The organism is Aquamicrobium ahrensii (assembly GCF_040545755.1).
Taxonomy (GTDB): domain Bacteria; phylum Pseudomonadota; class Alphaproteobacteria; order Rhizobiales; family Rhizobiaceae; genus Mesorhizobium; species Mesorhizobium ahrensii.
Genome location: NZ_JBEPMN010000018.1, coordinates 1 through 57,671 on the forward strand (window position 1 = coordinate 1; position 57,671 = coordinate 57,671).

Annotated in this window: 45 protein-coding genes and 7 pseudogenes (1 of these 52 running past the window's edge); 29 read left to right on the forward strand and 23 right to left on the reverse strand. The window is 62.1% G+C overall.

Annotated features, from left to right (window positions below; all coding sequences use genetic code 11):
* Positions 1–298 precede the first annotated feature (298 nt).
* The 10 genes from ABID44_RS16735 (at position 299) to ABID44_RS16780 (ending at position 11,540) form a co-directional block, all read left to right on the forward strand.
* Positions 299–592, forward strand: coding sequence for a hypothetical protein (locus tag ABID44_RS16735; RefSeq protein WP_354152847.1), 294 nt, complete (start codon positions 299–301; stop codon positions 590–592).
* Between the two features lie 342 nt (positions 593–934).
* A complete protein-coding gene (locus tag ABID44_RS16740) occupies positions 935–2,062 on the forward strand; it encodes an ABC transporter ATP-binding protein (RefSeq protein ID WP_354152848.1) in 1,128 nt (375 codons plus the stop codon).
* A gap of 59 nt (positions 2,063–2,121) precedes the next feature.
* Positions 2,122–3,534 (forward strand): ABC transporter substrate-binding protein, encoded by a 1,413-nt coding sequence (locus ABID44_RS16745; protein WP_354152849.1) that lies wholly within the window; start codon positions 2,122–2,124, stop codon positions 3,532–3,534.
* Between the two features lie 28 nt (positions 3,535–3,562).
* Positions 3,563–4,297 (forward strand): GntR family transcriptional regulator, encoded by a 735-nt coding sequence (locus tag ABID44_RS16750; RefSeq protein WP_354152850.1) that lies wholly within the window; start codon positions 3,563–3,565, stop codon positions 4,295–4,297.
* A gap of 315 nt (positions 4,298–4,612) precedes the next feature.
* The gene (locus tag ABID44_RS16755) at positions 4,613–5,101 is read left to right on the forward strand and encodes an ureidoglycolate lyase (RefSeq protein ID WP_354152851.1); all 489 of its coding nucleotides are present in this window, start codon (positions 4,613–4,615) and stop codon (positions 5,099–5,101) included.
* 112 nt (positions 5,102–5,213) lie between these two features.
* The gene (locus ABID44_RS16760) at positions 5,214–6,245 is read left to right on the forward strand and encodes an ABC transporter substrate-binding protein (RefSeq protein WP_354152852.1); all 1,032 of its coding nucleotides are present in this window, start codon (positions 5,214–5,216) and stop codon (positions 6,243–6,245) included.
* 280 nt (positions 6,246–6,525) lie between these two features.
* Positions 6,526–8,070, forward strand: coding sequence for an amidohydrolase family protein (locus ABID44_RS16765; protein WP_354152853.1), 1,545 nt, complete (start codon positions 6,526–6,528; stop codon positions 8,068–8,070).
* Between the two features lie 27 nt (positions 8,071–8,097).
* On the forward strand, positions 8,098–9,774 hold the full coding sequence (locus ABID44_RS16770; protein ID WP_354152854.1) for an ABC transporter permease: 1,677 nt from the start codon (positions 8,098–8,100) through the stop codon (positions 9,772–9,774).
* A gap of 29 nt (positions 9,775–9,803) precedes the next feature.
* Positions 9,804–10,721 carry an allantoinase PuuE gene (locus ABID44_RS16775; protein ID WP_354152855.1) on the forward strand — a complete coding sequence of 306 codons (918 nt, stop codon included), beginning with the start codon at positions 9,804–9,806 and terminating at the stop codon, positions 10,719–10,721.
* A gap of 36 nt (positions 10,722–10,757) precedes the next feature.
* Positions 10,758–11,540 (forward strand): SDR family oxidoreductase, encoded by a 783-nt coding sequence (locus ABID44_RS16780; RefSeq protein WP_354152856.1) that lies wholly within the window; start codon positions 10,758–10,760, stop codon positions 11,538–11,540.
* 43 nt (positions 11,541–11,583) lie between these two features.
* Here the strand turns inward: ABID44_RS16780 and ABID44_RS16785 are convergent.
* Positions 11,584–11,682 (reverse strand): annotated as a pseudogene (locus tag ABID44_RS16785) (recombinase family protein); the annotation flags it as partial.
* Positions 11,683–11,789: 107 nt separating this feature from the next.
* On the opposite strand from ABID44_RS16785, the pseudogene ABID44_RS16790 reads away from it, so the two are divergent.
* The 4 genes and pseudogenes from ABID44_RS16790 to ABID44_RS16805 all read left to right on the forward strand — a co-directional run.
* Positions 11,790–12,266: pseudogene (locus ABID44_RS16790) on the forward strand (DDE-type integrase/transposase/recombinase); the annotation flags it as partial.
* 189 nt (positions 12,267–12,455) lie between these two features.
* The gene (locus tag ABID44_RS16795; RefSeq protein ID WP_435521463.1) at positions 12,456–12,629 is read left to right on the forward strand and encodes an alpha/beta family hydrolase; all 174 of its coding nucleotides are present in this window, start codon (positions 12,456–12,458) and stop codon (positions 12,627–12,629) included.
* 245 nt (positions 12,630–12,874) lie between these two features.
* Entirely contained in the window at positions 12,875–13,588 is a 714-nt protein-coding gene (locus ABID44_RS16800; protein ID WP_354152857.1) for a gamma-glutamylcyclotransferase, read from the forward strand.
* A gap of 16 nt (positions 13,589–13,604) precedes the next feature.
* Positions 13,605–14,041, forward strand: a pseudogene (locus tag ABID44_RS16805) (YtoQ family protein).
* 128 nt (positions 14,042–14,169) lie between these two features.
* Here the strand turns inward: ABID44_RS16805 and ABID44_RS16810 are convergent.
* Positions 14,170–15,678, reverse strand: a complete 1,509-nt coding sequence (locus tag ABID44_RS16810) for an MFS transporter (protein WP_354152858.1) — start codon at positions 15,676–15,678, stop codon at positions 14,170–14,172.
* A gap of 226 nt (positions 15,679–15,904) precedes the next feature.
* On the reverse strand, positions 15,905–16,135 hold the full coding sequence (locus tag ABID44_RS16815) for a hexameric tyrosine-coordinated heme protein (RefSeq protein WP_354152859.1): 231 nt from the start codon (positions 16,133–16,135) through the stop codon (positions 15,905–15,907).
* A 197-nt stretch (positions 16,136–16,332) separates the two neighbouring features.
* Between ABID44_RS16815 and ABID44_RS16820 the strand changes: the two genes are divergently transcribed.
* Positions 16,333–17,562, forward strand: a complete 1,230-nt coding sequence (locus ABID44_RS16820; protein WP_354152860.1) for an MFS transporter — start codon at positions 16,333–16,335, stop codon at positions 17,560–17,562.
* A gap of 155 nt (positions 17,563–17,717) precedes the next feature.
* Here the strand turns inward: ABID44_RS16820 and mog are convergent, their stop codons facing one another.
* From mog to ubiT, 4 genes are read right to left on the reverse strand one after another with little or no spacing between them, the layout of a single operon-like run.
* Positions 17,718–18,239 (reverse strand): molybdopterin adenylyltransferase, encoded by a 522-nt coding sequence (gene mog / locus ABID44_RS16825; RefSeq protein WP_354152861.1) that lies wholly within the window; start codon positions 18,237–18,239, stop codon positions 17,718–17,720.
* Between the two features lie 12 nt (positions 18,240–18,251).
* Positions 18,252–19,151: a ubiquinone anaerobic biosynthesis protein UbiV gene (gene ubiV / locus ABID44_RS16830; protein ID WP_354152862.1), complete on the reverse strand. Its 900-nt coding sequence runs from the start codon at positions 19,149–19,151 to the stop codon at positions 18,252–18,254.
* 3 nt (positions 19,152–19,154) lie between these two features.
* Positions 19,155–20,138: a ubiquinone anaerobic biosynthesis protein UbiU gene (gene ubiU / locus ABID44_RS16835; RefSeq protein WP_435521464.1), complete on the reverse strand. Its 984-nt coding sequence runs from the start codon at positions 20,136–20,138 to the stop codon at positions 19,155–19,157.
* Between the two features lie 14 nt (positions 20,139–20,152).
* On the reverse strand, positions 20,153–20,716 hold the full coding sequence (ubiT, locus tag ABID44_RS16840; RefSeq protein WP_354152864.1) for a ubiquinone anaerobic biosynthesis accessory factor UbiT: 564 nt from the start codon (positions 20,714–20,716) through the stop codon (positions 20,153–20,155).
* A gap of 721 nt (positions 20,717–21,437) precedes the next feature.
* Here ubiT and ABID44_RS16845 point away from each other — a divergent pair.
* Together ABID44_RS16845 and ABID44_RS16850 are read left to right on the forward strand one after the other, a co-directional pair.
* Positions 21,438–22,943: a UbiD family decarboxylase gene (locus tag ABID44_RS16845; RefSeq protein WP_354152865.1), complete on the forward strand. Its 1,506-nt coding sequence runs from the start codon at positions 21,438–21,440 to the stop codon at positions 22,941–22,943.
* A complete protein-coding gene (locus ABID44_RS16850) occupies positions 22,943–23,512 on the forward strand; it encodes a UbiX family flavin prenyltransferase (protein ID WP_354152866.1) in 570 nt (189 codons plus the stop codon). The genes ABID44_RS16845 and ABID44_RS16850 overlap by 1 nt, the downstream gene beginning before the upstream one ends.
* Before the next feature lie 45 nt (positions 23,513–23,557).
* Here the strand turns inward: ABID44_RS16850 and ABID44_RS16855 are convergent, their stop codons facing one another.
* Genes ABID44_RS16855 through ABID44_RS16890 form a run of 8 tightly spaced genes read right to left on the reverse strand, consistent with a single transcriptional unit; the run spans position 23,558 to position 35,858 of the window.
* Positions 23,558–24,193 (reverse strand): DUF2478 domain-containing protein, encoded by a 636-nt coding sequence (locus ABID44_RS16855; RefSeq protein ID WP_354152867.1) that lies wholly within the window; start codon positions 24,191–24,193, stop codon positions 23,558–23,560.
* Positions 24,194–24,238: 45 nt separating this feature from the next.
* A complete protein-coding gene (locus ABID44_RS16860) occupies positions 24,239–25,522 on the reverse strand; it encodes a molybdopterin molybdotransferase MoeA (protein ID WP_354152868.1) in 1,284 nt (427 codons plus the stop codon).
* On the reverse strand, positions 25,519–26,355 hold the full coding sequence (locus ABID44_RS16865) for a peptidylprolyl isomerase (RefSeq protein WP_354152869.1): 837 nt from the start codon (positions 26,353–26,355) through the stop codon (positions 25,519–25,521). The genes ABID44_RS16860 and ABID44_RS16865 overlap by 4 nt, the downstream gene beginning before the upstream one ends.
* Positions 26,352–27,101 (reverse strand): respiratory nitrate reductase subunit gamma, encoded by a 750-nt coding sequence (narI, locus tag ABID44_RS16870; protein WP_354152870.1) that lies wholly within the window; start codon positions 27,099–27,101, stop codon positions 26,352–26,354. Before narI ends, ABID44_RS16865 begins: the two co-directional genes overlap by 4 nt.
* Before the next feature lie 13 nt (positions 27,102–27,114).
* Positions 27,115–27,801 (reverse strand): nitrate reductase molybdenum cofactor assembly chaperone, encoded by a 687-nt coding sequence (gene narJ, locus ABID44_RS16875; RefSeq protein ID WP_354152871.1) that lies wholly within the window; start codon positions 27,799–27,801, stop codon positions 27,115–27,117.
* Positions 27,798–29,318, reverse strand: a complete 1,521-nt coding sequence (gene narH, locus ABID44_RS16880; RefSeq protein ID WP_354152872.1) for a nitrate reductase subunit beta — start codon at positions 29,316–29,318, stop codon at positions 27,798–27,800. The genes narJ and narH overlap by 4 nt, the downstream gene beginning before the upstream one ends.
* Positions 29,315–33,136, reverse strand: a complete 3,822-nt coding sequence (locus tag ABID44_RS16885) for a nitrate reductase subunit alpha (protein ID WP_354152873.1) — start codon at positions 33,134–33,136, stop codon at positions 29,315–29,317. The genes narH and ABID44_RS16885 overlap by 4 nt, the downstream gene beginning before the upstream one ends.
* 10 nt (positions 33,137–33,146) lie before the next feature.
* Positions 33,147–35,858 carry a nitrate/nitrite transporter gene (locus ABID44_RS16890; RefSeq protein ID WP_354152874.1) on the reverse strand — a complete coding sequence of 904 codons (2,712 nt, stop codon included), beginning with the start codon at positions 35,856–35,858 and terminating at the stop codon, positions 33,147–33,149.
* A 262-nt stretch (positions 35,859–36,120) separates the two neighbouring features.
* On the opposite strand from ABID44_RS16890, the gene ABID44_RS16895 reads away from it, so the two are divergent.
* On the forward strand, positions 36,121–36,855 hold the full coding sequence (locus ABID44_RS16895; RefSeq protein ID WP_354152875.1) for a helix-turn-helix domain-containing protein: 735 nt from the start codon (positions 36,121–36,123) through the stop codon (positions 36,853–36,855).
* Between the two features lie 21 nt (positions 36,856–36,876).
* Here the strand turns inward: ABID44_RS16895 and ABID44_RS16900 are convergent, their stop codons facing one another.
* Together ABID44_RS16900 and ABID44_RS16905 are read right to left on the reverse strand one after the other, a co-directional pair.
* Positions 36,877–37,974, reverse strand: a complete 1,098-nt coding sequence (locus tag ABID44_RS16900; protein ID WP_354152876.1) for a tellurite resistance/C4-dicarboxylate transporter family protein — start codon at positions 37,972–37,974, stop codon at positions 36,877–36,879.
* Positions 37,975–38,059: 85 nt separating this feature from the next.
* A complete protein-coding gene (locus tag ABID44_RS16905; RefSeq protein WP_354152877.1) occupies positions 38,060–38,782 on the reverse strand; it encodes a Crp/Fnr family transcriptional regulator in 723 nt (240 codons plus the stop codon).
* Positions 38,783–38,895: 113 nt separating this feature from the next.
* On the opposite strand from ABID44_RS16905, the gene ABID44_RS16910 reads away from it, so the two are divergent.
* Complete coding sequence (locus tag ABID44_RS16910) at positions 38,896–39,138, forward strand: hypothetical protein (protein ID WP_354152878.1); 243 nt, start codon at positions 38,896–38,898, stop codon at positions 39,136–39,138.
* 222 nt (positions 39,139–39,360) lie between these two features.
* On the opposite strand, the gene ABID44_RS16915 is transcribed toward ABID44_RS16910, so the two are convergent.
* The 4 genes from ABID44_RS16915 to ABID44_RS16935 form a co-directional block, all read right to left on the reverse strand.
* Complete coding sequence (locus tag ABID44_RS16915) at positions 39,361–39,711, reverse strand: hypothetical protein (RefSeq protein ID WP_354152879.1); 351 nt, start codon at positions 39,709–39,711, stop codon at positions 39,361–39,363.
* A gap of 461 nt (positions 39,712–40,172) precedes the next feature.
* Positions 40,173–41,972, reverse strand: coding sequence for a DNA helicase RecQ (gene recQ, locus ABID44_RS16925; protein WP_354152880.1), 1,800 nt, complete (start codon positions 41,970–41,972; stop codon positions 40,173–40,175).
* Positions 41,973–42,161: 189 nt separating this feature from the next.
* A complete protein-coding gene (locus ABID44_RS16930; protein WP_354152881.1) occupies positions 42,162–42,578 on the reverse strand; it encodes a hypothetical protein in 417 nt (138 codons plus the stop codon).
* A 549-nt stretch (positions 42,579–43,127) separates the two neighbouring features.
* Entirely contained in the window at positions 43,128–44,069 is a 942-nt protein-coding gene (locus ABID44_RS16935; protein WP_354152882.1) for a LysR substrate-binding domain-containing protein, read from the reverse strand.
* 126 nt (positions 44,070–44,195) lie between these two features.
* Between ABID44_RS16935 and ABID44_RS16940 the strand changes: the two genes are divergently transcribed.
* From ABID44_RS16940 to ABID44_RS16960, 5 genes and pseudogenes are all read left to right on the forward strand, one after another.
* The gene (locus tag ABID44_RS16940) at positions 44,196–45,242 is read left to right on the forward strand and encodes a putative 2-aminoethylphosphonate ABC transporter substrate-binding protein (protein ID WP_354152883.1); all 1,047 of its coding nucleotides are present in this window, start codon (positions 44,196–44,198) and stop codon (positions 45,240–45,242) included.
* Positions 45,243–45,327: 85 nt separating this feature from the next.
* Positions 45,328–47,043, forward strand: coding sequence for a putative 2-aminoethylphosphonate ABC transporter permease subunit (locus ABID44_RS16945; protein WP_354152884.1), 1,716 nt, complete (start codon positions 45,328–45,330; stop codon positions 47,041–47,043).
* A 52-nt stretch (positions 47,044–47,095) separates the two neighbouring features.
* Positions 47,096–47,923, forward strand: coding sequence for an inositol monophosphatase family protein (locus tag ABID44_RS16950; protein WP_354152885.1), 828 nt, complete (start codon positions 47,096–47,098; stop codon positions 47,921–47,923).
* A complete protein-coding gene (locus tag ABID44_RS16955; RefSeq protein ID WP_354152886.1) occupies positions 47,907–49,046 on the forward strand; it encodes a putative 2-aminoethylphosphonate ABC transporter ATP-binding protein in 1,140 nt (379 codons plus the stop codon). Before ABID44_RS16950 ends, ABID44_RS16955 begins: the two co-directional genes overlap by 17 nt.
* Before the next feature lie 108 nt (positions 49,047–49,154).
* Positions 49,155–49,553: pseudogene (locus ABID44_RS16960) on the forward strand (transposase); the annotation flags it as partial.
* On the opposite strand, the pseudogene ABID44_RS16965 reads toward ABID44_RS16960, so the two are convergent.
* Positions 49,513–49,764: pseudogene (locus tag ABID44_RS16965) on the reverse strand (ATP-binding cassette domain-containing protein); the annotation flags it as partial. The pseudogenes ABID44_RS16960 and ABID44_RS16965 sit on opposite strands and share 41 nt — an antisense overlap.
* Positions 49,765–50,022: 258 nt before the next feature.
* Positions 50,023–50,185 (reverse strand): annotated as a pseudogene (locus ABID44_RS16970) (UvrD-helicase domain-containing protein); the annotation flags it as partial.
* 57 nt (positions 50,186–50,242) lie between these two features.
* Here ABID44_RS16970 and ABID44_RS16975 point away from each other — a divergent pair.
* The 5 genes and pseudogenes from ABID44_RS16975 to ABID44_RS16995 all read left to right on the forward strand — a co-directional run.
* Positions 50,243–51,345 (forward strand): annotated as a pseudogene (locus ABID44_RS16975) (IS630 family transposase).
* A gap of 416 nt (positions 51,346–51,761) precedes the next feature.
* Positions 51,762–53,474, forward strand: coding sequence for a hydantoinase B/oxoprolinase family protein (locus ABID44_RS16980; protein ID WP_354152887.1), 1,713 nt, complete (start codon positions 51,762–51,764; stop codon positions 53,472–53,474).
* Between the two features lies 1 nt (position 53,475).
* The gene (locus ABID44_RS16985; protein ID WP_354152888.1) at positions 53,476–55,554 is read left to right on the forward strand and encodes a hydantoinase/oxoprolinase family protein; all 2,079 of its coding nucleotides are present in this window, start codon (positions 53,476–53,478) and stop codon (positions 55,552–55,554) included.
* 99 nt (positions 55,555–55,653) lie between these two features.
* Positions 55,654–56,640 carry an ABC transporter substrate-binding protein gene (locus ABID44_RS16990; RefSeq protein ID WP_354152889.1) on the forward strand — a complete coding sequence of 329 codons (987 nt, stop codon included), beginning with the start codon at positions 55,654–55,656 and terminating at the stop codon, positions 56,638–56,640.
* A gap of 14 nt (positions 56,641–56,654) precedes the next feature.
* Positions 56,655–57,671, forward strand: the 5' portion of a protein-coding gene (locus tag ABID44_RS16995; RefSeq protein WP_354152890.1) for an MmgE/PrpD family protein. 345 nt of this gene lie beyond the right edge of the window; the window shows 1,017 of its 1,362 coding nt (coding positions 1–1,017); its start codon is at positions 56,655–56,657; its stop codon lies beyond the right edge, outside the window.

The following is a 57,671-nucleotide window of genomic DNA, read 5'->3' on the forward strand; positions in this document are numbered from 1 at the left end:
TTTTGTTGGCGAGCTCGCAGGCATCCCCTTTCTCGCCGCCAGCAGCCGTTTGGCGCGGCTAACCGTTGACGACCGATAAGCCAACATTATCGGTCGATATCAGGGATGGACAGGACGTGCGGTTTTTCGCATTTCTGTTACCACAAGTGCTTCTGGGAATTATCCTGCCGGCGATGAGTCCGCACCCGAAAGCCGCGCCGCCCGGCGTCCATGCCCACCCCGACCGCGGCGGCGGTGCTCGTGCTGGCCGGCTGGCGGCCCGGCACCGTCGCGGACGCCCAAAACCTTACGGCCGGCCTTGCGCGATGCCGTGCTGCTGACGCGTCCCGGCGACGATGTCGGCACGGCCCGCCGGGGATCTGCTGACGAAAAAAGCATTGCCGGTTTACTCGATGATTTCGACCTTGCGTGCGACGACGAGGCGGCGCACGATCCGGCCGCCGAGACCCGGGCCTGCCTCACGCCCTTGGCGCCTGGTTCGCCGACGCCCTGCGCAAGGGGTTCGGGTCGCCCGCACCACCGCTGCCTCGCCGTCGGGGCGACGGGCGGCGCGGCAGATTCCGAGCGGGCGAAGATGTTGCTCGGCCACTGAGCTACTTGCTCTCGTAATACCCCAAGACTTTGGCAGCAAGAAGCGCCACCTCCGCGCGCGGCGTCGAGCTCGAAAATCGGCCGTGAACATATCCTCGGTACCGATAGACTTTCGCGGCCGGTCACGCTGCACCTCGCGCGGGATCGATGAGCGCGAGGTGCGGTAGCACCAGATACCGGCCTTCCTGAAATCAGGGAATATGGACCTGTTGTCCAGTGCGGGACCGCACTTCCGCCTTTTTCAAACATTTTGGGTTGACCAGGTATTGGAATATGATATTCCATAGTTCATATTCTATAATGAGGATGGGCGCCGGTCCCATCCCGGATCGAAGAGGTGAGCATGGGGGAGGTGGGTTTCGGGCGTGCAGCGAGCGCGAAAGCCGATAATGTGGCGCTGGAGATCGTCGATCTTCGCATCAGCTACGGCAGTCTCGAGGTCGTCAAAGGGGTCACCATCACCGCGGATGCCGGTTCCCATCTGACGCTGGTGGGTCCGAGCGGCTGTGGCAAGACCACAATCCTGCGATCGATTGCGGGACTGGAGAAGCCTTCGGCCGGGCGCATCAGCCTGTTTGGCCGCCCGGTCTACGACAGCGCTGCGGGAATAGAGGTTTCCGCCGAGCATCGTGATGTGTCGATGGTCTTCCAGAGCTACGCCATCTGGCCGCACATGACGGTATTCGAAAATGTCGCCTATGGCCTTCGCCTGCGCAAGGTTGCCAGGGCCGAGATCGATCAGCGCGTCATGGCTGCCCTTGCCATGGTCGGGCTGGAGGAGCAGGCCCATCGCCCGTCGCCCATGCTCAGCGGCGGTCAGCAGCAGCGGGTCGCGCTGGCGCGAAGCTTCGTCTTCGATCCCAAGATTCTTCTGTTCGACGAGCCCTTGTCCAATCTGGATGCGAAGCTTCGCGCCCAGATGCGCCACGAACTCAAGGAGCTGACCAGTCGGCTGGGTATTACCGCCGTCTACGTGACCCACGATCAGGAAGAAGCCCTGTCCATGTCGGATCACGTCGTGGTCCTGCAATCGGGCATCGTGCGCCAGCAGGCGGATCCTTTCACCACCTATTTCAGGCCCCGCAATGCCTTTGTCGCCGACTTCATGGGGGCGTCCAATTTCCTGCCTCTGGAGCGGCGGCCCGCAGTCACGGACGGCGATCTGGTGGAGGCGCGTCTGGTCAACGGCGAGTCCGTTCTGTGCGCAGGCACCATTCCGGATGGAGAACTGGCCGGGGTGGCGGTCAAGGCGTCCCATCTCTCGCCGCAGGCCAGCCGTCCCTCGTCCGGTCGAAACATATGGGAAGTTACCGTCACGCAGCGAACGTTCGTCGGCGATCTTATGGAGTACAGCCTCGATTGGAAGGGGCTGGAACTGAGAGCCAGAACGCTGTCTTCCCAGATATTCGAGATTGGCGAGACGGTATACTGCTGCGTTTCCCCCGAATATGCGGTGCTTGTTGAAGCCTGAAAAGCCCCTTTCATGCCCGCTTTGATTGAAGAATACATGTTTGTGAAATCGAGGAAATTATGAAAACTGCCCGCGTTCTTATGAAGCACGAAACGATTTCTTTCGATCCAAACTGCCTGAACTCCGATTCCAGTGTCGGGACGGTCATCCTCAAGATGGTCTGCCAGGGCTTGCTGAAGATCGACCATGAGGGGCAGCTGGCTCCCGATCTGGCCACCTCGTGGACGGCTTCGGAAGATCAGCGTGTCTTTACCTTCGAGATCGACCGGAATGCGACCTTTCATTCGGGACGCCCGTGCGATGCCGAAATCGTGGCGTGGAATTTCAAGCGGCTGTTCAGCGGCACGGCAGACAGCCTGCTTGCCGCCGATTATGCCGGGCTGGAATCCGTACGGGCAACCGGCCGTCATACGGTGGAATTCCGTTTCGACGCGCCCAACACTCCCTTCCTGCGCAACCTCGCCTGGCGCACCCACATCGTCGACGATTGCGCCGACCAGCCGGTCGGCACCGGGCCGTTCCGCCTGACCGACTGGGTGCGCAACAGTCATATGACGCTGGAGACGGCTCGCGGCGACCGGCGCTGGGATGAGGTGAGCATCGATCGGGTCGACGTGCGCTTTGCCGCCAGCGCGGAGGAGCGTATCGAGGTCATCGAGCGTGGCGCGGCAGATGTCGTCGAAAGCGTTCCGGCGGGGGCTGCCGCCAGTCTCGAAAGCCGGGGCCTTCTCCATAGCGAAGCGGTTCCATCGCTCCAGAAGAGCGCGCTGTGCTTCAATTGTGCCGCGCCGCCCTTCGACGACCCCAGGATGCGGCAGGCCGTCGTCCACGCCATCAATCGCGAAAGGCTGGTCGCGGCGACGATCGGTCCGCAGGGCCGTATCGTCGACGGCATTATCCCGTTCGGAGAGCCGTGGGCCTGCGAACTGGAGCCGATCACCTATGATCCGCAGAAGGCAAGGGCCCTGATGAGGGAAGCCGGATATGGCGAGGGGCTGACGATCCGGGGGGCGTCGACCAATGTCGCCCCCATGCCGAAGCTCGCCCAGTTGGTGGCCGAGGATCTGGAAGCCATAGGCATCAAGCTGGAAACCGCGGTCTATTCGGATCCGCCATGGTGGCCCTATGTCTACCTGATGGCGCCATGGAACGTGGCTTTTCAGGGCAGCCCCGCCCGCCCTCACATCGACACATATCTGGGCCGCGAGTTCAGGACAGGCGGTGCCTTCAACGCGGGACGCTACAGCAACCCGGCGCTGGATCGCATCATCGACGAGGCGCGGCGAACACCCGATCCGGCTGCGCAAGCTTCGCTCTATGCCGATGCCCAGCGCATTATCAGGCAGGACCTGCCGGTCTATATCCTTTTCGCCTCGAATGTGCTGGTCGGCTGGCGGCCCGGCGTTCAGGGCTTCGCCCCCCATCCGATGGGCGTGCTGGACTTGACGAAGGTCCGCCTGGGAGAACACTAGAAGACTCGGGATTTGGTGGAGTGGTTCGATGACGCGCCCAGATGAAGCAACGATGGTTTTGAGCCCCCGGTCGGGGAAGGCGCCCAAAAGCGGCGAACTGTCCATCGGGGGCAGGCCGCAATTGCTGGCCGACAAGGTCTACGAAACCATTCGCCACGCCATCATCGACGGTGTGATCGAGCCGGGGGAGCGGGTCACCGAAAACAGCCTTGCCGAACGCCTTTCCGTCTCCAAGACGCCGGTCCGGGAGGCGCTGATGGAACTGCGGCGCGTGGGCCTCGTCGTCGATTGGGGCAGGCGCGGCGGTCAGGTCATCATGCCGTCTCGCGAAGCTTTTCAGGAAGTTTCGGAGGCGCGGGAGGCCATCGAGGTGCTGATCTCGGCCAACGCCGCGCTGCGCACCACGGAGGCGGAGAAGCAGGCGATCCGGAAGGCCGCCGAAACGTCGCTCCAGATAGCAAAGACAGGCGATGTCGATGGCTTCCACAACATCAATGTGGAATTCCATGCCCTTATCGCACATGGCGCCAAGAATGCCCGGTTGCTGAGCATGCTTCGCGATCTTTTCGACCTCAGCTCGCTGCTGAGGTTGCGCGATTTGCCGCCGGTGCACGATCTGGTCAAGTATGCGGGAGACCATATCGTAATCGCGGAGCTGATCGCCAAGGGCGATGACAAGGGCGCTGCGGAAGCCGCCCGTGCGCATGTGTTGTATACGCGCCGCGAAAACCTCGAAGCGTTCGATCGGCGTCGCAGGGCATAGAGCATCGATCCCGAAGCCGGGAAGCCCCGCCGACCAGGGGCACATGGAAGATCGGAAGAAAGCGCGGATTGCGGCCGCCGGCACATTGCCGCGCCTTGAGAGGTCGCGGCGCGTTTGGCCGGAGTGGGTCCGCGTTCGAGCCGGTTCCGCGAACGGCGCCTGCGGCGGGCCCTGAGCCGGGCGTGGCGGAGCCTGTACGCTTCGCCCGCATAATCCGGAGCCGGCGATGATATGCCGGGGATCGACTTTTAAAGCTTGTGGCGCAAGGCGCCCGCCGTGGCGGGTGTCCATGCATCCTGGAGGAGTGAGCGGATCGTGACAATCCAGGCCAAACCGCTCGAGCCGGAGCATTTCATCCCATATGGAACAGTCGGGCAGGCGCTGCGTCCTTCGGGAACCAGGGTGGAGGCTGCATGGTTCGGCGAGCAGAGCGATCATGGCCGTCCTCTCAATCTCGCCTATGCCGGGAAGGCCGAGACACCCGCCCCGCTTCGCATCGGACATCTGGAGAGGCACCGGCTCTCAGCCCAGCTGTTTGTACCGGTCGATCTGTCACGTTTTCTGGTGGTGGTCTGCCCGAGCCTTGCCCACGGCGGGCCGGACCTGTCGCGGCTTGCCGCCTTCGTCGCCCGTTCACAGCAAGCCGTGTGTTACGGCAAGGGAGTCTGGCATGCGCCGATGCACTTGCTGGACAGGCCCGGCTCCTACATGGCCGCGCGCAACTGCCATTCGATGCGAGACGACCTCGAGCTTTTCGAGCTGCCCGAAGCGCTTGAAATCGCAGTTCCGTGTGACGAACCCTGATCGAGTGCCTTCAGGGGAGGCAGACCGCGCTTGACTAAAATTATAGAATATGGAATATCATATTTCATATAGAGACATCGAGAAGCCGATAGGGAGGAGTGCTATGGTGTCAATGAAACTCGGTAAGGCCGCGCTTGCCGTCATGGGAGGGCTGTTGCTCTGGTGCGGTGCGGCGGCGGCGGACACATTCGACCGCGACGCGCTGGTCGAGGGGGCGCGCAAGGAGGGCAAGCTCGTTTGGTACACGGGTGCGCCCGATGATCTCGCCAGCCGGATGCTGTCCGCTTTCAACAAGAAGTATCCGTTCATCGACGTGAGCGAATACTATACCAGCACGGCCGGGCAGGTGCTTTCCAAGCTGCAGGCCGAAATCGCTGCCGGACGGAAGATCGCCGATGTGTTCCATACAGGCGACATGGGCACGGTGCTTACGTTGCACGGGCAGGGCCGCATCGCGACCTATGTCACGCCGGAACAGGATGCCTATGCCGATGCCTACAAGGACCCCGGAATATGGACCGGGTGGCGCATTTCGACCCTCAACATGGGGTACAGCAAAACCCGCATAAAGGACGAAGACGCCCCTGACTCATGGACGGCGCTGACCGACCCGAAATACAAGGGAAAGGTCGGCTTCCAGGATTCGACATCGGGTCTGCAGCATCTTCAGTGGTATATTCTCAAGCAGACGATGGGCGACGATTTCTGGCCGAAGGTGGCTGAGAACAATCCCGTGATTTATGGCGGCAATGTTGCCATTGTCGAAGCGGTGCTGCGTGGCGAACTGCATCTGGCCGGCGAAACCACCAGCTATTTCGTATGGGGTTACACCCAGAAGAAGAAGACGCCATTCCAGGGCGTGTGGCCGCAGGAAGGGGTGCCCATCGGCGTCCAGCCGATTTCGGTGCTCAACGATGCGCCCCACCCCAATGCGGCAAGGCTGTTCGTCGATTGGGTGCTGTCGCGCGAGGGTCAGCAGGTGATGGTCGATTCCATCGGGGATTATTCGGCGCGCGCCGATGTCGATCCACCGCAGGGCAGCCCGAAACTGGCCGATCTCAAGCAGCTTCTGCCCGATTCCTACGAGAATCTCCTGGAAAGCAAGAGCGCCTTCATCGAAGAATGGAAGATGCTCGCCAAGTGAGGCATGGGCCCGGCGGGCGGATTTCCGTTCGCCGGGAACGGACTGCGGTTTCGGAATATGAGCCGGTACCGCGGACAGCAGGCGAGGCACAGCACTGCGCCGCCGACATCTGTGCGGCGTGCGGAATTTCGTCGTCCCCATCGCCGTTAGCAGCCCGCATGAGCGGGCGGCGGGCGGTGCTTGCAGTCTCGTCGCTTCCACCCCTTTCCGCGCCGTGGAAGCGGCGCAGGTTTTGATGATGCCTCAAAGTTCCCGGCGCGCATTCACCGGAAGGTCGCATATGGTTTCGTCTCTGATCCGCAGCAAACTGGTCATCACCCGGGCTCTCGATCGCCATACGGTCGAGATCGTCGAGGGAGGAGCCGTCTACCAGCGTGACGGTGTCATCGTCGAGATTGGCGATGCTGAGGATCTGGCAGCCAGATATCCGGTCGATGAAGTACTGGGGTCACCGCATCATGTGGTGATGCCGGGCTTCGTCAACAGCCACCACCATGTCGGGCTGACGCCTCTGCAGCTGGGGGCGGTCGATGACGCTCTTGAGACGTGGTGGATAAGCCGCCTTGGCAAGCGCAAGGTCGATCTCTACCTCGACACGCTCTATTCGGCGTTCGAACTGGTCGAATCCGGGGTGACCACGGTCCAGCACCTTCACAACCGTCTGGGCGGAACGGTGGAGCAGATGGCGGTGGCGGCGAACCGGGTCCTCGACGCCTACGGTGCGGTGGGCATGCGCGTGTCCTATTCGCATTCGGTGCGCGACCAGAACCGCATCTCATACATGGCCGACGAGGAATACATCGCCAGGCTTCCGGACGATGTCGGGGCGCTGCTTGGGCCGGTGCTGCGAGCGCAGTCGATCCCGCTCGAGGACAACATCGCGCTCTTCGAGGCGCTTCACGACCAGCACCGGAATTCGGAGCGGGTCAGGATTCAGCTTGCGCCGTCCAACTTGCACTGGTGTTCGGACAAGGCTCTCGAACTCGTTCGCGACTGCGCGCTGCGCCACCAGGTGCCCATGCACATGCATCTTCTGGAAACCGTATACCAGAAGGAATATGCGAAGCAGCGGAGCGGGGGATCGCCGCTGCGCTATCTGCACGATCTGGGCATGCTCGGTCCTCTCATGACGATCGGCCACGGGGTCTGGTTCACCGAGGCCGATATCGAGCTGGCTGCCGAAACGGGCACGATGATCTGCCACAATGCCAGCTCCAACCTGCGCCTGCGCGACGGCATCGCACCGCTCAACGCATTCGAGGCCGGTGGGGTCAAGGTTGCCATCGGCATCGACGAGGCCGGTATCAACGACGACCGCGACATGCTGCAGGAGATGAGGCTGGTGCTGAATCTGCACCGGGAGCCCGGCATGCACGACCGCGTTCCGACAGCGGGCCAGGTTCTTCGCATGGCCACGGAACATGGCGCGCAGACCACTCCGTTCGGCGCCAGCATCGGCACGCTGGAGCCCGGAAAAGCGGCGGATATGGTGCTGTTCGACTGGCGCACCATTGCCTATCCCTATCTCGACGAGGAGGTCCCGGTGCTCGAAGCGGTGCTGCGCCGCGCCAGATCGCGCGATGTCGATACCGTAATCGTCGCCGGCGAGCCCATCCTGCGCGACGGGCGCTTCACCCGTATCGACAAGCAGGCGGTTCTGAACGAATTGGCTTCGGCTCTCGCCGTGCCGCGCGACGGAGACGAACAGGCGCAACTCGATCTGGCGCGCCGCCTCAAGCCCCATGCCGCCAGCTTCTATGATGCCGATCCACAGCACGGTTGCAGCTGCTGCCGGCCCTTCTATCACATGAATGCGCGGCAATAGCCGAACGCCAATTATCGGGGGATGCCCATGACCGACAAGCTGAAACTCGGCACTTTCGCGGGCCTGACGGCAATCGTTCTGTTCCTGGTCGGATATCCGCTCGTGATGCTGGTGTTGTCCAGCTTCGAGCCCATACCGCAGGGCGGGGGACTTCATGATGCCTTGCGCGGCTATCTGGTTCTCTTCGACAATCTCGATCTGCTCTACAATTCCATCGTCATCGCCGTCGGCAGCACGCTTCTGGCTCTGGTTTTCGGCGTCGGTCTGGCGTGGATCATCGCCCGCACCGACATCCCTTTTCGGGGGCTGCTGGAGCAGATGGTCGTCATCCCGTTCTATCTGACCCCGCTGATGGGCGCCGTTGGCTGGGCCCTGCTTGCGTCTCCCAACGAGGGCGGTGCGCTCAACGCGCTGCTGATGAGATGGTCGCTGGCAGATGAGCCCCTGTTCAACGTCTACACGCCGCTCGGCATCATCTGGGTGATGGGCATATATTTCGCTCCGTTTCCGTTCCTCTTCGCGGTCGGCGCGCTGCGTTCCATGGACCCATCGCTGGAGGAAAGCTCCCAGGTGCTTGGCAGCGGCCAGTTCGGCACCAGCCTGCGCATCACCTTGCCGCTCATCATGCCGGCCATGCTGGGCAGCAGCCTTCTGGTTTTCGTGCTGGCTGTCGGCCAGTTCGGCGTTCCGGCAATTCTGGGCAGCCCGAACGGTTATCACGTGCTGACAACGCGCATCTATGAATATGTGACCGGCTTCCAGCCGGATTACGCCGCGGCCTCGGCGATGGGCCTTTCGCTGTTCGCTTTCACGGCAGTCGGCGTCTATCTGCAATTCAAGGTGCTCGGCCAGAAGAAATACACCACGGTCACAGGACGCGGCTTTCGCCCCAAGCTGATCGACGCGCGCGGCTGGCGCCTGCCCCTGTTCGGCTTCGTGGTGTTCTATGTGGCAATTGCGGTGATACTGCCCATCGGAATGCTGCTGTTCGCGTCCCTCGTGGAGTGGATCGTCTACGATCCGGAATACATCCAGTTCACGCTGCAGAACTTCAACCATGTCATATACCAGCATTCCGCCACGAAGATCGCTGTCGGCAACACGCTGATCCTTGCCTTCTCGGCCAGTGCGATCATCCTTTTGCTGAGCGTGATCATCGCCTGGATGCTGCATCGTACGAACCTGCCCGGCCGGCGTCTTCTCGAATACGTGTCGATGGTGCCGGTGGCGGTTCCGGCGGTGGTGTTCTCCGTCGGACTGCTGTGGGCGTGGACCAGCATTCCGGTGATCCCGATCTACGGAACCTTGTGGATCCTGCTGATCTGTTACCTGACGATCTTTCTGCCCTACGGCATCCGGGCCATTTCAGCGACGCTGGTGCAGATCGACAAGAGTCTGGAAGAATGCGCCAGCGTCATGGGCGCTTCCTGGGGCCGCGTGCTGCGCACCATCACCTTTCCGCTGCTGGCGCCGGGATTGTGGGCCGGCTGGGCAATCCTGTTCATCTCGGTGACCAAGGAACTGACCGCCTCCGCCCTGCTTTACAACAGCAAGACTGTGGTGCTGTCGGTGGCCGTCTTCGACCTTTGGGCCCACAGTTCATTCACCAATGTCGCGGCGCTGTCACTGATACAGGCGGCCGTTATCTTCGCGGCCCTGTTTCTGTCCCGGCTGCTGGGACGCGCCAGGGGGGCGTCGGCATGAGATCCTTGGACAAGCATATGGAAAACCCGATGTCATACCCGCGCGACCTTGTGGGGTACGGCGCCAATCCGCCGGATCCCTGCTGGCCCGGTGCTGCGAGGGTGGCCGTGCAGTTCGTGCTCAACATCGAGGAAGGGGCCGAATACTCGCCCCTCGACGGCGATCCACGCTCGGAAATCGGGCTGGCGGAGGTTCCTGGTGGCCGCCTGCCTCCGGGCCATCGCGATCTCGCTTTCGAATCGATGTATGAATATGGCAGCCGGGTCGGCGTGTGGCGGTTGCTGCGGCTGTTCAGGGAACACGACATTCCGCTTACCGCGTTCGCCTGCGCGCTGGCGCTGGAACGCAATCCGCAACTGGCGCAGGCCATTGCAGACAGCGATATCGACGTGGTCTGCCACGGCTGGCGCTGGGAGGAGCCGTTTCACCTCGATGAGGAGCGCGAGCGGGCGCACATCGCGCGGGCCGTGGAATCGTTGCAGCGCACCGTCGGGCGCGCGCCGGAAGGCTGGTACTGCCGTTTCGGGCCTTCTGCGCACACACGCAGGCTGCTCGTGGAGCATGGCGGGTTTCTCTACGACTCGGACTGCTACAGCGATGAACTGCCCTTCTGGACCGAAGTTTCGGGCAGACAGCATCTGGTCGTACCCTACAGCTTCTCCACCAATGACAGCCGCTTCGCCAGCGGCGCGCTTTCGACGGGTGAAGAATATTTCACCATGTTGCGGGAGGCGTTCGACTATCTCTATGAGGAGGGTGCATCCCAGCCCCGGATGATGTCGATCGGGTTGCATGCGCGGCTTGCAGGCCATCCGATGCGCGCGCATGGCCTGCGCCGCTTCATCGACCATGTCAAAGGTCATGACCGTGTCTGGATTTGTACGCGTGGCGACATAGCCCGCCACTGGCTTCGCAAACATCCACCGAACCCCGGTCTCGACGGATAAAGTCTGTTTTCTTGCCCAAGGAATGGAGGGTCGAGCATGGATCTCGGTATCAGGGGACGGACGGCGCTTGTTCTGGGCTCCAGTCAGGGACTGGGGCGCGCGGCAGCCCAGGCCCTGGCGCGGGAAGGGGTGTCGGTCATACTGACGGGCCGTTCGCCGGAGCGCCTCGCCGCCGCCGCCGCAATTCTTCGCGCCGATGGCGCTGAAGACGTCGCAACCGAGCTTGTGGACCTATCCGATTCCGCCTTGCTGGCCGGATGGGTGGAGAGGATGGGCGCACGGGGCATCGATATCCTCGTCACCAATGGCGGCGGCCCGCCCCCCGGGCCGATCCCGGCAGTCGATGCCGATACATGGCGTCAGCAGTTCGACACCATGGTGAACGCTCCCATGCAGATCGCCGCCGGTCTTCTGCCTGGTATGCGCCATCGGAAATGGGGACGCATCGTCAACATACTCTCTTCCGGCGTCGTGCAGCCGATACCGAATCTGGGCATCTCCAACACTTTGCGCATGTCGCTCGTCGGGTGGGCGAAGACATTGTCGGGCGAAGTGGCGAGCGACGGGATCACGGTCAACTCGGTCGTTCCGGGGCGTATACACACCGGCCGAACCGACGAGCTGGACAGGCTTGCCGCCCTGCGGGCGAACAAGACGCCGCAGGAGATCGCACAGGCATCTTGTGCCGCCATCCCGATGGGTCGCTATGGCAGGCCGGAGGAATTCGCCGATGCCGTGGCCTTCATGGCGAGCGAGAGGGCGCGCTACATCACAGGTACGATATTGCGCGTGGATGGCGGCATGGTGAGGGGTATTTGATCGCGCCGCCTCTCGGGGGTCGTTTGCGGGAGGGTGCAAAATTCTACGCTAAGCCAAGGACGCGCTTTTCGTAATCCCTGAGTTCGCCCTTTGGGCCGACATAGCGGTAAAGAGTGACGCGCTCGCCCCTGAGTTCCTTGGATTCTTCCTCAATTTGTGTGGTTAACAGACTCTTACCGCAGCAGTTGCTACCTGGGGATGCGCACGAAATCGAAATGGTCACCCGGCCCGGGGGTCAGAGTACTGGGTATGACGCTTCACAATGAGAAATATTGGGTTGTTTCTGCGGCTCCGAAACCAGTGGGAATTTGCCCAGATTGCGGAAAGCGAAGCCGATATCGGCACGGTTGGCGTAAGCGCACTCTTCAAGGCTTGCCGGTTCAGGGCGAAGTGGTGAAAGTTCAGCATGCGCCACGGGTGATGATCACCGACAAGCTCCGTTCCTATGATGCCCGCCAGGCGCGACCTCATGCCCGGCGTCGAGCACCGGTCACACAAAGGCCTCAACAATCGGGCGGAGAACTCCCACCAGCCGGCCCGACGACGAGAGCGGATCATGAAACGCTTCAAGTCGGCCCGCCAGCTACAGCGTTTCGTCTCCATCCACAATCCAATCGCAACATGTTCCACTTTCCTCGCAACACCCTGTCATCTGCCGACCATCGAGACTTGCGCGACGCCGCCATGCAAATCTGGGGCAAAATCGCTCATGTCACCGCAGCGTGACAGCTGAACCCGCCAACTCTCTTTGGGTCAAGCGGCCGATAACTTTACAGTGCCCAGCTCAGGCACCGGGACGCCGCCTTCCGCTTGGCGCAGGATCGCCAGGATTTGGGATTCGCTAAATCTGCTCGTCTTCATCAAAATCTCCTCGATCACAATGCCGAGAAAATTCTACTTTTGAACCCAGTTATTTTGCGGGGGGATTACCAGGGCTATTCGCTTTCCCGAGCCATCGAGATGCTCTGGCTGGAAGACGGTGACCACGACCTCAAACCGCGCAAATCCGTGTCCGGCTTTACGGCGGCCGACCATCAAAAGGCGGTGTCCGCTTCGGTCGTTGAATGGACCGGACGCCTGCGCGGCTGAGGTGAGAGGCTCACCATCAAGACTGGACGAAGCCAATCTTTGGGAAGAGCCGGCGCTTGGCGCCTTTGACTTTTCACCGGGCAGACCTGTGGTGAATTCGGGCCATGATATCATCGCTCCTTCGAACCCGCTCCACGAGCGTCCGACTTGCGGATTACGGATGATGACCTACGTTGAGGCTGCGCTCGCCGCCTGCGCCACATGCGTCCATGGGAAGGGAAAGTTCCTTGCTTGCAGGAGATCTGATGTCCAGTCGTCGCCCGATCATTTTGACCGACGATCATGTCGCCCGCGTGAATTCGGCCGAGGGGCCGCTGCACGATCCGCACTGGCGGATGCTCGACGACGCCGATCTCGACCTGCTGGCCGGCAAGCTCACACAAGGACGGCCGCAACCGATACCGGTCTTCGCCTACGGATCGCTGATCTGGAACCCCGGCTTCGCCGTCCAGTCGCGCCGCCGCGCCACCGCCATCGGCTGGCATCGCAGCTTTTCGATTTCGCTCGACCATTTTCGCGGCACGCCCGAGCGGCCCGGCCTGATGCTCGCGCTCGCCTCGGGAGGGAGTTGCGAGGGGCTGGTGCTTGAGATCGCCGCGGGAACCGAGGCGGAATCGCTGCGCGCCATCCTGCGCCGCGAGCTTGTCGCCCATGAACTGGCCGCCAACGCCTGCTGGATCGAGGTCGACACCGAACGCGGCCGCGAGGAGGCGCTGACCTTCTACGCTGATCCGGTGGGAACCCGGGTGGCCGCGCTGACGATCGAGGAACAGGCGCAAAGGCTCGCCCGCGCCGCGGGCGCTGCCGGCTCGGGGGCGGAATATCTGCTGCGCACGGTCCGGGGACTGGCGGAACACGATATTCATGACGACTATATCTGGCTGCTCCAGCAACTCGTGGCTCGGGAAATCGAGGAAGGGGCGGCGGAGTCCCACGGCGCGGGCGCGCCGGAAATCTGACTAGAAGGAACTACCGATGACGCTGAAAGTGTATCTGTCCGGAGAAATCCATACCGATTGGCGCGATCGCATCATCGAAGGCGCAAGCGGGCTGGATGCCAGCTTCAGCGGCCCGGTGACGTGAGCGATGACTGCGGCGCGGCGATCCTGGGTCGGGAGGAGAATAAATTCTGGCACGATCACAAGGGGGCAAGATTGAATGCGATCCGCACCCGCCGGGGGATCGGCGAGGCCGATGTCGTGGTCGTCCGCTTCGGCGACAAATACCGGCAATGGAATGCGGCCTTCGACGCAGGTGTCGCATCGGCATTGGGAAAGTCGCTGATCGTTCTGCATGGACCCGAGCATCAGCATGCGCTGAAGGAGATCGACGCGGCCGCCCTTGCCGTGGCGGAACGCCCCGAACAGGTGGTCCAGATCCTGCGCTATGTCCTGACCGGCGCGTTGCCATGAAGTAGCGCAACGTTTTCGCCAAAGTGGAAACCGGAAGCGGATAAAATAGCCCGGATTTCCGGGCGTTCCCATCCCGGTTGACGGCGGTCAGGCTCCGAGAAGACTGGGCGTTCCGCCGTTGTGCCGGGCTACCGGCGAAACCGACTTGTCCGGACAGGTTTGCTGCTGGACCCGCGATCGGCCAGATCCTTTATGGCCACGCCAAGCGCAAGAAGTATCACAAGGCCGATCAATCCAAATCCAACTGTCACGGCGGTCGACCACGACGACGCCGAAAGGGAAGCGAAGACCGCCGCCGTAATCACGGCGATGCCAACCGACGTCCCGATACGCTGGCCGGTCTGCATGATGGCGCCGGAACTCCCGGCATAGTCCAGCGGCACATCCGCCAATGTCAGCGTCTGGTTCGGGCTGATGACGGAGCCCTGTGCGAGGCCGAGAAGCGATAGTGACAGCAATAGCCACCACACGCTGAGATGGCCGTTTTCATGCAGTTGAACGACCACAATACTTGCTGCGAGCCCGATTATGCCAAGGATCAGTCCGCCAATGACAATCTTGCGGCCATATCGCATCACTCGTTTTCCCGCCCAATCCGATGCATAGGCGGAGAGTAGGGCGGCAGGAACGCCGAATAACCCGGATTCAAGCGCGGTATTGCCGTTGCCTTCCTGAACATACAGCGCAACCAGCACCCAGATGCTCGTCATGCCCAGAAAATACAGCGTGATGATGATGGCGCCGTTGGTGAAGCTGCGGGTGGAGAATATCTTCAGATCGACCATCGGGCTGCCGCCCAGGCGCGCGTGGCGCTGTTCCCATCTTACCCAGAGATAGACGAGAGCGACGCCAAGCGGTAGCAGCAACCATATCAGGCCCGAGCCGCGCGATTCCACGAACGGAAACAGGATTGCCAGCACCGCCAGACCCAGGAGCGCTGCCCCGATCGGATCCAGTGAACGCAGTCGGTGCATCATACTTCCCCAACTGCCCGAAGCCGAATTTGGCGTGAGGCTGATGAGGGGCTTGGGGAACCATAGCCATCCCAGGATGATGGCGATGATGCCGAAAGGAACATTCACCAGAAACGTCAACCGCCATCCCAGTTCCGGACCGCCCATTTCGATCAGGAATCCGCCCAGCACGGGACCTATGGCGACGGAAACGCCGACGGCGGTTCCAAAATAGCCGAACGCACGTCCGCGCGCATCGCCCCGGAAATATTGCTGGATCATGCCAAGCCCCTGCGGGTTCAACAGTCCCGAACCGAGCCCTTGAGCGAACCGGGCCATGTTGAGCCACATGGCGTTGGGCGCCAGACCTGCGGCCACCGATGCGATCGTGAAAATACCGACCCCGAAAAGGAAGATGCCGCCGCGGCCCATGATATCGCCCGCGCGGCCGGCGGCCACCAGGACAATACCGAATGTCAGCGCATAGCCGGACAACACCCATTGCATGTCGGACAGCGAAGCATTCAGGTCGCGTTGTATGGACGGGAGAGCAACGTTGACGATGCTCACGCCGACAAGCGACATGAAGATGACGGTGAGGAGCACAGCCAGAATACGCCAACGTACCGAATCCGAGATCAAATCGGCGTCTGGTTGCTCTGAAATATTATGTGGTGGCGACAAATTCGTCCTACAGACCAACGGTTTGGTAAAATCGGGAACAGTGAATAAACACCGCATTGAACTCTGGGTGCGGTCGTCTGATATCGTAAAGGCGGCTCATTCCAGAGCCGGACTCGCGCCGGACATGACACAATTCGCGGGTTTAATCCTTTTCGGCCGTAGCCTCTCCTTCGCGCTTGCATGACCTCTCTTGCGGAGCCGCCCAAAACGCCGGGATGAGGCGGCCTCAGTCGCGCCAGTAATTATTGGCGGCGGCCACCGTCTGGAAATGGATGGCGATCACCTGCGATGAGGCGATCAACTGGGTGCTGTCCTGCTCATAGGCCGCACGCAGCTTGTCGCGGATATCGGCCGAGGGCTGGGTCAGCTTGACACCGACGCGGGCCAATTTGGCCGCAAGTTCGAAACCTTCCTGCGGGGTTGCGGTTTTGAGCGAGGGAAGCCAAGTGTCGGCCACAATGTTTTCCTTTCGACCTGCAGTAGCGGCAATCAGCTTATCGGGGGAATTTCGCGGGGCAAGCCGTCAACTGATGAAATCGTTGCGCCGGCAGGTTACAGCATACATGGTCCGTGCCGATGTCCGTCATCTTGATGAAAAACAGAAAACGGGAGAAGCATTGGGATCATGTTTTTCGATAGAGCGGCAAATACACCGTGAGAGCACTTCTTCCCACCGTCTTCGCGCTGTTGTTGTCTGTCGCCATTCTGGTCACGGGAAATGGCCTTCAATGGACACTGATACCGGTCAGGGCGAGCATTCTGGCTTTCGATCCGATTGAGATCGGACTGCTCGGTTCCTCCTATTACCTTGGCTTCGCACTGGGTTGCATCCTGGGTGGGCGCGTCATCCAGCGTGTGGGTCATATTCGCGCGTTTACCGCGCTCACCGCGATCGCGTCGACGGTGGCGATGCTCCACGCGCTCACCGGCGACCCGATGGTGTGGTGGGTCTTGCGGTCGATAACCGGCTTCTGTTTCGCGGGCCTCTATCTCGTTATCGAGAGCTGGCTGAACGAGCGTGCGTCCAACGATAATCGCGGCCTGGTCATGGGAATTTACACCATGATCAACCTGTCGGTGACGATTGTCGGGCAAATGATGCTGACCCTTGGCGATCCGGCGGATTTTCCGCTCTTCGCATTGGCTTCGATCCTGATCTCGCTCGCTGCGGTTCCAATCGCGCTTACGGCGGCCCGTCCACCGGCCCGCCTGACGGAGTCCAGGCTGCGACCCGTCAAATTATATGCCAGATCGCCTGTCGGGGTGGTCGGCGTCTTGCTTGCAGGCGTTGCGACCGGTGCGTTCTGGTCGCTTGGCCCTGCCTATGCGATCGCATTCGGCGCAGGCACATCGGAGATTGCGATCTTCATGTCCGTCACCGTTGTGGGCGGCGCGCTGGTGCAATGGCCAATCGGGCGGCTCTCGGACAACTTCGATCGGCGGATCGTTGTCACCGGGCTCTGCGCAGTGGGCGTGTTCGCCGCCTTGATTTTGGCGCTGGTCAATATTGAGGAGAGAGCGGTCACCGCAATTCTGGTCGCGGCCTTCGGAGCGTCCGCCATGCCGCTCTATGCGATTTGCGCGGCTCACGCCTTCGATCATATCGAAACTCAGGATACTGTGGAAACCTCATCCGGCCTGCTCCTCGCCAACGGGCTTGGCGCAATTGCAGGTCCGATTGCAGCGGCTTTCTTCATGGGGCCCTTCGGACCCGGCGGACTGTTCATTGCCACGGCAGGCGCGCATCTCATGCTGGCCGGTTTCGTTATCTGGCGGATCAGGACAAGTCATCCGGTGCCGAAAGAAGAGCGGAGCGAATTCGACCTTTCGACAACCGCGCCGACGATGGTGGCGCTGACGCCGCAGGAGAACGCCGGCGACTGAACACACAGCCTCCTCTATTGAAGCCGGTCCGTTCCGGTGGTGGCATGCATCGCCGACCGCCTTCGAGGCTTCGCGGCGGATGAACGCGCCCGGCTTCTTCCCGGCCGCCTGGGCAGCCAGCCATTTCCATTTCAGAGGGGTCAAGCGCATATATGTCAGGCAGGTCTGAACGACGGACAGAGGGCCGGATTGGTTTCGATCCTCGCTGCTCCGATCAGGTCCAGGCAATAGGGCACGGCGGGGAAGACCGCGTTGAGGCACACATCGATGGCTGACGGCTTGCCGGGCAGGTTGATGATCAGCGTGCGGCCACGTATGCCGGCAGTCTGCCGGGAAAGGATTGCGGTTGAAACATGGGCCAAGCTTGCTTGCCGCATCAGTTCGCCGAACCCCGGAAGTTCCTTGGTGACGACCTTAAGCATCGCCTCGGGGGTGAGGTCACGCGGCGAAGGACCGGTGCCGCCCGTCGTCAGCACAAGGTCGGCATTGTCCCGGTCGCACAGTTCCACCAGCGCATCACCGACGCTTTCGACACCGTCGGCTACGGTTCGGCGGACACATTCGAACCGGTTTGTAATCGCGGCGCGTAGCCAATGCTCTATGGCGGGACCGCTCAAATCCTCATAATCGCCGCGGCTGGCGCGATCCGAAACAGTCAGGACGGCGACAAGCGTCATTTGCCGGTTTCCTCATGCGCTGATGTGCGGCCTCGATCCGGCCTCGCCTCTGGCATAGCCGTCTACGAGGCGTCCGGGCAGTTCGAGACATGAAAGTGCGAACCGGGCGGTTTCGGAATCCTGCGTCCCATCGAGCATGTAACGGTAGGTGCGCGCCACCTCCACCATGTCGCAGTCGTGTGGCGATAGCCTCAGTCGCCCTATGCCGTGGCGTAAAAGCGTGTCCGGCTCGAACAGCGCGGCATGAACCTCGGCCGACAGGGTCTGCACGCCGTTAATGGCCAGGAAAGACTGATCGTCAAGCGTGTCGACCGCCAGCCCGTCGGGATCCTGCTCGCAGGTGAACTGGCACGAATCCTTGTGTAGCCCATGCAGCCTTGCATGGTAGCAGCGGCCCGACAGCGCAAGCGGTAGCCGGCCGAAGGCAAACAGCTCGAACTCGATCTGCGGGCAGGCGCCGGCGATGGCGCTCACCGTCTCCAGCGACAACTCCACCGGCGGGCAGATGGTGGTGGCGCCGTGGCGCGCGAGGAAGCGTGCGGTCGCTTCGTTGTAGACGTTGAGGAAAGGGCCGGTGACGAAGGGCCTGCCGCTGCGCGCGGGCAGGGCGGTGATGTCGTTGATCTCGACCAATCGGTCGTCTGCGCACAGCTCGGCGATGGCCTTGCGCTCGCGCACGGTTGCGGGGGCGGCGAGTGTCGACAGCACCACTTGCTTGCCGCCGCGCTCCAGCCTTTCGATGATTTCGGGCCAGATGGGATCGGAAAACGGCATGCGCTTGCCGCACACGACCTCGCCGACATGGACGCGCTCCAGCGCCGCTTCATCGGCGATGCGAAAATAGAAATTGCGCAGTCGCTCCGCCGGCCAGTGGAAGAACAGCGGCCCGAGCGTCAGGGCGACCCGTTTCATGGTCTATCTCCAGATCTTGCGGTAGGCGCCGGTGGTCTGGCGTCCGCCTTCGGACAGGCCGGCGAGGATGTGGTCGATCTCGGTCGCGTCATGGCCCTGTTCGGCCGCATCCACGGCTTTCCTGAAGGCGCGCACGACCGCGGTGACATAGCCCTTGCCGCGCTGGCGGCCCTCGATCTTCAGGGCGGTGACGCCCGCCGCCTTGAAGGCCACGATCATGCTGCCGGCATTGAGGCTCACGGGGTCTTCGAACAGGTAGCCGGCTTTGCTGCCGGCCTTGAACCTGCCCTTGCACAGCGTCGGATAGCCGGCCGGCTCGCCCGGCGCGTAGCGGTCGATGGTGAAGCCGGCGAGCCGCGCGGCGGCGCCTTCGCGGTCTTCGTCATAGCTCACCATCTCGGGCGGCGAGCAGACACCGTTGAGATTGGGCGAGCGCCCGGCGGCGTAGGAGGAGAGGTGGCAGCGGCCTTCGATCATCACGCACAAGCCGCCGAACACGAAGGCTTCGGTCTCGACCTTGATGGCGCGGTTGAGGGCGGCGATTTCCTGCACCGACAGCACGCGCGGCAGCACGACGCGGCGCACATTGAAGGCGACGGCATAGAAGCCGATCGATTCCGGCGTCGCCGCCGCCGCCTGCACGGAAAGATGCAGGCGGGCGTCGGGATGCTGGGTGGCCATGTGTTCAAGCACGGCGATGTCGGCGGCGATCACCGCGTCCGCCCCGCAGGAAACGGCCGTATCGGCGGCCCGCCGCCAAGGGTCGGTGTCACCGGCGCGCGCGAAGGTGTTGATGGCGACCAGCACCTTGCTGCCATGGGCATGGGCGAAGCGCACGCCTTCGGCCATCTCCTGCGGCGAGAAATTGAGGCCGGGGAAATTGCGCGCATTGGTCTCGTCGCGGAAACCGCAATAGATCGAATCCGCCCCCGCCTGAACGGCGGCCCGCAGCGCCGAAGGCGTGCCGGCGGGGCAGACGAGTTCCATCCTGCCGCTTGTCGTCATGGTTGCGTCCTTTCACGCCGATGGCCGCCGGTGGCGATCTGGCGGGCGAGCGACAGCCCGCCCAATATGCCTGAATCGGCGAGGCGGGCGGCCGCGCCACTGAAGCCGAGCAGGTCGGATGGCCGCAATTCGGCGTCCTCTATGGCGTTGCGCAGCGCCACCACCGCTTCGGTGCGGCCGCTGACGGAGATGGCGCGGTGGAAAAACAGCGCGTCGCCGTCCAGCGTGCCGTCGAGAATGCCGAGCAGGAGCAGGATCGGGCCGCGGATGACGACGTCGGAGGCCGCCGCGCCGCTTTTGCCCGTGCTGCTTTTGCCAGTGGCGCGCACCGTGGTGGCGTCGCCATCCGGCACGACATGGAAGACGAAGGGCAGGTCGGTCGGGTCGATGAGGAAGTGCGCCTTGCTGAATTCGCCGAGCCGCTCGAAGGCTTCCGGCCGCCGCCGGGCGAGAGAACGCAGAGCCTGCGTCAAAAGCGGGCCGAGGGGGCGGCCGGGAAACGCTGGCAGGAAACGTATCCGCCTGGGCAGGCTGGCATCGTCGTTCGGGTCGAGCGCCATCGGCTCCTCCAGAGCGCTTCAGGGTGGACAGACTATAGAAAGGAAGAAGGTGAGGCGGCTTGCGCTAGATCAAACAGAAGCAACCTTTCGGGAGGACTTTCCGCTGGAGCGGCGGGCGTTCTGATGAACGCAGCTCCCGCTTTTCCAGCTTCTTTTCCCGTCCGCATTTGTGCAATGTCAGACGATTCCGTCTGACTGAAAAAAGCTCTAATGCGGCCAACGGGCACATCGTCATGCAGGCTGTTGCGACCTACACTCCTTGCGCAACGTCCGACCAGCGCAGGGAGGCAGTCATGTGTTCCGATGCTCGACACTGGCCTCAGACGGACCGGGTCTGGCGTCAGTTCGGCCAGTTGGACCTTGTCATGGAGCGCGCACGGGTAGATCCTGTTCTTGCCGCCCGCAAGGCCGGTGGAACGGCCCTTGCGGCGGCACGCAATATCTGCCTCACCTGTCTTCATCACAAGCAATGCCGGTCGCTGCTCGATCATGACGATGGGGACGTGATCATGTCCTTCTGTCCGAATGCGGACTTTTTCGACCGGTGCCGCCGGCGTGGGCTTCACCGAACCATGGCGACAAAGCGCAGCGGGTGAAGCCAGCGATCGTAAACTATTTCGGCCGTCTTTGACCGAGCGCAACGGCGGGCTTCGTCTTGCCTGATATCGGTGATGCCGGTGATTTGCGACGCTTCGTGGTGTCGGCGGTTTGGGGCGTCTTCATGTACCAACGTACTCTACCTCTTTTCCCGACTCTCGGCGCTTTCCTTGCCTATCTGAAAGAGCGGGACGAACTCGAAACCATCCACGCGCCCATCTCCATGCATCTGGAGGTCACCGAACTGCATCGCCGGGTGATCGCCGCCGATGGCCCGGTCCTGCAGCTGACCGGCGCGTTCGATCGGGATGGTAACGCGGCCCGAATGCCTGTGGTGACCAACCTGTTTGGAACTCCCTCACGCGTCGCCTGGGGGCTGGGCGCCGATGTCGAGGGTCTCGCGGCATTGGGGGAAATGCTCGCCTGGCTGCGCTCGCCGCAGCCGCCGCAGAGCATGCGCGAGGCCCGCACGATGCTGCCGGCGGCCCGCAGCGCATTGCAGGCGCGGCCGAAAAAGGTAGGTGCGCCGAGGGAATGGCGCGACGCGGACCCGGACTTTTCGTTCCTGCCGGTGCAGACCTGCTGGCCTGGCGACGCCGGCCCGTTGATCACCTGGCCGGTGGTCGTCACCCGTCCGCCGGGGGCGGACGACCAGGCCGCCTATAATCTCGGTATCTACCGCATGCAGGTCATCGGCCGCGACCGCGCCATCCTGCGCTGGCTGCCGATGCGGGGCGGCGCCGCCCACCACCGGTTGTGGCGGGAGCGGGGAGAGGAAATGCCGGTGGCGGTCGTGATCGGCGCGGACCCGGCGACGCTGCTCGCCGCCGTCATGCCAGCTCCCGAAGGCGTATCCGAACTGGCGCTGTCCGGCATGATCGGCAACCGGCGCGTGGCGGTCGCCGCCTGCGCGACCATCCCGCTCCACGTGCCCGCGAGCGCCGAGATCGTTTTGGAAGGAACGGTCTCGCCGACGGAGACAGCGCTCGAAGGGCCTTTCGGCGACCATACCGGTTATTACAACGAAGCCGAGCACTATCCGGTCTTCACGCTGAAGCGCCTTCGCATGCGCGATGGTGCGAACTACCTCACCACGTTCACCGGCCGAGCGCCGGACGAGCCGTCCGTTCTGGGGGCCACGCTGCTGGAGGTGTTCAAACCGTTGCTGCGACAGGCGATCCCCGAGATCGTGGACGTCTGGATGCCGCCGGAGGCCTGTTCTTATCGGATTGCCGTAATCGCCATCACCAAGAGATATGCAGGGCAGGCGCGCCGCGTCATGATGGGCTTCTGGTCCCTGCTGCCCCAGTTTTCTATGACCAAGACGATCATCGTGGTGGATGACGATATCGATATCCGTTCGTGGGACGATGTGATGTGGGCTTTGTCCACGCGGATGGACCCTTCGCGTGATCTGCTTCTGTTGGAACGGACGCCCGTCGATCCGCTTGATTTCGCCTCGCCCCTGGACGGGCTGGGCGGCAAGATGGGTCTCGACGCAACCCGCAAGGTCGGCTCCGAGACCAGTCGGGAATGGGGCGTCAAGCTGGCGATGGACATTGCGATTACGAAACGGGTCGCTGAGCGCTGGCGGGAATTCTTTCCCGCACGACAGGGGAGCACGCGATAATGACGTCGCGATTGATCGTTGGCGTTACCGGAGCTTCGGGCTCGGTGCTGGCGCTGGAGACGCTGCGCCAGCTTCGCGGAGCCGGCGTCGAGACGCATCTCGTGGTGACGAACGGGGCGCGGATGACGATCGCCCACGAACTGGGCAGCGAAGGCCTTGCCCGATTGAACGAGGCGGCGACCCATGTCCATTCGCCGCGCAATCTCGCTGCACCCATCGCCAGCGGCTCGTTCCGCACCGCGGGCATGATCGTGGCTCCGTGCTCGATGCGCAGCCTGGCGGCCATGGCGCATGGGCTGGGCGACAACCTTTTGACCAGGGCCGCGGATGTGGTGCTGAAGGAAAAGCGCCGGCTGGTGGTGGCCCCGCGCGAGGCGCCGCTGCATGAAGGCCATCTTGAAGCCATGCTGAAGCTGGCCCGGCTGGGAGCCGTTATCGCCCCGCCGACGCCGCCGTTCTATGCAAGGCCCGCCACAATGGAGGATATGGTGCGTGAGATCGCAGCCCGGCTCCTGCAATGGGCAGGCATCGATCCCGGCGAGAGCATGACGCGGTGGGGATGGCGATGAAATCGTTCAACGTATTTCGGACATAGACGACTTCACGCTGATTCATCAGTATGACCCGGAACTGGCGCCCCGCACTTCATTCTGATGCTCAACCAGATGTAAAGCGGTTGCACGATGATCAATGCTGACCTGCGGCTGTCCGATCTTTTCGGCGTGGTGCCGGTGATTATGAAAATCTGTTGTGCTCAATTCGGCAAGGCACCAGTCCACAATGCTTTCGGCGTCTGCCGTTAATCCGGTTGCCATGCCGCCTGCGAATTCGAGGAAGGCCGGCAGGTTCAGCCCGTTGACGCCGACCAGAACCGGAAGACCGCGTTCAAGCGCATCGGCGATCGCACCTGTCAGCCCCTTGCCCTCGGCTTCCTGCTTGCCGAACTTGTTGACCACCAGAAGTTCCGCCTTGTCCAGCGAACCTGCGACCCAAAGCACCGCCTGCTCCAGCACGCCGGCATCCAGCCGGCATCCGCGCGCAAGCGCGCCACGGTCGACGCTGATACGCACTGTCGGTCCGTCAGGCAGCAAGCGCAGGTCCATGTCGCATCGGGCACGGTCGTCGCGATGAATATTGGTCTGCACGGTTCCCGCCAGGGCCAGGCCGTGCGCTTCGAGCCGTGCGACAACGTCGGCAAGCAGGAGATCAATCAGCCCGCGGCCTTGCAAGGTGACATATCCAAGCTTCATCGCGATCTCCTTTTTGCTTTTTTCGTCCATGTGCCGGCAGGCGCGTCATCCATCCGGAAACGGCAGGAATTCCAGCATGTCGCCGCGCGCGACCCGGTCAGTCTCCGCAGGGATCAGCAGCAGGCCATCCGCCTGCGCCAGCAGCGCCATCCGGTGCGAAATCTCCGATGTGACAATGTCTACGCTTCGGGTTCCGTGACCGTCATGGCTGCCCAGCCGGGCCGGCAGGAATTCGCAACGTCCCGGTCGCCTGATCCTCTCGAAGCCGGCGCGCACGAGGATGCGGGAGGGGCTCGCTTCGGCGATTCCGGCCAAAGCCTGCGCGATACGCGTCCCGATCACATGCCAGGTAACGAAGGCCGAGACCGGATTGCCGGGCAGGCCGAGATAGAGCGCGGCGCCGATTCGCCCCATGATGAGAGGCTTGCCGGGCTTCATCGCCACCTTCAACACATGGATTTCGCCGCCGGCGGCGCGCAGCACCGCAGGCATGTGGTCCTCGTCACCCACGGAGACCCCGCCGGTGGTCACCACCATATCGGCCAGCCGCGACGCCTGTTCCAGCGTCTGCTGCAACAGGTCGGGCCGGTCCGGCACGCTGCCCATGTCGATGGCCTCGATCCAGGGCAGGGCGAGCGCGCCCGCCAAATGATAGCGGTTGGCGTTCCAGATCTGCCCGGCCGCCAGCACGACGCCGGGTGAGCGCAGTTCGGAGCCGGTGCTGAAATAGGCGATCCTGACCCGGCGTCTGACGACCACATCGCCGCAGCCGGCCGAGGCGAGCAGCGCCGCCGCACGCGGTCCGATGCGCCGCCCGGCCGGCAGCAATTCGGAGCCGCAAGTCAGGTCCTCTCCGGCGCACCTTATGTTTTCGCCGGGTTCGGGACGCCTGCTTATCTCGATCGTCTCCCCTTCCTGGCGCGTCAGTTCCTGGGCGACCACCGCGTCGCAGCCTGGCGGGATGGCTGCGCCGGTAAAGATGCGCAGCGTCGCACCGGCTGAAACCGGTATATCGCCCGCATCACCGGCCGCTACGCGCCCCGCCAGCCGCAGTCGCCATGGTCCGTCACCTGAAAAGTCCGCAAGCCGGACCGCGTAGCCATCCATGGCCGAATTGTCGAACAGCGGAAGCGAGACGTCGGCCCGGACAGCCTCGGCAAGCACAAGGCCATGCGCCCCGTCGAGCGGCAGGCGCTCCGTCTCCGCCACGGGCATGGCGAGCGCCAGCGCGCGGCGAAGAGCGCCATCGACGGACAGCAATGCGCCCGGCTCCGGCTCGGCCTCGCAGCCGCAATAGAAAGGTTCGCTCAAGGCAGGGGAGGGGCTCATGCCGGTTGTCTCTCCTCCGTCCATGGTGTTTCGACAAGGTCGATGCCCGTCACTTCGGCCCGCGCCGCCAGTTCCCCAACATAGGCGCGGCTGGCGCGAACCCATTCGGCCTTTTCCTGCGCTTCGCGCAAATGCGGCAGCACGGCCGAAAAAGGCAGCACCTCCCCGCGCACTCTTGCATCCAGCCGGATCAGATGGAGGCCGTAGCGGGTTTCCACCGGCGCGTCGGAAATGGCGCCTTCCTTAATCGTGACGAGGGCCGCCTCGAATTCCGGCACCGTATCGCCCGAGGCAAGCTGGCCGAGCACGCCGCCATTGGCTCGGGACGGGCAGGCGCTGTATTCGGCCGCAAGCGTCGCAAAGCGGCGCGGATCGCGTTTCAGGTCGGCAAGCACGGCCTCGGCCCGCTGGCGCGCCGCGGCGCGCGCGACCGCATCGTCGGGAGCGGCGCTGAACAGGATATGCGCCGCCTCGAACAGGGAAGGCCCGCGAAACCGGTCCGGCGCGGCGTTATAGGCCGCGCGCAAGGCTGCTTCATCGATCGCGGCCGGTGCAAGGGCGCTTTCGAGCAGCTGTCGGATCAACGCCTCCTCGTCGATCTCCCATTTTCCTTCTTCCAGTTCGATCGGTTCCGGCACGATGCGGCGCATCCTTGCCTCCTGCAACAGAACCTCGCGCAGGGCCAGCGCTCGCGCCGCCGCCTGCCAGGCCCAGCCGGGCTTGCCGCGCGGCACGGGATGGTTCTGGGCTTCGGCCGCGATCGCCTCGGCTGCGATGGTGACGCCGTTGACGGTGACGGGAACCGGGCGATCGGTGCGATCGAGGACCCTCATTCGCCCGGCTCCATGCGTGGCTCGGTATGTTGCCGGGGCAGCGGCGCAAGCCCGGTGCGCGCCGGCTTTGCCCCGCGCCGCGAACGCACGATCTGGTAGCCCGGTCGCCATAGATAGCGGACGGGGGCTGAGAACATGTGCACCAGCCGGGTGAATGGAAGCAGCAGGAAGATGGTCAGCCCAAGGAAGATATGCGCCTTGAACAGCCAGTGCACGTCGGCGATATGATCGCTCGCGCCGGCGCGCAGATAGATGACGCCCTGCGCCCAGTTCATCAGCTTGACCATTTCCTCGCCGTCGTGGTGGTTCAGCGAGACGATGATCGACGCCAACCCCAGTAGCAATTGCGCCATCAAAAGCACCATGATCCCGGTATCCGCCATTGTGGAGTTGGCGCGAATGCGCGGATCGAACAGACGCCGGTGCAAAAGCAGGACCCCGCCCACCAGCGCCATGATGCCGGCGACGCCGCCAAGCCCGATGGCCAGTAATTGCTTCGCCTCATGGCTGACGCCAAGGGCGTCAAAAATCCAGATCGGGGTCAGCAGGCCGACGAGATGCCCGGCGAAGATCGCCAATATGCCGACATGAAACAGCACCGAGCCGGCGATGAACTGCCGCTTGCGCAGGAGCTGGCTCGATTTGGACTTCCATGTGAAGGGATCGCGCTCGTAGCGGACGATGCTGACCGCGACCATCACCGTGATGGCGATGTAGGGATAGACGCCGAAGATCAAATAATTCATGTCAGCCTCCCGTTCAGCGCGCCGTTGGCGCTGGCGCGGATTCCATGCGGGTGAGAATGTCCCGGCTGACCGGGCAGCCGGCGTTGGGATCCGGGCCGAAGGTGACCTGCGCCTCCTCCCAGACCGCATCGAGGGCGGCCAGATCCTCCGGATTGTCATCCTGCTGCGACAGAAGCGCCTGCGCTTCTTCGGTCGTGGAATCGGCTGCGGAAAGCGCCACCAGCGCTTCAAGCACGGCGGCATAGTCGCTCTCGCGCCGCGCCAGCCGCTCGGCAAGGGCGACAAGGATATGGCCCGCATCGGCGAGAATTTCGCGCGCCTCGGCCAGCGAACGAGTGGACAGAAATTCCAGAAGCACCGGCAGATGGTCGGGCAACTCCGTGCCGGCGAGATCGAAGCCGCCGGCACGGTATGTTTCGAGCAGATCGACCATGGCGCCGCCCCGGTCGCGGCTTTCGCCATGGATGTGCTCGAACAGATTGAGCGACAGCGTGCGTGATCGGTCGAACAGGAGCACGTAGCGTTCCTGCAAGTCGTAGAGGTCGCCAGTCGCCAGCGAGACGAGCAGCGGTTCCAGCGCGGCGATCCCGTCCGGCGGCACGACGCCTTCGGCCAAGACCGCGCGGATGGCCGGAACCGCTTCCTGAAGGTCCTGGCCCGGATAGGTCAGCAGCGCCGACAAGGCCTTGAAGGTCTTCATGCGATGAACTCCTGCGGGCTGCGGAATTTCTTGCCACCGAACAGCGATTGCCCGGAATGGCCCGATGAGCAGCCATTGCCATCGGTGAAGCCGCAACCGCTCCTGAGGTCGTAGGCGTCCTCGACCAGTTCGCGATGGGTGGTCGGGATAACGAAGCGGTCCTCGTAATTGGCGATGGCCAGAAGCTGGTACATCGCGTCGATCTGCAACGGGGTCAGGCCGACACGCTTGGCCACACCCAGATTGACGACGCCATCGACCGTTTTGGAGCGCATATAGGAACGCATGGCCAGCATCCGCTCCAGCGCCGAAACGATGGGCGCTTCGTCGCCGGCCGTCAGCATGTTGGCGAGATAGCGCACCGGAATGCGCAAGGAGCGCACGTCGGGCATGTCGTCCTGCGCGGCGATCCGGCCGGCTTCCGCCGCATTCTGGATCGGCGACAGCGGCGGCACGTACCAGACCATCGGCAATGTGCGGTATTCGGGATGCAGCGGGAAGGCGATCTTCCATTCCATCGCCATCTTCCAGATCGGCGAGTTCCGCGCGCCGACGATCCAGTCTTCGGGAATGCCAGCGGCGCGCGCCTCGGCGATCACCTCCGGGTCGTTGGGGTCGAGGAAGACGCCAAGCTGGGCGTCATAAAGGTCCTTCTCGTTTTCCGTGGCTGCAGCTTCGGCGATCCTGTCGGCGTCGTAGAGCATGACGCCCAGATAGCGGATGCGCCCGACGCAGGTTTCCGAACAGACCGTCGGCTGGCCGCTTTCCAGACGCGGATAGCACAGCGTGCATTTTTCCGATTTTCCGGTTGACCAGTTGTAATAGATCTTCTTGTACGGGCAGCCCGAAACGCACATGCGCCAGCCGCGGCATTTTTCCTGATCGATCAGCACGACGCCGTCATCCTCGCGCTTGTAGATCGCGCCCGAGGGGCAGGCCGCCACGCAGGTCGGATTGAGACAGTGCTCGCACAGTCGCGGCAGATACATCATGAAGGTGTTTTCGTACTGGCCGTAAATCTCCTTCTGGATGCCCTCGAAATTATAATCCTTCGAACGCTTTTCGAACTCGCCGCCGAGGATTTCCTCCCAGTTCGGGCCCCATTCGATCTTTTCCATGCGCTCGCCCGAAATCTTCGAGCGCGGGCGGGCGGTCGGAAATGCCTTCATCTCAGGCGCGGATTTCAGGTGGTCATAGTCGTAGTCGAACGGCTCGTAGAAATCGTCGATCTCGGGCAGGTCGGGATTGGCGAAGATATTCGCCAGGATGCGCCATTTGCCGCCTTGCCTGGGTTGCAGCGCCCCCTTCCTCGTCCGCGTCCAGCCGCCGTTCCAGCGCTTCTGGTTTTCCCAGTCCTTGGGATAGCCGATGCCGGGTTTGGTCTCGACATTGTTGAACCAGGCGTATTCGACGCCCTCGCGGCTGGTCCACACATTCTTGCAGGTGACGGAGCAAGTGTGACAACCGATGCATTTGTCGAGGTTCAGCACCATTCCGATTTGAGCGCGTATCTTCATTCCGCTGCCTCCGTAGCCTGGGTTGCGGGCTGGTCCATCCAGTCGACCTTGGACAGTTTGCGCAGGATCACGAACTCGTCGCGATTGGAGCCGACCGTGCCGTAATAGTTGAAGCCATAAGCAAGCTGGGCGTAGCCGCCGATCATATGAGTGGGCTTCAGCACGATGCGGGTGACGGAGTTATGAATGCCGCCGCGCTTGCCCGTGACCTGGCTGCCGGGGGTGTTTATGATTTTCTCCTGCGCGTGATACATGAACATCGAGCCTTCCTTCATCCGCTGGCTGACCACCGCGCGCGCGGTGATGGCGCCGTTGATGTTGAAGACCTCGACCCAGTCATTGTCGACCAGCCCCGCTGTTTGGGCGTCGGTTTCCGAAATCCACACCACCGGGCCGCCCCGGTTGAGCGTCAGCATCAGCAGATTGTCGGTATAGGTGGAGTGGATGCCCCATTTCTGGTGGGGGGTGAGGAAGTTGAGCACCACATGCGGCTCGCCCGCCGCCAGCGGCCGCCTCGCAGCCTCGCCCACCGTCTTCAGGTCCACCGGCGGCCGCCAGGTGACGAAGCCCTCGCCGAAGGCCCGCATCCATTCATGGTCCTGATAGAGCTGCTGGCGGCCGGTGACGGTGCGCCAGGGGATCAGCTCGTGCACATTGGTCCAGCCGGCATTGTAGCAGACCTCCTCGCTTTCGATGCCCGACCAGGTGGGCGAGGAGATGATCTTGCGCGGCTGGGCGGCGATGTCGCGGAAGCGGATCTTTTCGTCTTGCTTGACCTCGGCCAGATGACGGTGGCTCCTGCCGGTCGCCTTGCCGAGCGCATCCCACGCCTTGACCGCCACCTCGCCATTGGTTTCAGGCGCCAGCATCAGGATCATCTCGGCGGCGTCGATGGCCGTGTCGAGGCGCGCCATGCCCTTGGTCGCACCTTCTTCTGTGACGGCGCCGTTCAGCGCCTTGAGGTGGTGGATTTCCGCTTCGGTATTCCAGCCAATGCCCTTGCCGCCATTGCCGATCTTTTCCATCAGCGGCCCGATAGCGGTGAAGCGTCTGTAGAGATTGGGATAATCGCGTTCGACGGCGATATAGGCGGGCGCCGTCCGGCCGGGGATCAGCTCGCATTCGCCCCGCTTCCAGTCGCGCACCACGCCCTGCGCCAGTTCGCCGGGGCTGTCGTGTTGCAAGGGCAATTGCACCACGTCATCCTCCACCCCGAGGATTTCCGGGGCCACTTCGGAGAATTTCCTTGCGATCGCCTTGAAGATTTCCCAGTCCGTCTTCGACTCGTAGGCCGGGTCCACCGCCGCCTGTAGCGGGTGGATAAACGGATGCATGTCGGACGTGTTCATGTCGTCCTTTTCATACCAGCTCGCCGTTGGCAGCACGATGTCGGCATAGACCGCCGTGGTCGACATGCGGAAATCGATGGTGACCAGCAGATCGAGCTTTCCTTCCGGCGCTTTCTCGCGCCAAACCGCCTCGACCGGCTTCATGCGGCCTTCCGCGCCCAGATCCTTGCCCTGTACGCCATGATCGGTTCCGAGCAGATATTTCAGGAAATATTCATGCCCCTTGCCCGACGAGCCGAGCAGGTTGGAGCGCCAGACGAACAGGTTGCGCGGCCAGTTCTCCGGCGCGTCCGGGTCTTCGCACGACATTTGCAACTCGCCCGATTTGAGGCGCTCCGCCACATAGTCCTGGACCCCGACGCCGGCCTCCTTCGCCGAACGGGCGACATCGAGCGGATTTGTTTTCAGTTGCGGGGCCGAAGGCAGCCAGCCCATGCGCTCGGCGCGGATATTGTAGTCGATCAGGCTGAGCTTGCGCCAGTCTCCGGCCGGCGCGGTCGGCGACAGGATTTCGGCGGCGCTCACCGTTTCGTAGCGCCACTGGTCGGTATGAGCGTAGAAAGCGCTGGTGGAATTCATGTGGCGCGGCGGGCGCGCCCAGTCGAGCGCGAAGGCCAGCGGCGTCCAGCCGGTCTGCGGCCGCAGCTTTTCCTGCCCGACATAATGCGACCAGCCGCCGCCGGACTGGCCCACGCAACCGCACATCACCAGCATGTTGATGACCGCCCGGTAGTTCATGTCCATGTTGAACCAGTGGTTCATCCCCGCGCCGATGATGACCATGGAACGGCCTTCGGTCCTTTCCGCGTTGGCGGCGAATTCGCGCGCGACCTGGATGATCTTGTCGCGGCGCACGCCGGTGATGCGCTCGGCCCAGGCGGGGGTGAACGGCACGTCGGCGTCGTAGTCGGCGGCGACATGCTCGCCGCCCAGACCGCGGTCGAGGCTATAATTGGCGCATAGAAGATCGAACACCGTCGCGACCAGAACCTCCTCGCCATTGGCGAGCTTCAGCCGTCGCACGGGCACCTTGCGGGTCAGCACTCCGCCACGGTCGTCCACTTCGAAGCCGTTGGTGGCGGCCCCGCCGAAATAGGGAAAATCGACGCCCGCCACCTCGTCGTGATCCTCTTCGAGGATCAGGCTCATCTTCAGGCGCACATCGCGTTCGCCGGCCTTCTGTTCAAGGTTCCAGCGCCCGGTTTCCGTGTCCTTGCCGCCCGAGGTTCCGGTCTCGGCCACCCCCGCTTGCCTGACCGGCGTCACGGAACCCTCGGCGGTCCATCGATAGCCGATCGAGCCGTTCGGCGCGACCAGATCATCGCTGATCTCGTCGATGGCGACGGTCTTCCACTCCGGATTGCTGCGCTGCCCCAGCGCATCGGGCAGATCGGCAGCGCGCAATTGCCGGCCGGGAACCAGCCGCTCGCCCTGGCGGTCGAGGCGCACCAGCATCGGCATGTCGGAATATTTGCGGCAGTAATCCTCGAAATAGGGCACCTGCCGGTCGAGATGAAACTCGCGCAGGATGACGTGGCCGAAGGCCATGCCGAGGGCCGCGTCGGTGCCCTGCTTGGCGTTCAGCCAGATGTCGCCGAATTTGGCGGCCTCGGAATAGTCGGGGCAGATGACCGCGCTCTTGGTGCCCTTGTAACGCACCTCCGTGTAGAAATGCGCGTCGGGCGTGCGGGTCTGCGGCACGTTGGAGCCCCAGATCAGCAGATAGCCGGCATTGTACCAGTCGGCGGATTCAGGAACGTCGGTCTGCTCGCCCCAGGTCTGGGGGCTGGCCGGCGGCAGGTCGCAATACCAGTCGTAGAACGACATGCAGGTGCCGCCGAGCAATGAGAGGTAGCGCGTTCCGGCCGCGTAGGAGACCATCGACATGGCCGGGATCGGCGAGAAGCCGAACACCCGGTCGGGACCGTATTTCTTCGTCGTATAGGCGTTGGCGGCGGCGACGATCTCGGTCGCCTCGTCCCAGCTTGCCCGCACGAACCCGCCCTTGCCGCGAATGCGGGTATAGCTTTCGCGGGCCGCCGCATCGTTCTGGATCGCCGACCAGGCCTCGATCGGGCTCATGGTCTTGCGCTTCTCGCGCCACAGGCGCATCAGCCGGCCGCGAATGAGCGGCGTCTTCACCCGGTTGGCGCTGTAGAGATACCAGCTATAGGAGGCCCCGCGCGCGCAGCCGCGCGGCTCATGATTAGGCAGGTCGGGACGCGTGCGCGGATAGTCGGTCTGCTGCGTCTCCCAGGTGACGATGCCGGACTTGACGTAGATCTTCCAGGAACAGGAGCCGGTGCAGTTCACGCCATGGGTCGAGCGCACGATCTTGTCATGCTGCCAGCGACGGCGATAGGCGTCTTCCCAGTCGCGGTTCTCGATCGTCGTCTGGCCATGGCCGTCGGCGAAGGTGTCCTTGCGCAGCGATGTCAGGAAATTCAGTCGATCCAGCAGATGGCTCATCTCTGTCTCCTCAATTGATTCCGGCCGGAAGGGCGCCGGGCATGGCCCGGCCGCGCTCGATGTCGTGCAGCAGACCGCCGCGACGGGTATAGACGGTCCAGGTGACCGCCAGGCACAGGACGTAGAAGGCAAGGAAGGCCCACAGGGCCGCCAGCGGCGCGCCCGTCAGGTCGATGGAAGTGCCGTAGGCCTTGGGTATGAAGAACCCGCCATAGCCGCCGATGGCGCTGGTGAAGGCGACGATGGCCGCAGCCTCCCGCTCGGACTGGCGGCGCTGTTCGTCCACGCTTCGTTCGGGATAAAGCCGCGCGATCTCCTTGCGCATGATCACCGGGATCATCTGGAAGGTGGAGGAATTGCCGATGCCGGTGAAGAAGAACAGAGCCATGAAGCCAGCGAAGAACAGCGCGAAAGATGCGTATTGGAGGCCCCAGATCACGACCAGGACCGAGACGATCATGCCGACGAACACCCAGAAAGTGACGCGCCCACCGCCGATCCGGTCGGCGAGCCGGCCGCTGCCGGCGCGGCTGAGCGCGCCGATCAATGGACCCAGGAACACGAATTGCAGTGCGTTCACGTCCGGGAAGGCGAGGCCCGACAGCAACGGGAAGCCCGCCGAATAGCCGATGAAGGAGCCGAAGGTGCCGACATAAAGAAGGCACATCACCCAGTTCTGGGTGCGGGTGAAGATGACCGCCTGCTCCCGGAAACTGGCTCGCGCATCGGCCAGGTCGTTCATGCCGATCCATGCGGCCGCCGTCGAGGCCAGAATGAAGGGCACCCAGATAAAGCCGGCGTTCTGCATCCAGATGCGGCCGCCATCGGGCATTTCCTGCGGCGCGCCGCCGAAAACGCCGAACACTCCGGCGGTGATGACCAGCGGCACGAGGAACTGCATGAGCGAGACGCCGAGATTGCCCAGTCCCGCATTCAATCCCATCGCGTGGCCCTTTTCGGCGCGGGGAAAGAAGAAGCTGATATTGGCCATGGAGGAGGCGAAGTTGCCGCCGCCAAAGCCGCATAGCAGCGCCAGCACCACAAAGATCAGATAGGGCGTGGAGGGGTCCTGCACGGCATAGCCGATGCCCAAGGCAGGGATCAGCAATGACGCCGTGGACAGCGTGGTCCACAGCCGGCCACCGAAGATCGGCACCATGAAGCTGTAGAAGATGCGCAAGGTGGCGCCCGACAGCGCCGGCAGCGCCGCCAGCCAGAAGAGCTGGTCCTGGGTGAAGTCAAAACCGATGGATGGCAGTTGAGCGACCACCACCGACCACACCATCCACACCGCGAAGGCGAACAGCAGCGCCGGGACCGAGATCCACAGATTGCGCCTTGCGATGCGCTTCCCCTTTTCCGCCCAGAATTGCGGATCTTCCGGCCGCCAGTCGTCGATCACATGTGGCATGACCGTGCGGTCGGGATCGTGGACTTCCGCCAGTTCGGGGAAGTTGGGCAGCCGGTCGAGCGCTGCGCCATGCGCCTGCCGCTCCATGGCCCGGATCGAGAAATGCATCCAGCCGAGCGACACAGCGACGATCAGAAGCAGCAGCACGAAGGCCGAGGTCCAGATGCCGGTCACGTCGAGCAGCGCGCCGAAGACGATGGGCAGGATGAAGCCGCCCAGCCCGCCGATCATGCCGACAAGGCCGCCGACCGAGCCGACATGGTTGGGATAATAGATCGGGATATGCCGGAAGACCGCCGCCTTGCCGAGGCTCATGAAGAAGCCCAGCCCGAACAGGGTGGCCACGAAAGGCCATAGCTGCATCTCTGTCGAAAAGGCGATCGGGCCGTGTCTGCCGCGGATCACGTAGTCCGTCGGCGGATAGGACAGCATGAACAGGAACAACAGCGAAAAGCCGAGCGTCCAGTACATGACGGAGCGGGCGCCGAAACGGTCGGACAGCACCCCGCCATAGGCGCGAAAGATGCTGGCGGAAAGACTGAAAATGGCGGCCGCTAAGCCGGCCGTGCGCACGTCCACGCCATAGACCTGCACCAGATAATAAGGCAGCCACAGCGCCAAAGCGACAAAGCCGCCGAACACGAAGAAGTAATAAAGCGAGAAGCGCCAGACCTGAAGCTTCTTCAACGGCGCGAACTGCTCGGCAAGGCTCGGCGCGGCGACCCCTTGCGCGCGCCGGGCGGTAAAGTCCGGATCGTCCTTGGCCAAAAGGTAGAAGAGAACCCCCATGCCGGCGATAACCGCCGCCCATATCTCGGCGACCCCTTGCCACCCCCAGGCGACCAGCGCGAACGGCGCAAGGAACGTGGTCACCGCCGCGCCGACATTTCCCATGCCGAATACGCCCAGCGCGGTTCCTTGCCGCGCCTGCGGATACCATTTGGTGACATAGGCGACGCCGATGATGAAGGAGCCGCCGGCAAGGCCGACGCCAAGCGCGGCCAGAAGGAAGGTGAAATAGCTGTCGGCGAAGGTCATCGCGAAGGTCGCAAGCCCGGTCAGGATCATCTGCGCTGAAAACACCAGCCGCCCGCCATAGCGTTCGGTCCAGACGCCAAGGATCAGCCTGACTATCGAGCCGGTCAGCACCGGGGTCGCGATCAGAACGCCGTATTCGAACTCGGAAAGCCCCAGATCATCCTTGATCGACAGACCGATGATAGAAAAGATCGTCCAGACGGCGAAGCATAAGGTGAAGGCGATGGTGCTGAGCCAAAGCGCACGTTGCTGGTCGTGACGGCTGCTGGTCATGTGGCCTGCCATAGCTTGGCTCCCGGTCATATTCCGGTGGCTGGATGTCAGTTCATGCCAAGCAAACATTCAGGAAGAGAGCCGGTCGTTGACCTGGATCAACCGCAATCAAGTTCGGGTTGCGGTCGGTTATTCATTCACCAAATCTGCTGTTTTCCGCACTTTTCGGGCATGCGAGGCGGTTGAAACGGCTATAAGGAACGACAAGCATCTGCTAGGGAATTGATAAATATCAATTGAGTTGACGCAGGAGAGCCGCTCCATGCAGGACGATGAGAAGCCGGAACTCCGCCGTCTCCCCCTGTTTCGCGAGATGACGACGCCGACATTCGATAGCTTGATGCAGATCGCTTGCTCGCAGAGCTTTCCGCAGCAAGTGGAGCTGATAAGGCAAGGTGAGTATGCCGATTTCCTCCATATCGTGATCGAGGGCTCGGTCGAGTTGCATGCAAGCTGGAACGGGCGAGACACGGTTATGGGCGTTATCCATCCGGTCTCCACCTTCATTCTGGCGGCCTGCGTGTGCGACGCGCCTTACCTGATGTCGGCGCGTACGCTCGAATGCGCAAAGATCGTCATGATTCCGGTTGCCGATGTGCGTGTGGCCCTGCGGCGCGACCCTGACTTCGCCATGGCGGCCATGCGCGAGCTGGCCAATGGCTATCGGGGTTTCGTGCGGCAGACCAGGAATCTGAAGCTGCGAAATTCCATCGAGCGGCTTGCCGCCTATATCCTGTACCGCTCCCGGCACGCAGGCGATTCCGACAGCATCGTCCTGCCCGTGGAAAAACGCCATCTGGCTTCATATCTGGGGATGACGCCGGAAAATCTCTCCCGCTCGATCAAATCCTTGCAGGCCGATTGCCTGACGGTTCAAGGCATGCGTTTCACCATAACCGACCGAACTCGCCTGATGGAGATAGCGTCGCCGGATAGTTTGATGGATGAGCCGGTTGAAAGTCCCGCAAAGTCTGCGTTCTCCCGACTGGCCGGGTAGGGGTAAGCCCGATCGCAATAGTCAATAACGCCCGCGACCGGGGTTGGAAGCGCGGCGGCTTAACGCCATGAAGGACGTCGCCAGCGTGTACAGCATGCCGATGAAGGTGGCGGTCCAGGCGGCGACCGCGATGTAGAAGAAGGCGTGTGTCAATCCGGTCAGGAACCCGAATTCCATGGCCTGATCGAGTTGCCAGGTGCAGGCGGCGTACATGCCGAGAGGAAACACCGCGCCCCAGTAGAGCGGATCGTAGCGCAGGGGAAAGCGCTTGTAGATATGACGCCAGACGCCGAGCAGCAGCAACATCGGAATCCACCAGCTGCCGGTCGCCCAATAGAAGATGGTGAAACCCTTCAGGAAGGGAAGCAGCGAGGCGAGATAGGGGGCCTGCGGCGCGTTGAGGATCAGCAGAGAGCCCGCCAGGGTGGAGATCGCCATCGCGCCCATGTTGATCCAGTAGGGTGGGGACAGGTCGCCGGGCGAAAAATGGAAGAAGGCGTAGCGATAGAAGATCAGCGCCATCATCCAGATGTAGAGCATGCCGCCCCACAGCCAGGTGGACAGAGCGAAAAAGTTCAGTTCCAGCCTGTAAGGCTGGCCGATACGTGCGGCCAGCAGCGCGCTGGACACCGATAGCGACTGAGTGGCCACGACGGCCAACAGCCAGCCGCCATTGATGCCCCTGTCGAGCGTCGGCTTGTCGCGTCTGACAGTGAAGGCCGTGAAGATGGTGTAGGTGAGCCCAAGCCACAGCACGACGGCAAGCCCCCACAACGCCTTGCCGACCCTGAGTTCGTCGCTCAACACCATAACCTGACTTGCCAGGATGCCGGTGCCGGCGACTGCCGTGAAATAGCCGGGCCCGGTCAGATGGGCGACCATGTCACCGAAAAACCGCGCCGGGTAGCGCCAGGCCCGGAGGCCATACAGAACGCATAACAGGCTATATTGCCCGATATTCAGATAGAAAAGGCCCGAGGCCAGCGCGTCGTATCGCATCATGAACGCCGCCAGGGAAATGATGCCCGTGGCCATCACCAAGCCGAAATAGGCCGGCGACATATCGGCAAGGCGGAGTTCCGGCCGTTCTGGCTGCGAGTTGTCGATCGCGCTCTTCATCGCCCCACGCACCCGTTCGTCGCGGCCTTTGAAATCAGGCCTCGTCGCCCGCATCAGGCGGAACAGAAACTTTCTGCCGGCTGCCTTAATTCCCGGCTCGTGCATTCAAGCGTCGGAGGTCAGGCACGATGATCAGGCGATTGTTCTCGATGCAGATGATCTTGTCGTTGCGCAACCGCGTCAACTGGCGACTGACCGTTTCGATGGTAAGCCCGAGGAAATCGGCAATGTCGGCCCTGGATAGCGGCAGGTCGAAGCGTGCGGAATTACGGCCTGTCGTGTCGGATGACGCAGCATGACGAGCAAACATCACCAACAGGCTCGCGATCTTCTCGCTCGCCGTCTTGCGGCCGAGCATCACCATCCATTCGCGCGCTTCGTCCAGTTCGTCGAGCGCCTGCCTGTAGAGCTGCCGCTCCAACTCCGGCGATTCCTGCATCATTCGTTCGACGGCGTCTTTCGGAAAGGAGCAGAGTACGACTTCGGTGGCGGCTTCGGCGTTAAGCGTGCTTTCGGAGCGGTACGGCCGGCCCAGGAAGTCGGGAGCGAACTGGAGGCCGACGATCTGCTGGCGCCCGTCCGACAGCGTCTTGGTCAGCTTCACGACGCCTGACAGGATAGTGGCGTATCTGTCGATCCGTTCAGCTTCGCCCAAAAGGGCGGCCCCGCTTGCGGCAGCGGATTTGCGCGAAGTCCTGGCCAGTTCGACGAATTGTTCGCAATCCAGCGTGCTGCAAATGCCCTTGTTGCGCCCCTCGCATGAGGCGCACAGCACGGGAACGGCATCTTTTTGGATATCCCTGCGCACGATATCGCCACCTTTAAGGTCACTATAGCATCTTCAACCATGGCATGCGCCATGTCAGTTCATCTTGCGAACCCGGTCTTTGCGCAAGATCAAGTATGCCGGATCGATGAGGATTGATCGCGACCAATGCTGGCGAACTTCTGGCGATCCGTTATGGGAGGTTCCGGAACCAGGCCCTCGGAAACCTTCCCCGGATGATCATTGGCAGCGCGGGAACCCTTGCCGTAGTGACTGCGGCGATGCTGCGGCTGCACCTGCCGGCCCTTCTCCAGTCGGCTGCGCTTTGCGCCTGCGGAAGCGTTGAAGCCGCTTTGGCGACTTTGCCGTTACTCAAAAGCGGCTGGGGATTCGTCTGACGGATTTCCAGCTATCCCCAGAAGGTGTGTTCGATTGTGCCGGCGCGATTGCCAGATGGACCGGTAAGCGGAAGGTGCAAGGGCGTGATGCTCCAGATCTCCAGTTCCAACGTGTTTGTCCTGTCCACTTTCGTGGCCTCGCAGTCCGACGAAAAGGGCAGAGATCGCCGCGAACGCATTGTGCGAGCACTGGAGGACGCGCGCAGGCGGGGGGCCGATCCATCACCCTTTCTCGCTTGCTGAGCGATCTCTTACGTGGTTCTGGTCGGTCGAGCCGCGGATGAGCGCCGGATGCAACTCACCCCTGATGACCAGCACCGGTCCGGACGGGGTCGAAAACTGTAGGAGCGGCTGCGCATCAAGGAATTTATCCGTCGGCAGGACGCCCGCCCCCGTTTCGCCAAGGAAGAAGATGCCATTGGGCTTCTTGTAGAAATTCGGGATCTGGCGTGGCTGCCTGTTCATGCTGGTGGTGTCCGCCGGCCGCAATGCCTCCCCATCCTCGACGTAAAGCCCAAGGGGCGAGAAATCGGACTGACACATGCCGGCGTTGAACGCCAGCACCAGTTCCAACCTATGGTCGCTGACGGCATCGTCTCAGCCGGGTGAAGGCTCGTCGTGGTGGCTCGGCATCGAACACCGCCCAGATCGTGTGTTCCGTCTGATCGACATGCTTATGAGCGCGGGCATAGCTGATGCACTTGTCCAGCAGCCAGCCGTTCTGCTCATCGTAGGATTTGAACTGCAGTCGTGGCGTGAAAGAAGCGTTTCTCGCGCAAAGCCGCGCCCGAAAAGCCGGCTGAAGTCCTCTCCGAGAATCGCCACGCAGGCTTGAGACCTCCGCTCAGGCCACGCCCTCCCGGAGGTCTCGAGCCTGCGCCACAAGTGGCCGACTTTTACGTCGCCCATTGGCCTGATTTTACTCCGCCGTTGACGAAGCGACGTGAACCACCCCATCCGCCAAGCGACTCGAGGCACTCGAGATCGAACATCCCGAAGGGGGAGCCTTGCGCATCAGCATAAAATAACAACCCTCAGGCGTGTTCCGCGATGACCGACAGGAAAGCCGGGCCGTAGCGGTCGAGCTTGGCATCGCCGACACCCGGCACTTCCGCCATCTCGAGGCGGGAGGCCGGACGTGCCGCCGCAAGCTGGATCAGCGTCTTGTCGTGGAAAATGACATAGGGCGGTATATTCTGTGCTCGCGCGATCTCTAATCTTTTTTGCCGCAAAGCCCTGAACAGGGCACGATCCGCCTCAGCTATGGCGGACTCCGCGCCGCTGCGGGCAACCCGGCCGCGACGCGCGCGTGGCGGCCTTGGCGCGCGCAGCATCAGTGCGGGCTTGTCACGCAGAAATTCGCGGCCTGCAGGTGCGATCGACAGGCCGCCATGGCCGGCCAGGTCGACATTGATGAGACGCAGCGCGATCAACTGGCGCAGAATTGCCCGCCATGTGCGGTTGTCATGCTCCTTGCCGATGCCGAATGTCGATATGCGATCATGCCCGAACCCCGCGATGCGCTCATTTTCAACGCCAAGCAGCACATCGGCGATATAAGCCTGTCCGAAGCGCTCACCGGTGCGATAGATGCAGGAAAGCGCTTTCTGCGCGGCTATCGCGCCGTCAAATAGGATGGGGGGCTCTGCGCAGGTGTCGCAATTTCCGCAAGGCTCGCACTGGTCGCCGAAATAGGACAATAGCACCTGCCGTCGGCAGCCCGCCGTTTCGGCCAGACCCAGCAGTGCATCGAGCTTCTGGCGCTCCATGCGCTTGCGCGGCTCGGGCGCATCGGATTCCTCGATGAAACGGCTGCGGAGAGCGATGTCGTCATGGCCGTATAGCATGAGCGTATCCGACGGCAGGCCATCGCGCCCGGCACGACCTGTTTCCTGATAATAGGCTTCGATGCTGGATGGCAGGTCGATATGGGCGACGAAGCGCACGTCCGGCTTGTCGATGCCCATGCCGAAGGCGATGGTGGCCGCCATCACGACCGCCTCGCCATGCTGGAAGTGCATCTGGTTGGCTTCGCGCGTGGCCTTGTCCATGCCGGCATGATAAGCCAGCGCATCGTACCCCTGATCACGCAGCCATACGGCGGTCTCCTCAGTCTTGCGTTTAGACAGACAGTAGACAATCCCGCTTTCACCCTCATGGCGGCGGAGGAAATCCTTGAGTTGCGCGCGCGGATTGTCTTTTTCCTCAATGGCGTAGCGGATGTTGGGCCGGTCGAAGCCGGCAATGAAGGCGTCGTTCTCTGCGATATTCAGGTGCATCAGGATTTCGGCACGCGTCGGTTCGTCCGCCGTCGCGGTCAGCGCCATGCGCGGCGTGTCGGCAAAGCGATCTACGACCGTATCCAGCTGGCGATAGGAAGGACGGAAATCATGGCCCCATTGCGAGAGGCAATGCGCCTCATCAATGGCAATCAGCGACAGCTTTATCCCGTCGAGCCGGTCGAGAACGTCGGTCCGCAGCAGCGTTTCAGGCGCGACATAGAGTAGGTCAAGCCCGCCGCTCCTGACTGCCTGCCACAGGTCCCGCCTCTCATCCGGAGGAAGATCGGAATTGAGCGCGGTCGCCCGGACGCCGGCCTGTCGCAACGCCGCCACCTGATCGGCCATCAGCGCCAGCAACGGCGAAACGACGAGCCCCAGGCCCGGCCGGGCGAGTGCGGGGATCTGATAGCACAGCGACTTGCCGCCGCCTGTCGGCATCAGCACAAAGGCATTGTTGCCCTCAATGACGTGCTCCACGATCCGCGCTTGCGGACCCCGGAAAGCGTCATAGCCGTAGATGGATTTGAGAATTTCAAGGGAAGAGGCAGCCATAATTCTTCTGTGCAGGGAATTAACACGTGATGTTGTTGCATGCATATCGGGTCGGCATCCACCGTACCACAATGCGCGGCTTGAGGGACGGCCGGACAAAGGCGCCGCATCCTGCCCTGCTCTGTAGTGAGGATGGCGGAATTTGTACGGGCAACGCTTGAGAAAGGTAGTCGTCAGGCAATCATATATTCAGCCGGGCGGCTTGGCGGCGGCATAGATGACGACCCTGCCGGATGGCCGGAACTCCATGGCCAGCAGGTCTCTGAGCAGAAGACGTCGAGAATTTATGGCGTGGAAGAGAAGGGCGTTGCCTTCGATCTCCAGTTGCAGCCGGGTGATTTCGGTCTTGTGCGTTTCGAGTGCTTTGGCGAGCTTGCGAGGCGGGCCGCCTTCTGATGGGGCGGCGTCGCTAAGAAACACGATATCCACCTGCTCGACACTGGTGGTCTTACGTACCTTGCTGACGTTCTCAGCCGTGTTTTCGATTGCCAGGACCACCTGATCCTCATCGGCGGCGGCAGCCACCTCATCTTCCCTGATTTCAGAACCAACAATTCGCTGAATGGTGTTGTCGTCGAACACTTCACCTGAAACCGCTGTGCTCATTGCCGTCACCACCAGAAGTGCCGCCGACAGTCGCATTCCGCAAACGGGCAATATCAATTCTCCTTGAGCTTCAGTCCAAGGCTAACATAGGGGAAAGGAAAAAGGAGAACAGTTTTCCCTCGCAACGTTCGCCGCTCCCGACATTCAGCCACGGAAAGGCCGTCCGACCCGGGAGGTGATATGTCAGTTCATCAAAAATGGCGGCCTCGGACGCAATGTCTTGAAGCTGTCCCCGCGGTTACTGTCCACACGCGCTGTTCTTTTATAGGCTTCCGTTAATTATCAGGAAATGCGAGGTTTTTTCAAGTCAGACAGGGAACGGGAAAACGATGGGGGTAAGAGTTTTGGCGTAACCGGAACCCTTTTCGAAAGGGTTACTTAATGGCGGCGCACAACGGCTCTGGTTCGGATGCGCGGTCCGAGAGAGCGGACCTCGTGGCGCTTCAAACGAGATTGCCGACATAGTGTCGGGCAGCGCCCTTCCAGCGTCTTGGGAGCAGGCCTGCGGTTTCTGTCACAGGGAAGAAATAGCCGGTTACGGGAACGGTTTTAAGAGCAGCATTCGATATAGGGCATGGCCTGACAGACCCGGTCGAGTTCCTGGTCAAAAATCCCGAGGAACTCCCGTGCAGCTACAGAGAGCGGCGCTTCGGGGGAGGAAACTATGCACATCTCGAACGGGATGGTGACTTCCAGCGGCCGCACCGCGATCCCGCGCGGTTCGCAGTGCATGGCGGTGAAAGGATCGATGATCGCCACCCCGATTCCCTCGGCCACCAGTGCGCAGGCGGTGATGGACTGGTGGACCTGGATACGCAGGTTGCCGGTGATCGCCTCGTAGAGTTCGACGCCAGACTTGTAGCGGGTCAGGAACTCGCGCTCCAGTCCGATCACATTCTCGCGCGCGAGGCTGGCTGTCGTGACGGTGTCGCTCTTCGCCAGCGCATGCCCGGCGGGAATGGCGCAAACGCATCGGAACTGCCAGCGCCGTTCAATGCGCATGGCGCTGGTGACCGCGATCGGATCGACAATTCCGAAATCCGCGAAGCGGGAGGCGACCAGATCGACGATCTGCCGGGACTGGGCCGTGGTGCAGGAGACATGCATCTGCGGATGGGCCGCGTTGAACGCCTTGATCACCGCGGGTGTGACAGCGATGGAAAGCGCGATGAATGAACCCAGCCGCAACTGACCGTGCGCCAGTGCGCGGATATCGGCTGCGGTATGCGCCAGCCGTTGCATGTTGCGGAAATACTTCTGGATCTCATCGTAGAACAGCATGGCCTCGGGCGTAGGCAGCAGGCGGCCCTTCCGGCGCTCGAACAGGTCGAAACCGATGCTCTCTTCCAAGCTTCGCAGCAGGCGGCTGACGCTCGGTTGCGAGACATGCATGCTCGATGCCGCGGCTGTGACCGAGGCAGTTTCCACGATCGTCTTGAAAGCCTCGATCTGCCGCGGGCTGATTGTATCCGACCTTGATGCCTTGCGCATGCTGACGCCTCTCTCCCATCGACATCATAGTATTTATGTATGAGTTACGTAAATATTGCTCTTTGACTTTATGGGTTTGCGTTCCGATACTCCCCTCAAAGAGTTCAAGAAAAAGGGGAGCGACTAATGAATAATTTCAGAATTCCCACCTCTGTGAGGCGTTTGTGCGCGGCCTTGCTGGTGTCCGGTTCGTTCGCCGCCAGCCAAATTTCTGCCCAGGCCGAGGAGCTGACGGTCTACAGCGCCATGGCCAAGGAACACTTCGCGGAGCTGATCGCCGCATTTCAGGAGCGCGAGCCGGACCTGAAGATCAACCAGCTGCTGGATTCCAACGGTCCGATCATTGCGCGCCTGCTGGCTGAGAAGGAGAACCCCCGCGCCGACATCATTCTTGGCGCCTCGGTGCCCGGACTGGTGATGCTTGAGGAAAAGGGGATGTTGATGCCCTATGCTCCTGACGGTCTCGACCAGATCAAGGAACGCTTCTACGATCGGAAAAGTGAAGTGCCGCATTGGGTGGGCACCGATGCCTGGGCATCGGCAGTCTGTTTTAACACCATCGAGGGCGTCAACCACAACGTCGAGGAACCCACAAGCTGGAAGGACCTGATCAAGCCCGAATACAAGGGCATGATCACCATGCCCAATCCCAATTCCTCCGCCACCGGCCTGCTTGCGATTGTCGGCTGGATGAAAATCTTCGGCGAAGACGAGGCCTGGACCTATATGGACGGACTGCATGAGAACATCGCGCAATATGTCCATTCCGGCTCCAAGCCCTGCCGCATGGCGGCCGCCGGCGAGGCTGTGATCGGCATCGCCTATCCAGCGCCGGGAGTGAAGGCGATCAATGACGGGGCGCCGCTCAGCGTCGTCATTCCGGAAGAAGGTGTCGGCTCCGAGGTCGAAGGGGTGGCCATCATCGCCGGCGCCGGCCAACCCGAGGCAGCCAAAAGGCTCGCCGATTTCGCCGTCAGCCAGGAGGGCAATCAGATCCACAACAAATACTATGCGCTGGTGGCTCGTGAAGGCGTCTCCACGCCTGTGCCAAACTATCCCGAAGGCGAGGAAAAAGCGCTGGTGGACATGGACTTCTACTGGGTGGCCGCCAACAGGGACCGCATATTGGCCGAGTGGCAGAAGCGCTATGGGGCCAAGGACGAGCCAAAATAGTCCTTGATTCTTGACCCTAAGTGATGGTGGCCGGCCGGTCTTGTGCAAGCCGATCCTTCCTGACATGGCGAAAGGCGACAGGCAGATGGTCAATCAGATTTTAGCCGCGCCGGTATCGGCGCGCAAAATCCGTATCGGTTTCAGCCGCGAAGATATTCTTCTCCGGCTCTGCCTGGTCGCACTCGGCCTGTTCCTGGTCGTCGGGCTGCTGCTGCCGGTCTATACGCTGCTGTCGAAGGGGGTGCAGGACGTAAATGGCAACTTCGTAGGCTTGCAGAATTTCGTCAGCTATTTCCAGGAACCGAGCGTTTCGGTCGTCTTCTGGAACAGTCTGCGGATTTCGCTTTTGTCGACGCTGCTGACGCTGGCGTTTGCAGGCGCCTACGCTTTCGCGCTGACCCATTCGCGGATGCCGGGCCGAACCTTCTTTCGCGCGGTGGCGCTCGTGCCGTTGCTCACGCCCTCGCTATTGCCGGGCATCGCGCTGATCTATCTGTTCGGCAATCAGGGTTTCTTTCGTGGCGCCCTGATGGGCCACAGCCTCTACGGCCCGATCGGAATCGTCATGGGCGAGGTGTTCTTTACTTTCCCTGTCGCGCTGCTGATCGTGCTGACCTCGCTGCTGACCATCGACCGAAGGCTCTACGAGGCGGCAACGGCGCTGCAGGCGGGGCGGCTGCGCGTTTTCTTCACCGTAACGCTGCCTGCTATGCGCTTCGGCCTCGGGGCGGCCTTCTTTGCGACCTTCACCAAGGTGTTCACCGATTTCGGCGTGCCGGTGGTGGTAGGCGGCTCCTATCCTGTTCTCGCCACCGACCTCTACCAGAAAGTGATCGGCGGTTTTGATTTCCAGATGGGAGCCGTCGTCGGCATGCTGCTGTTCATCCCGGCCGCCATCGCCTTTCTTGGCGGGCAATTGCTCCAGCGGGGCCGCGCCAACGGCATCGACGGACGCGCCGTTGTTTATGTGCCTGCAAAAAGCCGGGGGCGCGATCTGGCCTGCTTCGCTTTCTGCGCGGTGGTGGCGCTGGCGATCCTGAGTGTGCTGGTGATGGCGGTGCTGGGCTCTCTGTTCAAGCTGTGGCCTTACAATCTCGATCTGTCGCTTGCCAGCTATAATTTCGCCGAGCATGAGCCGAGCGGCTGGGGCGCCTATCGCAACAGCCTGCGCCTCTCCGCCGGGGTGGCGGTCTTCGGAACGGCCGTGGTGTTCTTCGGAGCTTACCTGCTTGAGCGGGTGCCGGGGGCGTCATGGCTGCGCGGGGCGATCAATTTCTTCTGCATGATCCCACTCGCCATGCCCGGCATGGTGCTCGGCCTGTCCTACATCTTCTTCTTCAACAGCCCGTCCAATCCGCTGGGCGGCATTTACGGCACAATGACGATCCTAATACTGAGCACGGTGGTCCATCTCTACACGGTGCCGCATCTGACGGCTCTGACCGCGCTCAAACAGCTCGATCCCGGGCTGGAAGCGGTCGGTTCCTCGCTCAAGGTGTCGCGCTTCGCCACTTTCGGCCGGGTGATCCTGCCGGTTTGCCTGCCTACAATCCTGCGCATCGCCGGTTATCTTTTCATGAATTCCATGACGACGATCTCGGCGCTGGTCTTCCTCTATTCCGCAAACACCAAGGTCGCGACCGTCAGCGTGGTCCTGCTCAACGACAACGCCATGTTGGGGCCGGCGGCGGCGATGAGCGTGCTGATCGTGGCGACGTCGTCCACGGTGGTCGGCCTTCAGTGGCTGCTCATGCATGGCTTGTTGCGACGGTCGCAGGCCTGGCGCGGCAGGGAAAGCTAGCACAGAAACCACCGGCCCGCTTCCGGCGACGGGCCCAGTCCAAGGATCAGCTATGACGAGTTCGTCAATAACAACCACGCCATTGGAATTCATCCGCTTTGCCGAAGAGCTTGCCGACGCCAGCCGCGCGCTTATCCGAAGCCGGTTCCGCTGCAATGCCGATATCGAGATGAAGCCCGACAACACACCGGTGACGGCCACCGACCTTGAAGTCGAGAGCCTGATCCGCGGCATGATCGCCGAGCGTTATCCTGACCATGGCGTGATCGGCGAGGAACATCCCTCGAGCGCCGTTTCGGCTGAATGCGTATGGGTGGTCGATCCGATTGACGGCACGCGCTCCTTCATCGCCGGAAGGCCGGTGTTCGGTACGCTCATCGCGTTGACGGTCGGAGCAGCCCCGGTGCTCGGCGTGGTTGACATTCCGATCACCCAAGAGCGCTGGGTGGGAGCGAAGGGTCATGCAACCCTGCTCAATGGCGAGGTCGCCTGTACGCGCAAATGTCGGTCGGCAGCGGACGCCATTCTGCTCGCCACCTCCCCGGAATATCTCGACGGCGATGCGGCCGGCCCGTTTTCCAGTGTGGCGGCAGCCTCCCGCTTCACGATCTACGATGCCGGCACGCAGGCCTATGGACTGGTGGCCAGCGGCCATGCCGACATAATGATCGCCGCCCGCTACGGTATTGTCGACTATCTTGCCGCCGTCCCCGTCATCGAAGGGGCGGGCGGCGCCATGCGGGACTGGAATGGCGCACCGTTGACGCTGCACTCGGGCGACCGCTTCGTGGCGGTCGGTGACGCAAAGCTCCTTCCGGGGACGCTTGCGCTTCTCGGGCGCCCCGAAACGAAAGGCTGGGCCCATGCTGAACGTGCCTGAACCCCTCGCAAACGCATCCCCGCCATTGCCTGACGGCAAGAACGGAGAGGCTCCCGCATTACGGATCCGGGGCCTGTCGAAATCCTTCGGGCGCTTCATTGCCCTAAAGTCTATCGATCTGGATATCGAGCCGGGTGAATTCGTCTGCTTTCTCGGGCCTTCGGGCTGTGGCAAGACCACCTTGCTGCGCGCTATTGCCGGCCTCGACCCGCAGGATCAGGGCACGGTCCACCAGCGCGGGCGCGATATTTCCCGCCTGTCCGTGGACCGGCGTGATTTCGGCATCGTGTTTCAGTCTTATGCGCTGTTTCCCAACCTCACGGTCGAGCGCAATGTCGGCTATGGCCTGCATCGTGGAGGCCTGTCGAAAGAGCAGCGCAGGGCACGCACCACGGAGTTGCTGGCCATGGTCGGATTGGAAAGCCAGGCCACGAAATATCCTGCCGAGCTTTCCGGCGGCCAGCAACAGCGCGTAGCGCTGGCTCGCGCGCTGGCGCCGTCGCCCGGCCTTCTGCTGCTGGACGAGCCGCTCAGCGCGCTGGACGCCAAGGTACGGCTGCATTTACGCGATCAGCTGAGACAGTTGCAGCGCAGCCTCGGCGTCACCACCATCATGGTCACGCATGATCAGGACGAGGCGTTGGCCACTGCCGATCGCATCGTCGTCATGAATCAGGGCGTAATTGAACAGGTCGGCACGCCGGAAGAAGTGTTTTCACACCCCGCATCGCCATTCGTGGCAGGTTTCCTCGGCGACATGAATTATATCCCGGCGACAACTGCTGGCGGCAACACCGTCTCGGCCGGGGGAACGACTTTCGCTGTCGCGAAGATGAACAATCAGCCTCCCGGACGCGAAGTGAACCTTTGCATACGGCCGGCCGACATCGTCGTGGAACTGGTGACTGGCGACAGGAATGGCAAGCTGGAAGCGCTGGTCGAATCGGTGTCGTTTCGCGGGAATTACTACCGGCTACGGCTGCACTGCCAGGCGCTCAGGCAGACGCTCGAAGCTGAAATTACCCGAAATGCATGGGACCTGCTCGCCATAAGCCCCGGCTCCCGCATCAATATCGCTCTGCCGTCGGCCAGGTTGGCCGTTTTCCGCAAGGTGGATAGTTAAAAGCAAGGCGATGCTGAAGTCGCGCGGTGAGGTGACATGGGTAAAGTGGTCCGGGATTGATGTTAGTTTCACGGCAGATTTTCCTCTTGGTTGAAAGGAGATTTCGCTATGAAGAAGCTGTTTTCGGTCGAGCAGATCGTGGCGGTGTTGAAGCAGGCTGAGCTTGGCCTGCCGGTAGCGGATTTGATCCGTCAGGTCGGAATATCGGAGATGACGTTCCACCGCTGGAAGAAGCAGTACAGCGGGCTTGAGGTGCGAGAGCTGAAGCAGGTCGTTGAGGAGAACGCCTGACTCAAGAAGCTTGTCGCGGAGCTGAGCCGGGACAAGGCAGTGCTGCAGGATGTGCTGTCAAAAAATTCCCAGCCAGCGCTTATGAAACAGGTTGTTGCCTACGTGACGGCGTGTCACGGCTACAGCGAGCGCCGGGCCTGCATCCTTACACGCCAGCATCGTTCGAACCAGCGCAAGAAGCTTCGCCGCGATCCCCGTACTGAGCTTCGAGCGCGGTGACCTCCTGCCCGTCGAGCAGGACGCGCCCGCCATTGGCCGCATCCAGCCCTGCCACCAGATGCAGCAACGTGCTCTTGCCCGAGCCGGATTCGCCAGTCAGCGCCAGCGTCTCGCCGGCATCGAGCGAAAGCGTCACGCCGCGCAGGACAGCAACCGGACCTCCCGGCCCAGGATAGGATTTCTGCAGATCTTCGATCGAAAGCAACATGCACGACAGCTATCGTTTATGATGAAAGAGGGGAGTTGTGTGATTGGGATTGATCCACCCGAGTTCACCTGGCAAGCCAGCCGTACCCTCTTGCGAAATTGAGGTCGACTACTGGTCGTCGCTTCGCTTTCAAATAGTGGCGCTGGAATCCCTTAATTCATGGACTAGGCCCTCCGAACTGTGATCGGGTGTGTTTCAGAGCTCGGTCCCATATCCACGCAACAGCGGTTCGCCGATCCCGTGGAAGGTGACGCATCAGGCAAGAGCGTCGGTCAGCACATCTGCTTTCTCGTCGAGCATCTTCGCACAGATGCGCTCGACGCGCCGACCCGTTTCGCCTGCGGCCCGGCGAGAAACGTCATCAGCAGAATCCTGCGCGGATCGGTGCCTGAAGGATCAGATGCGCGACACGATGCGCTAGTCACCTGGAACTGAAATAAGCATCATTGTATATTCCCGTGCCGGAGAGACGGGGGACATCGGTGATGGCGGGCGACAGGCGGATTTGGTCGTATTGAGGGGCGAGGACCGGTCTTTTCTCGAAGCGCGGGTTCGGCGGCACAAGGCGCCGCGTTCACTTTCGGATCGATGCCGGATGGTCCTGCTGTGCGCCGAAGGATTGCAAAGCAAGGAAGTTGCGGAACGCCTCGGTGTCCACGAGCACACGGTTGGCAAATGGCGGCGGCGTTTCGTTCAGAACGGCATTGAAGGGCTGACCGACGAGTATCGTGAAGGTCGTCCACGCACGGTGTCGGATATGCAGGTCGCTCAGGTCATCGAGTGCACTGTGAACAGCACCCCGAAGGATGCCACCCGTTGGTCGATCCGCTCCATGGCAAGTGCGACCGGGCTTTCTCACACCACCATCCGTCGGATATGGGCCGCGTTTGGGCTGCAACCGCATCGGTCGGAAACGTTCAAGCTGTCGGCCGATCCTCTGTTCGTCGACAAGATGCAGGACATTGTCGGCCTTTACATGTCGCCGCCGACCCGGGCGGTCGTGCTATGCGTGGACGAGAAATCGCAAATTCAGGCACTGGATCGCGAGCAGCCCGTCTTGCCCATGGTGCCGGGTGTGCCTGAGCGAAGAACACATACCTACATCGTCACGGTACGACCTCGCTGTTCGCGGCGCTCGACGTTGCCACCGGCGCGGTGATCGGCAAATGTTACAAGCGCCACCGGGCAACCGGGTTTCTCGATTTCCTCAAGCGGATTGATGCCGTGATGCCCAAGGGACCGGATATCCATCTCGTGGTGGACAACTATGCCACCCACAAAACGCCGAAGATCAAGGCTTGTCTGGCGCGCCGCCCGCATTGGCATGTTCACTTCACGCCGACATCGGCGTCCTGGATCAATCGGGTTGAGTGGTGGTTTGCAGCGCTCACGCGTAAGCAATTACAACGCGGCGTCCATCGATCAACCGCAGAACTCGAAGCCGATATCGTCGCCTTCATCAAGGCACACAATGAAAACCCCAAGCCCTACAAATGGGTCAAATCTGCCGACGAAATCCTCGCCGCCGTCAAACGCTTCTGCCAGAAAACAATGAACCGAACTTCGGATTCAGGTGACTAGGCGCAGGTGCTCGATGTGGATCTGGTTCCTATCGACGGGCTGTTTGCTGCGGGCGAACTCGTGGGTGGATTGTTTTACTTCAACTATCCGGGCGGCACGGGGCCCATGGCGGGCGCTGTGTAGGGGTGCCCCGCAGGGGTATCGGCAGCAGTCTCCTCCCAGGCGGCATAAAACCATTTCAGGTCCGGCCGGACCTGTCACGATGATGCGGCCGCTTCATGTTGCCGCCTGATCGGTCCAGATGACCGCAAGGGCGTTGAGCCGACGGCCGGCGCCTTTCGTTCTTTTGCCTCAGGCTTTTCTATGTCTTAAGAGCATAGATGTATGCGATCAATTCTATTGATATATAGCCTCCCCCACTCAACTATACCCGCAGCAGAATGGACAAGCAGAAGGTATAGGCGATGGGCAGGGCAATGGATGCCGTCGACATCGAGATTCAGTGGCAGCAACTGATCTCCTTCCTTTCGGAAGCTGCCCTGATGATCGTCAAGACCTCGTTTTCGAAGATCGTCAGCGAGGGCGGCGATTTCGGCTGCCTGCTCTATGATCGCAAAGGGCGCATGATCGCGCAAGATACAGGCGTATCCAGCAAACTGGCGCCTTCGCCCCGAACCGTCGTCGAAATCCTCGCGCAATACGGCGCCGACGACATCCACGAGGGCGATGTCTTCATTACTAACGACCCCTGGCTTTGCTGCGGCCACCTTTATGACATCTCGGTCATTCGACCCCTGTTCCATCGCGGACGGCTCGTCGGTTTTGGTGAGACCATGGCGCATGTTCCCGACATCGGCGGAAGCCTGTCGAGCGATGTGCACGAAGTGTTCGAAGAGGGGCTCAACCTCCCGGTGATCCATCTCCTGCGTCGCGGTCATGACGTGCCCGAGGTATGGGCCCTGATCCGCGCCAATGTCCGTGTCCCGGATCAGTTGGAAGGCGACATCCGCGCCTTCATATCCTCACTCGAGCTCGACCAGCGACGCATCAGTGCATTTCTGGAAGAAAACGGGCTGGATGACCTGCAACCTATCGCCGAAGAGATCATCGCCCGCTCGGAGCGCGCCATGCGTGAGGGGCTGAAGACGCTGATCCAGCCGGGCACCTTCCGCAACCGGATCATGCTGGATGGGCTGGAAACCGACGACCCGCTGTCGATCTCAGTCAGCATTTCGCGCCATGACGACGGCTCGGTCACTGTCGATTTCGATGGAACGGGGCCGCAAAGCGCCGTCGGAATCAATTGCACCGAAGCCTATACGCAAGCCTGGACCGCCTATTCGATCCGCTGCATCGTAGCGCCGCATATCCCCTACAATGCCGGCCTCCTCAAGCCGGTGATCGTCAAGGCGCCCCAGGGATCATTCCTGAACGCCAGGCGTCCCGCCCCGGTCCGCATGAAATCGGCGACGGGAAACTTCATTCCTGCCGCCATATTCGGCGCACTGGCAGAGGTCGCGCCGGATAGGGTTATCGCCGAATCCGGCATCAAATGCGTGATCCGTTGCTTCGGTGTGGATGCGCAGGGCCGCAGCATCGCGGAAACGCCGCACTTCATGGGCGGACTGGGCGCGCGGGCCAACAAGGACGGCATCTCGTGCATGTCGTTCCCTGCTGCCGGGGCGGAAACTCCGGTCGAGATGCTTGAAAACGCCTTGCCGCTGACCGTGACCCACAAGGCGCTGATCTCCGACTCCGGTGGAGTTGGGCGATACCGTGGCGGGCTGGGGCAGAGGATCGGGCTGCGCTGTGAAAGCGACCGGCCGCTCAATGTGCTGGTGCAGAATATCAAGGTTCATACCCCTGCCATCGGTTATGCCGGCGGCGGCGAGGGTGGCCGGGGCTACAACCGACTCGGGGAGAAGATGTTGCCGGGCAAGACACAGGTGCGCCTGGTGCGCGGCGACCAGCTTGAAATTGGGCTGTCCGGCGGCGGCGGCATGGGCGACCCTCTCGCCCGGCCAGTAGCCGAGGTTGTGTCCGATGTTGCCCATGGATGGGTCAGCCCCGAGGTGGCGGCGGATTGCTATGGGGTCGCTTTCCGACCGGATGGCTCGGTGGACGATGTATCCACCCGTCAGCTTCGCGCACCACTCCGTGCCCAGGCAACCTATCCTGAGAAGGCGTGACATGTATCGTCTGGGTATAGATATCGGCGGAACCTTTACCGACCTGGTCCTGGTCAATGTAGAGACGGGCAGCCGCCTGCTGGGAAAGATTTTGACCACGCCCGACAATCCCTCCGAAGGGGCGATCAAGGGAGTGCGGCGTCTCCTGGATGATACGGGAATCGACGCCCATGCCCTGCGGCACGTGATTCACGGGACCACCTTGGTCATAAACGCCCTGATTGAACAGAAGGGTGCGCGCACCGGTTTGCTGACCACGCGCGGCTTCCGCGACATGCTCGAGATGCGGCGCGGAAAGCGGTTCGACATTGACGACCTGTTTATCGAAGTGCCCGCGCCGCTGGTTCCCCGCAGCCGTGTTGGAGAAATTGCCGAGAGGATGGATTTTACCGGCCGGGCCGTCATTGAGTTGGATGATCGGGATGCGGAGGCCGCAGTCGATCGCATGGTGGCTCAAGGCGTCGAGGCCATCGCCGTGTCCTTCCTGCATGCCTATCGCAATGGTGTGCATGAAGAGCGGGTGCGTGAAATGATCCGCGCCAGGGCGCCCGATGTCGCGGTGAGCCTGTCCTCGGAAGTCTCGCCCGACATTCGCGAGTACGAACGGACTTCCACGACCGTCGCCAATGCCTACACACAGCCGATCATGCAAAGGTATTTATCTCGGATGGCCGAGGACCTGTCGCAACTGGGCTATGGCCACGATCTCTATCTCATGCTGTCCGACGCCGGGCTCACCACGGTCGAAACGGCTGCCGCCTTTCCAATTCGCTTGATGGAATCGGGGCCGGCGGGCGGCGCGACGACGGCGCGCTACTATAGCGACCTGCTGGGTCGGCCGAACCTCGTCGCTTTCGACATGGGCGGGACAACGGCAAAGATCATGTTCATCTCTGACGGTGAAATCATGACGGCCGACGAGTTGGAGACAGCGCGCCGGTATCGGTTCAAGCGCGGTAGCGGCATCCCGATTCGTATTCCCGTGGTGGAGATGCTGGAAATCGGCTCCGGCGGCGGCGGCATTGCAGCACTGAACGAGATGGGGCTCCTCAAGGTTGGCCCGCACAGCGCCGGAGCGCAACCGGGACCTGCCTGCTACGGTCGGGGCGGCACAGCCCCCACCGTTACCGACGCCAACTTGCTGCTGGGCTATCTGAATCCCGACTACTTCCTGGGTGGACGGATGCGGCTAGATGCTGAAGCGGCCGCCGCTGCTGTCACGCCTGTCGCTCAGGCATCGGGCCTCACGGAGGAACGCGTGGCTTGGGGCATCCACGAGATCGTGACCGAGGACATGGCTCAGGCCGCGCAGCTCCACCTCCTCGAACGTGGTGTGGACCCACGCAAATTCGCCCTGTTGGCCTTCGGCGGCGCCGGTCCGCTGCACGCCTGCGGGCTGGCGAGAAAGTTGGGAATATCCGAAGTCATCATCCCTTATGCGGCTGGCGTTGCCTCGGCCTTTGGCTTCCTTGCCGCGCCTCTGTCGATCACACTGGTGCAGGGCCATCCGGTCGCGCTCAACGGCGCCGATTGTGCGGCGATCAACGCGTTGCTTGACCGGCTGGAAAAGAAAGGCCGCGACTTCTTGAGGAAAGCAGGTGTCGCGGAGACGGATATGCGGCTTCGCCGGTTTGCCTCCCTGCGCTACCGTGGACAAAGTTCCGAGATGAAGATCCCGGTCCCGGATGCACCGCTGGACGACCGGGCGATGTCGGAACTCGCAAAGGCATTCTCGGACTCATTCGAGCGAGTCTACGGCCGTGCCAATCACCGTGTCGGCGTCGAGGCCCTGAATTGGCAGATTCAAGCCATCGGACCGAAGCCGTCACTCACCACTGCACCCGCCGTCGCCCGCGCCTCGACACCAGCCGCTGGTGAAAGGCTAGCCTACTTCGCTGGGGCCGGAGGTTGGGTTGCGACTCCCGCCATACCGCGCAGCACGCTGCTGCCGGGAACCCAATTGCGGGGGCCGCTGCTGATCGAGGAAGACGAGTCGACCACTGTAATCCCACCGGAAACGACTCTGACGATCGATGATCATTTCAATCTGATAATCAAGCTGGAGCCGATGAAGAAGTGAGCTAGTGCAATCCAACGTTGTTTCGGAGGAGAAGAGACCATGTGCAATCAAAAAATAAAGACAGGAACCCGGTTCGTCCTTTTGGCGGCCGCGGCAGCATTGACAGGAATTCTTTCGACAAGGCCCGCTCTGGCCGTGGACGAGGCGACGCTGCAAGCTGCACAGCAGGAAGGATCGGTCGTCTTTTACAGTTCGTCGCCTTCGGAACTGCTCGATCAACTGGCCCAAGCGTTCAGCGCCAAGTATCCGGGCATCAAGGCCGAATATTATCGCGCCGGCTCCTCGCAAGTCTATGAACGGCTGATTGCCGAGCAAGATGCGAACCGCGTCAATGGTGACCTCATCCACGTTTCGGACGTCGCGACGATCACCGAACTCAAGGATGCCGGGCGTCTGGCGCCGTACGATTCACTGGAATATGCTGCCTACGATCCCCAGTATGTCGACCCCGACAAGAACTGGTTTGTCGCCCGTGGCCACTTCCTGAATATCGCTTACAATCCTGCGCGTGTCGCTGAAGGTGAAGCCCCGCAGACGCTGCGCGATCTGGCGAAGCCGGAGTTCAAGGCCAAGGTCGGGATCATGGATGTCCGGCTTGCCGGAGGCGCCTACACCTGGCAATACACGGTGTGGAAGCTCTATGGTCCCGAATTCTTTGCGGAAATGGCTGCGAACGATCCGAAGTTGTTCCCTGGCCACGGCCCGATCAACGACCGGATCATCAGTGGAGAACTCTCCACCGGTGTCAGCCTCAACTACATGACAGACGAAGCCATCCTCGAAAAGGGAGCTCCCATCAAGGCCCTCTTCCCTGCCGATGGCGCGCCCATGATCTGGAGCCCGGTCGGTATTGTCGACAAGGCGCCGCACCCGAATGCCGCGAAGGTTTTCATCGATTTTCTGGCCTCGGCCGAGGGACAGGAAATCTACAATTCGCAGTATTCCTATTCGATGCGTCCCGATGTGCCCACCAAGGAAGGCATGGTCCCGCTCAACGAGATCAATATCCTTGAAACGCCAATCGACGACATGATCGCCAGGCAGCGCGAAGTCCAGGAGGCCGTACGCAAGGCCTGGGGCTACTGATGAAAACGGAGGGTTTGGGAAGTACATTCAGGCTGGCGCAATACCTGGCGGGATTGAGGTTTGAAGACATTCCCGCCCCGGTCATCGAGCGGGCGCGCTGTGTACTGCTGGACGGATTGTCGTGCCTTGTGCTGGGCACCCGCGGCACGGTCGGGCGCGACGCGGTCAAGGTAGTGAAGCTGCTGGGTGGAAACCCCCATTGCACCATCTTCGGGGGCGATTTTCGTTCAAGCGTACGCAATGCCGCGTATGCCAACGCGATGACCCTATACAGTGTCGGGCTGAACGACATCCACAAACCCTCCACTTCGCATCCCGCTGGCTGCATCGTGATGCCGACACTTGCCGTCGGCGAATGGCTGGACCGGGGTGGCGCCAACGTGCTGGCTGCCCTGGTCGCAGGCTATGAGATGAATGCCCGTGTCGGAACGGCGATGGCGCCCAGCCATCGCGAGCGGGGCTTTCATACGACAGGAACCGTTGGAGCTTTCGGAGCCACAGCAGCAGTGGGCAATCTGTTGAGCCTTTCCCCGGATCGTCTCGCCAACGCTTTCGGCGTCACCGGATCGCAGGCCGCAGGACTTTACGAATTCCACCACGACGGTTCGCTCACGATGGTCTACCACGCAGGCCGGGCAGCGCAGAACGGTGTCGAGGCGTGTATACTGGTGGAGCACGGGTTAACCGGCCCGGTGACCGTGCTGGAGGGGAGCAAGGGTTTCTTCCGTGCCGTCTCTGACAGCTACGATCTCGACATCCTCACGCGCGATCTGGGCGAAAGACACCTGATCGAGGAGACGAGTTTCCGCCTCTACTATGGCTGCAACTCGACACTGGCGGCCTCGGCTGCTACGGAGCGCCTTCTGCACGACCGGGGCATCCGGCCAGAGGATATCCGCAAGATCGTCGTCCGATGCCATCCGGTCGTGGCCCGCGACAACAATGACGCGACGGCTGGAACATTGCTGGCCGCACGACTCAGCATGCAGTTCAATCTCGCTCTGGTCCTTGCGCGCGGCCATGTCTGGACT

Bases quoted from the DNA above. Each gene is read 5' to 3' on its own strand.
- ABID44_RS16740 (WP_354152848.1), top strand. From the start codon at position 935: ATGGGGGAGGTGGGTTTCGGGCGTGCAGCGAGCGCGAAAGCCGATAAT.
- ABID44_RS16745 (WP_354152849.1), top strand. From the start codon at position 2,122: ATGAAAACTGCCCGCGTTCTTATGAAGCACGAAACGATTTCTTTCGAT.
- ABID44_RS16750 (WP_354152850.1), top strand. From the start codon at position 3,563: ATGACGCGCCCAGATGAAGCAACGATGGTTTTGAGCCCCCGGTCGGGG.
- ABID44_RS16760 (WP_354152852.1), top strand. From the start codon at position 5,214: ATGAAACTCGGTAAGGCCGCGCTTGCCGTCATGGGAGGGCTGTTGCTC.
- ABID44_RS16765 (WP_354152853.1), top strand. From the start codon at position 6,526: ATGGTTTCGTCTCTGATCCGCAGCAAACTGGTCATCACCCGGGCTCTC.
- ABID44_RS16770 (WP_354152854.1), top strand. From the start codon at position 8,098: ATGACCGACAAGCTGAAACTCGGCACTTTCGCGGGCCTGACGGCAATC.
- ABID44_RS16775 (WP_354152855.1), top strand. From the start codon at position 9,804: ATGTCATACCCGCGCGACCTTGTGGGGTACGGCGCCAATCCGCCGGAT.
- ABID44_RS16780 (WP_354152856.1), top strand. From the start codon at position 10,758: ATGGATCTCGGTATCAGGGGACGGACGGCGCTTGTTCTGGGCTCCAGT.
- ABID44_RS16800 (WP_354152857.1), top strand. From the start codon at position 12,875: ATGTCCAGTCGTCGCCCGATCATTTTGACCGACGATCATGTCGCCCGC.
- mog (WP_354152861.1), bottom strand. From the start codon at position 18,239: ATGACGCTTGTCGCCGTCCTGACTGTTTCGGATCGCGCCAGCCGCGGC.
- ubiV (WP_354152862.1), bottom strand. From the start codon at position 19,151: ATGAAACGGGTCGCCCTGACGCTCGGGCCGCTGTTCTTCCACTGGCCG.
- ubiU (WP_435521464.1), bottom strand. From the start codon at position 20,138: ATGGAACTCGTCTGCCCCGCCGGCACGCCTTCGGCGCTGCGGGCCGCC.
- ubiT (WP_354152864.1), bottom strand. From the start codon at position 20,716: ATGGCGCTCGACCCGAACGACGATGCCAGCCTGCCCAGGCGGATACGT.
- ABID44_RS16845 (WP_354152865.1), top strand. From the start codon at position 21,438: ATGTACCAACGTACTCTACCTCTTTTCCCGACTCTCGGCGCTTTCCTT.
- ABID44_RS16850 (WP_354152866.1), top strand. From the start codon at position 22,943: ATGACGTCGCGATTGATCGTTGGCGTTACCGGAGCTTCGGGCTCGGTG.
- ABID44_RS16855 (WP_354152867.1), bottom strand. From the start codon at position 24,193: ATGAAGCTTGGATATGTCACCTTGCAAGGCCGCGGGCTGATTGATCTC.
- ABID44_RS16860 (WP_354152868.1), bottom strand. From the start codon at position 25,522: ATGAGCCCCTCCCCTGCCTTGAGCGAACCTTTCTATTGCGGCTGCGAG.
- ABID44_RS16865 (WP_354152869.1), bottom strand. From the start codon at position 26,355: ATGAGGGTCCTCGATCGCACCGATCGCCCGGTTCCCGTCACCGTCAAC.
- narI (WP_354152870.1), bottom strand. From the start codon at position 27,101: ATGAATTATTTGATCTTCGGCGTCTATCCCTACATCGCCATCACGGTG.
- narJ (WP_354152871.1), bottom strand. From the start codon at position 27,801: ATGAAGACCTTCAAGGCCTTGTCGGCGCTGCTGACCTATCCGGGCCAG.
- narH (WP_354152872.1), bottom strand. From the start codon at position 29,318: ATGAAGATACGCGCTCAAATCGGAATGGTGCTGAACCTCGACAAATGC.
- ABID44_RS16885 (WP_354152873.1), bottom strand. From the start codon at position 33,136: ATGAGCCATCTGCTGGATCGACTGAATTTCCTGACATCGCTGCGCAAG.
- ABID44_RS16890 (WP_354152874.1), bottom strand. From the start codon at position 35,858: ATGACCAGCAGCCGTCACGACCAGCAACGTGCGCTTTGGCTCAGCACC.
- ABID44_RS16895 (WP_354152875.1), top strand. From the start codon at position 36,121: ATGCAGGACGATGAGAAGCCGGAACTCCGCCGTCTCCCCCTGTTTCGC.
- ABID44_RS16900 (WP_354152876.1), bottom strand. From the start codon at position 37,974: ATGAAGAGCGCGATCGACAACTCGCAGCCAGAACGGCCGGAACTCCGC.
- recQ (WP_354152880.1), bottom strand. From the start codon at position 41,972: ATGGCTGCCTCTTCCCTTGAAATTCTCAAATCCATCTACGGCTATGAC.
- ABID44_RS16930 (WP_354152881.1), bottom strand. From the start codon at position 42,578: ATGAGCACAGCGGTTTCAGGTGAAGTGTTCGACGACAACACCATTCAG.
- ABID44_RS16935 (WP_354152882.1), bottom strand. From the start codon at position 44,069: ATGCGCAAGGCATCAAGGTCGGATACAATCAGCCCGCGGCAGATCGAG.
- ABID44_RS16940 (WP_354152883.1), top strand. From the start codon at position 44,196: ATGAATAATTTCAGAATTCCCACCTCTGTGAGGCGTTTGTGCGCGGCC.
- ABID44_RS16945 (WP_354152884.1), top strand. From the start codon at position 45,328: ATGGTCAATCAGATTTTAGCCGCGCCGGTATCGGCGCGCAAAATCCGT.
- ABID44_RS16950 (WP_354152885.1), top strand. From the start codon at position 47,096: ATGACGAGTTCGTCAATAACAACCACGCCATTGGAATTCATCCGCTTT.
- ABID44_RS16955 (WP_354152886.1), top strand. From the start codon at position 47,907: ATGCTGAACGTGCCTGAACCCCTCGCAAACGCATCCCCGCCATTGCCT.
- ABID44_RS16980 (WP_354152887.1), top strand. From the start codon at position 51,762: ATGGATGCCGTCGACATCGAGATTCAGTGGCAGCAACTGATCTCCTTC.
- ABID44_RS16985 (WP_354152888.1), top strand. From the start codon at position 53,476: ATGTATCGTCTGGGTATAGATATCGGCGGAACCTTTACCGACCTGGTC.